The following is a 56,567-nucleotide window of genomic DNA, read 5'->3' on the forward strand; positions in this document are numbered from 1 at the left end:
CGCGCCGCGGGCTGTGGATCGGGCTCGCCGCGGCCGCGGTGGTCGTGGTCGTCGGCGGCATCGTGGGCCTCAACGTGCTCGTGTCGGGGCTCACGCCCGACCCGGCGCCGGAGAGCACCGAGTCCGCGGTCGACCCGCAGGACCCGGTGTCCGACGCGGTGCCCAAGGTCACCGAGCTCGCGGGCACCCGGGCCGGGGAGCAGGTCACGTTCACGTGGCAGAACCCCGACCCGCAGGAGGACGACAGCTTCATCTGGACCGAGACCGGCAGCGCGGCCGACGGAGCCGTGAAGCAGGTGGCGGAGCCGACCGTCACGTTCGCCCCGGCGTCGGCCGGCGAGGTGTGCATCGAGGTCATGCTGCGCCGCGGCGACGGCAGGGCGTCCGAGCCCGTGACGGGGTGCGTGGAGTGAGCGCGGTGGCGGGGGTCACGGTCGAGTTCGCGGGCGAGTACTACCCGATCGACCACGGGAACCGGTTCGTGGTCGGGCGCGAGGGCGACCTGGCCCTCGACGACAACCTGTTCCTGCACCGGCACTTCCTGGAGATCAGCGAGGGCGACGGCCTGTGGTGGCTGACGAACATCGGCACCCGCCTCACCGCCACCGTCACCGACTCGGCCGGCGGTGTGCAGGCGTGGCTCGCGCCGGGGGCGCGGCTGCCGCTCGTGTTCGAGACCACCACGGTGGTCTTCAGCGCGGGACCGACCACGTACGAGCTGGTGCTGCACGCCGCGGAGCCCGCGTTCCGTGCCACCAAGCGCGACTACGACGACGACGGCATGTCCACGATCGGCGACGTGCCGCTCACGCTGAGCCAGAAGCTGCTGATCCTGGCGCTCGCCGAGCCGCAGCTGCGTCGCGACGGCACGGGCATGAGCGAGATCCCGTCGTCGGCCAAGGCGGCCGAGCGGCTCGGGTGGACGGTCACGCGGTTCAACCGCAAGCTCGACAACGTGTGCGACAAGTTCGACCGCGTCGGCGTGCCCGGCATGCGCGGCGGTCAGCGCAGCTTCGCGACCAACCGCCGTGCGCGTCTGGTGGAGCACGTGATCGCGTCGCGTCTCGTCACGAAGGACGACCTCCCGCTGCTGGACGCCCCGCAGCCGAGCGAGGCAGAGGGAGACAACGAGTGAAGGTACGGCTGACCCTGCTGCGTCAGGGCGCGGCATCCAGCGACATCGAGGTCACGGCGGAGAGCACGGCGACGATCGGCGAGATCGCCGCGATGATCGTGCGCGCCGATCCGCTGGGCTCCTTCGCGCACGCCGACCCGACCGCCGTGACCCTGGAGGCGTACAGCTCGGTGGTGTCGGGGGCGGGCGACCTGCTCGCGCCGGAGTCCACGTTCGCGCACGTCGGGCTGGCGCACGGCGCCACGGTCCGTGTGGTCCCCGCGTCGTACGAGCAGCGTCCCGTGGTCGGCCGCATGGAGGTCGGTGCGGGCCCGGGTGCGCGCTCGATCGCGCTGACCCGCGGCACGATCGTGCTCGGTCGCGACGAGTCGTGCGACGTGGTGATCGATGATCCGCTGGTGTCGAAGAAGCACGCGCGACTGGAGATCGGCGACCGCGTCGAGCTGATCGACCTGAACTCCGCGAACGGCATCCTCGTCGACGGCGCCTCGGTCGTGCGCCTGGTGGCGGCGGAGGGCGAGCTGTCGGTCGTGCTGGGCGACACCCCCGTGCGCGTCAAGGTCGAGGCGGGTGCCACGACGCCGTCGCCCGCGGAGGCCTCCATCCGCCAGGTCGAGTTCGTGCGCTCGCCGCGCGTCGAGGAGCGGTACCTGGGCGAGGAGCTCGACGGCACCGACCTCCCCGTGCCCGCCCGCAAGCAGCCGTTCCCGCTGCTGACGCTCGTCGCCCCGCTGCTCATGGGCGGCGCGATGTACGCGTTCACGCAGAACCTGCTGTCGATCATGTTCGTGGCGCTGTCGCCGCTGCTGATGATCGGCACGTGGCTCACCACGAAGAACCAGCAGAAGCGCGAGCTGGAAGAGGACAAGAAGCGCTTCGAGGAGCAGCTGGAGCGCCTGGACGCGCGGCTGCAGAGCGAGCGCGACCGGGAGATCGACGTGCGCCGCCGCGAGGTGCCGCTGCTGCGCGAGATCAGCGACGCCGCGCTCACCGCCGGTCCGCTGGTGTGGACGCGCCGCACCGAGCACTGGTCGTTCCTGCACGTGCGACTCGGGATCGGCGACACCGCCTCGCGCAGCTCGGTGAAAGACTCCAACGGCCGCGACCGCGCGATCCCGGAGTACGTCGACCGCCTGGACGCGGTCGTCGAGGCGACCAGGATCGTGCCGCAGGTGCCGATCCTGGAGGACCTGACCGACGTCGGCGCGCTCGGCATCGCGGGCCTCGGCGGCCGCTCGACCGGATACGCCAGGGCCCTGCTCGCGCAGCTCGCCGGGCTGCACGCCCCCGCCGATGTCGGGGTGGTGGGCCTGTGGGGTCCGCGCTGGGGCGCTCAGCTGGCCGATGCGAAGTGGCTGCCGCACGCGTGGTCGGCGCAGGCCGTGCTGGGTGTGCAGCCGATCGGCGACGGTCCCACCTCCGCGGGGCAGATCGTCGCGCGCCTGGAGGAGCTGATCGCGCAGCGCTCGACCCGCAGCGGCGACGCGGTGGAGCTCGGGGCGCTGGAGGCCGAGAAGGCCGCGACGAACAGCGGCTCGAAGGTCGGCGAGGATTCCCGCAGCCGTCATGACGCGGTGCCCAAGCCCGCGATCGTCGTGCTGATCGCCCCGGACGCCCCGGTCGACCGCGGCCGCCTGATCCAGCTGTCCGAGCGTGCGGCCACCCGCGGCATCTTCCCGGTCTGGCTCACGGAGGACGCGGCCGCCCTGCCCGCGTCGTGCCGCACGTTCGTCGAGCTCGGGTCGACCGACAGCGCGCACTTCGTCCGGCTCGGCGAGGTGATCGACGACCTGTCCGTCGACGAGCTCACGCGGGAGCAGTTCGCGGTGTTCGCGCGCGCTCTGGCGCGGCTGACCGACGCGGGCGAGGTCGCCCTGGACCGCAGCGACGTGCCGCGCACGATCTCGATGCTGCACCTGCTCGGCCGCGACATGGCCACGCAGCCGGAGAGCGTGATCGACCGGTGGACGCAGAACGACTCGCTGCACTCCCGGCGCAAGGTCGGCTCCGCGCGCCGGTACCAGCCGAAGCTGCGCGCCCTGGTCGGCGCGGGGGCGGAGGGCGCCCTGCAGCTCGACCTCCGGCAGCAGGGCCCGCACGCGCTCGTGGGCGGGACCACCGGTTCCGGCAAGAGCGAGTTCCTGCAGGCCTGGGTGCTCGGCATGGCGACCGAGTACAGCCCGGAGCGCCTGACGTTCCTCTTCGTGGACTACAAGGGCGGCTCGGCGTTCGCGGACTGCGTGAGCCTGCCGCACTGCGTGGGCATCGTGACCGACTTGAACGAGCACCTGGTGCGCCGCGTGCTGGTCAGCCTCCGCGCCGAGCTGCACTACCGGGAGCACCTGTTCAACCGCAAGAAGGCGAAGGACATCCTGGAGCTGGAGCGCGCGGGCGACCCGCAGGCCCCGCCCGCCCTGGTGCTCGTGATCGACGAGTTCGCGGCGCTGGCGAAGGAGGTGCCGGAGTTCGTCGACGGCGTGATCGACATCGCCCAGCGTGGGCGCTCCCTCGGCATCCACCTCATCATGGCCACGCAGCGTCCGGCCGGTGTCATCAAGGACAACCTGCGCGCGAACACGAACCTCCGGGTCGCGCTGCGCATGGCCGACGAGACCGACAGCAACGACGTGATCGGCACGAAGGACGCGGCGCTGTTCGATCCGGGCACGCCCGGCCGCGGCATCGCGAAGACGGGTCCCGGCCGCATGACGCTGTTCCAGTCGGCGTACTCGGGCGGCTGGAGCCTGGGGGAGGACGACGGCACCGACGTCTCCATCGCCGCGTTCGGCTCGACGGACCAGGGCCCGTGGGAGCTGCCGATCGACGAGAACGCGGTGGTGGTCGACGACGACCTCGGCCCGAACGACCAGCAGCGTCTGGTGAGCACGATGGTGCTCGCGGCGCAGGCCGCGCAGGTCGCGCAGCCGCGGCGTCCGTGGCTCGACGAGCTGGCGCCGACGTTCGACCAGCTCAAGCTGCCGCAGCGCACCGATGCGGCCCTGCTGCTCGGTGTGATCGACGAGCCCGAGCGTCAGGAGCAGGTGCCGTTCCACTTCCTGCCCGACACCGAGGGCCACATGGTCATCTACGGCACCAGCGGCTCCGGCAAGTCTGCGGCCCTGCGGACGCTCGCGGTGTCGGCGGGCATCACGCCGCGCGGCGGACCCGTGCACGTGTACGGTCTCGACTTCGGCTCGGGCGCGCTGCGCATGCTGGAGCCCCTGCCCCACGTGGGTTCGGTCATCTCGGGCGACGACGCCGAGCGGGTCGCCCGGCTGTTCGCGACGCTGCGTCAGGAGCTCGACCGCCGCGGCGACGCGTATTCGGCGGTGGGCGCGGCGACCCTCACCGAGTACCGGCAGCTGTCGGGCAAGAGCGACGAGCCGCGCATCGTGGTGCTGATCGACGGGTTCGCGGCGTTCCGCAACGACTACGAGGCCGTGATCGGCCGCACCGACACGTACAACGCGCTGCAGGAGGTGCTGTCCGACGGCCGTGCGGTCGGCATCCACGTGGTGCTGTCGGCCGACCGGTTCCAGAGCATCCCGAGCGCTCTGAACGCGATGATCCAGCGCCGCGTGGTGCTGCGCATGGCCGACACCGACGCGTACAACATCCTCAACGTGCCCAAGGACGTGCTCACGCCGGAATCGGTGCCGGGGCGCGCGATCGTGGGCGAGAACGAGGCGCAGATCGCGATCATCGGCGGTACGCGCAGCATGAAGGAGCAGTCGCTGGCGATCGAGCGGATGGCCGCGTCGATGTCGCGCCGCGGCGTGCCCGACGCGCCGCCGGTGCGTGCGCTGCCGCTCAGCTACGGGCTGGAGGAGGTGCCGGCGACGGTCGGCGACCAGCTCGTGGTGGGTCTGGCGGACAGCGACCTCGGTCCGTTCGGCATCGAGCCGACCGGCACGTTCGTGATCGCCGGTCCGCCCGCGAGCGGCAAGAGCAACGCGCTGGCCGCGATCACGCAGCAGGCGCTGCGGGCGCGACCGGGCACGCCGACGCTGTTCCTCGGGTCGACCCGCTCCCCGGCGCGCCACGCGGTGTCGTGGACCGCGACGGCGGCGGACGGCATCAGCGGCACCGCGGCCGTGGCCGAGATCGTGGAGAAGGCCGAGCAGGGCCTGAAGCCGGTCGTGGCGGTGGAGGGCGTCGCGGAGTTCGCGTCGTCGCTGCTCGAGATGCCGCTGTCCGACCTGGTCAAGCGCGCGACGCGCGGCGAGCTGCTGCTGCTGTTCACGGGCGACACGAGCGAGTGGACCAGCAACTTCGGGCTGCTCGGCGAGATCAAGCAGGCGCGGCGCGGTGTGGTGCTCCAGCCGGAGACGATCGACGGCGAGCTCGTGCTCAAGGCGCCCCTGCCCCGCATCGGCCGCGGCGAGTTCCCGGTCGGCCGGGCGGTGCTGGCGCAGCGCGGCAAGATCGTGCGGGTGCAGTTCCCGCTCGTGATCCCCGAGACCGTCTGACCCGGCGGCCCTCCGCCGCCCATACGAAAGCCATAGCCCCGCCAGAGGCTCCTGATCATCGGGGCGGGCACCATGGTGACTCTCGACGCCCCCGAAGGAGCCGCCATGAGCCCGAGTCCCGAACCCACGCCCACACCGCGGGGCCCCGCCTACGAGGGGCGACTGCTGCCGCGTACCGAGGAAGAGGTCGTCGATCAGGGGGCCGCGTTCGACCTGGGCACGCTGTTCAGCCGGCGCGGCGTGCTCGGGCTGGTGGGACTGGGGGCTGCGTCCGCCGCGCTCGCGGCCTGCGCGCCGCTGTCGTCCGGAGCCGGCACGACCGCCGCGCCCACCGCCGACGCGGGGAGCGACGGCACCGCGACGACGGGCGTGGACGGCGAGATCCCCGACGAGACGGCCGGCCCCTATCCGGGCGACGGCTCGAACGGCCCCGACGTGCTGGAGGAGTCCGGGATCGTCCGGCGCGACATCCGCTCGAGCATCGACGGGGGCGCGACGGCCGAGGGGGTGCCGCTGACGTTCGAGCTCACGGTGCTCGACCTCGCGAACGGCGGGGTGCCCTTCGCCGGGGTCGCCGTGTACGCGTGGCACTGCACGGCGCAGGGGGAGTACTCGATGTACTCCTCGGGCCTGGAAGACGTGACCTACCTCCGCGGCGTGCAGGTCGCGGATGCGGACGGCCGTGTCTCCTTCACGTCGATCTTCCCCGGCTGCTACTCGGGACGGTGGCCGCACATCCATTTCGAGGTGTACCCCGACGTCTCCGCGATCACCGACTCGACCGCTGCCATCGCGACCTCGCAGCTGGCGCTGCCCGAAGCCGCGTGCACGGCCGTGTACGCGCTGCCGGCCTACGACGGCTCGGCCGGGAACCTCGCGCAGACCTCGCTCGACGCCGACATGGTGTTCGGCGATGACGGGGGTGCCCTGCAGCTCGCGAGCATCGCCGGCGACACCGGCACCGGTTACCGCGCATCGCTCATGGTGGGCGTCGACACCACGACGACGCCGAGCGCCGGCGGCGCCCCGCAGGGTGGTCCCGGCGCGGGTGGGCGACCGCCGGGGAGCTGATGGGGACTTCTCCCCATTTGCGTGGCGGGTGCCCTTCGTTACTCTCGAAGAACAAGAACACCTCCGGCACCGGCCGGGGCGACCGGAAGGTAACACCAATGACGAACCTCAAAGTCAGCTACGCCGACATGAAGGACGCTGCTGGCCGTCTCCGCACGGGCCAGCAGGACATCGAGACCCAGCTCAAGAACCTGCGCGCCTACGTGTCGCAGCTCGTCTCGGGCGGCTTCGTGACCACGTCCGCCTCGGGTGCGTTCGACGCCTCGTACGCGCAGTTCAACCAGGGTGCCACCGCGACCATCGCGGGCATCGAGGGCATGGCCCGCTTCCTCGACGTGGCGGCCCAGTCGCTGCAGTCGACCGACGAGCAGCTCGCGGCGCAGATCCGCCAGTAACGCCTCAGCGAGAAGAGGGGATGCCGATCCGGCATCCCCTCTTCTGCGTCTCCGGGCGCTGTCCCCGACCCCGCACGAGGACGGATGCGGCACGCTCCGCGTCACCCGCGTCGGCATATTGCCATGCGCATGACCCGTGCATACCGTGACTTCCGAAACACGCTGATGGGGGGGCTGGCGTTTCGGAAAGCACCATCGTTTCGAGGCTTCATCCTGCCCGCAGCGGGAAAGGAAGAGATCATGGAGACGACGATGAAGAGCAACGACAAGGGACGGCGGTTCGCGCGCTGGGGAAAGCTGGCGGTGGCGTCGGGAGCCGTCGCGGTCGCCTGCGGGATCGCGTTCGCGGCTCCCGCCTCGGCCGATGACGGCTACGGAGGCTACGACTTCGGCTCCGGCAACACGTACAGCTGGGGCCAGGGGTACGACGGCGGCTACGGCTACGGCAGCTCCTACGGCGACGGGTGGGGTCAGCCCAACGGATCGTCGAACTGGTGGGCGTCGAACGACGTCGTGCAGAACGTGCTGCAGGGCAACTCCTGGGCTGGAGCGCCCAGCGTGCAGAACTCGGGATACTCGCCGCAGCAGGTCTCCTCGTGGGGCAACAGCCTGTTCTCGTCGTGGTGGCGCTGAACGCTCGTCGCGTTTCGGTCGCGCAGCGGTGAGCACGAGTTCCTGACCGCGTCGGCGGCCCCCACCGCGCAGGGTTCGACCCCTGGACGTCCGGACGTCCAGGGGTCGAGGTCTGCTCAGCGGAGGGCCGCGGCCGCGTCGGCCAGATGCCGGGCGTTGTGGTTGAGCACCTTCACGATGATGCCGTGGCGGCGCAGCTCGGCGACCGTGCGGGCGCCCTCCTCGCTGTCGCGGCCGAGCGCGGCGATCGTCGCGACGACCAGCACGTCACCGGCGTGCAGGGTGCCGATGAGACGGGCGATCCGGTCGCTCCAGCTCTCCAGGATGTCCGGGGCCGGATGGCGGAAGCCCTCGATGGGCACGCCGAAGCGGGTGAGGTCGGCGCGCTGCTCCACGACCGAGGGCATGTCGTCGCGGGAGACGACGAGGCCGACCAGGCGGGAGCCATCGGGCCGGGCGAGCCAGAAGTTGCGGTTCGCCTGCAGCTCGGTGAAGCACTTGGGGCACTCGGCGGCCGCGTGCGGCAGATGCAGCGGGCTCGTCAGGGCCTCGTCGACGGATGCCGCCGTCGTGGGTTCGATCGTCTCGCTCATCGCGCACCTCCGTCCTCCATTGTGCCCTGTCCGCGACCGGATCTGTGCCCTGCGGGCGCCCGCCGGGCGTCCGGTTTTGCACCCGTGGCGGGAGCCCGACCAGAATAGGGGTCATGCGTCGCCTCACCGCTGTCCTTCTCGCGTCCGCCTCGCTCCTCCTGCTGGCCGGATGCGCCCCATCGGAGGACGAGCGGCGCGGCGACCTCGCGGCCGAACTGGAGGGCATCGACGGCGTGGACACCGCGCGCGTGGACAGCGTCGAGGTCGTGGTCGCGACCGAACCGGGGCTGTCCGAGGACGACTCCGCGGAGGTGCTGCAGGGCGTGCGCGATCTCGTGCTCGCGCAGGACGACGCCGAGGACTACACCTCCGTCGCCGTCTGGTTCTACGGACAGGGCGAGAGCTCGTGGACCGGTGACTGGGGCCTCGGCGCGATCGCCGCGGACGGGTTCGACCAGCAGGCGGCGTTCCTCGCGTCCCTCGCCGGCTGGGACGGCGTCACCGCCGCCGATGCTCCCGTGAGCAGCGTCGAGCTGAAGGTGACGCGGAACGACGACCAGGTCGTGGAGCTCACGGCGAGCGCCGAGTCGGCGGGTGTCGCGGACGAGTGGAAGACCGGACTGCAGGAGCTGTGGACCTCCAGCGGCGGTGACGCGGATCAGGCGATCCGCTGGCGCTGAGCGAACGCGCCCCGCAGGTTACGGGGTTCCGCCGTTCGCGGCACTGGTGATCTCGGCCTCCTGCGTCTCGAACGCGGTCGCGGCATCGCGGGCGACCACGCCCGCACCGGCGGTCATGCTCTGCAGCTGCAGCAGCGTGCCCTTGGCCCACATCGCCCAGGTGTCGGCGGCCGCGGAGACGGCGGAGCTGCCGCACGCGCCGAGTGCGAGGTCCACGTCGAGGCTCATGGCCCATGCGGTGCTCTGCAGCGTGCCGCCGGTCGCGCCGACGGCTTCGGAGTCGAACTGGAGATCGGTCATCACGGCACCTTCACATCGTCGGGGGAGTAGGTCTCGGTGGGGTCGGGTCGGGGGTCGCCGGAGGGCGCCGACGGCTCCGCGGAGACGGCGCGCGCAGCGGCGGCGCGCGTGCAGCCGACGAGCGCGATCCCGCCGATCAGGATGAGCGCCCAGCCGCCGGATCGCCGCATCAGGTGCCCTCCGCCCACGAGGTGTTGGCCTCGACACCGCGCTGGTAGTCGGCGAACATCTCGCGGGCGAGGTCGTCGACCTGCCCCGCCGAGAGGGCCTCGGTCATTCCCAGGTCCACGAGCATCTGCTCGATGGTCTCCATGGTCGCGATCTCGCGGCCGTTCGCCGCGTCGGCCTGAGCCTCCAGCAGCGCCTCGTGCGAGTTCGCCCACGCCGCCGTCGCCTGTCCGGAGCCCCAGTCGGAGACGCCGCCGATCACGGCGCTCTGCGCCACATCGATCACCACGCTCCCGCCGGCCACGAGGACGTCGCCCACGGCCGGGATCGGGATCAGGCCGACCACGGTGCCCACTCCGTCGATCGCGGCCTGGACCGCTTCGTCGTGACGGGTCGCCTCGCCGAGGGCGGCTCCCGCCGGGGAGCCGTCGAGCCAGCCCTGCAGCTCCACGACACGCTCCAGGGCGTCGGCCTTGAAGGCGCTGTCGGCGGGCGCCAGGTCGGCGATCGCGATGAGCGCGTCCTGGTACTGCTGCACCGACTGGGCGATGACCGCGGCACCGGCGGACGGCGTCTCCCCGTCGCTCCAGGCGGCCGTGCCGAGAAGCTGCGCGAGCTGCGCCTGCGTGACATCGGGGATCGCGCGCGGGTCGTCCGTCCCGATCAGCAGGTTCTCGAAGTACGGACGGGTTCCCGCGGCCGGGTCGCTCTCGCTGATGGCCTCGGAGAAGTAGGGCATCGCGACCGAGATGCCCTCGGCGACGCGCACCTGGCCGATGCTCGTGAGGTTCTCCGGCAGGAACGATTCGTTGCCGGTGAGCTCGCGCACGACCTGGGTGGTGAGTTCCGCCACGCGCTGCCACGTCTCGGGGTTGTACGTGTGGGTCGCATCGGCCGGGCCTCCCGCGGCCTGCTGCGCGCCGGCCCACAGGGCTCCGGGCCCTTCGAAGCCGTCGCCGGACGAGTTCGCGCTCCAGTCGCGCTCACCGAACCAGTACTCGATGCGGCCGTCGCCGAGGTCGCCGTCGCCGAACGGGTCGTTCTCGGTGGAGGTGAGCCAGTCGAGGGCCGCGTCGGGGTAGGTGCCGAGGGTCGAGAAGATGCGCCCGGCCAGATCGTCGACGCGGTTGCCGTCGAGTCCGGTCTGCTCGCCCTCCAGGAACGCCAGGGTGCGGCCGCCCGCGTTCGGGGAGAAGTCGGTCCAGCCCCCGTAGAGCATGCTGGCGGGGTCGCGCTCGATGCGATCGATCTCGTCGGCCATCGCCACCGTGAGGTTCACCCCGAGCGGGTGGTTCTTCTCGTCGGAGAACAGGAAGCCGATCGCGGCGACCGCGCCGCCCACGCTCGACGAGGCGCCGGTGAGCATGCTCTCGGCGAAGTCCTTCGACGTCGACTCCATCCAGATCTGGGATCCGGTCGACAGGCCGCCGCGGATCGACGTCGCCAGGGCGAGCGCCGTCGCACCGGCCAGGCCGTCCACCATGACGGCGTCGCCGAGGTTGTCGATCATCGAGACGGTGTTCTCGCCGCCGACCTCCAGGAAGAACTGCGACATGACGAACGTGTCGTCGCCCCACACGTCGAAGAAGTCCTGCATCGCCTGCAGGTTCTCGTCGGTGATGTCGCCCTCGGCGATCTCGTCCGCCACGTTCGCGAACGCGTCGCCGAGGTTGTCGTAGTTCAGGTCGTCGATGTCGTCGATGCCCGCGAAGCTCAGAGCCGACTGCATGGCGTCCCAGCGCGGAGAGGCCGGCGGGGCGAGAGCGGCCACCAGCGTGCTGTCGGCGGTCTCGCGCTGCGTGGCGAGGGCCTTGAGCTGGTTCGCGGCCTGCCGCATGTCGGCGAGGCCCGCGGTGGTGCCGCTCGGCACCCACAGGCCCGGCTGCAGCGTGGGGCTGGGGGCGTTGAACGTGTAGGTCGAGAGCGGGAACGGGCTCTCCTCGGCCTCGGCGGCCTTCCACGTCGCGTAGCCGTTCGCATACGCCTGGTGGGCGGCGGCGGTCGCGGCGCGGATGCGGTCGACCTCGGCGGCGTAGGCCGTGAGCGCCGACTGCACGGCGGCGAACTCGGTGGTCAGCTCGGTGCACAGGTTCTGCGGCTTGGTGAGCGAGGTCCGGAAGGCCGCACCGGCGTCACCCGCCCACACCTCGTCCGTGGTGCTCGTCGCGGCGTTCGCCAGCGCCGAGCGCACCGTCTCGGTCCCGGTGCCGCGGTTGCTCACGCGCGTCGCCGCGTCGTTCACCGCGCTCGTGACCCCGCGCCCCGGATGCAGATCGTCCCACTGTGCCATGTCGTCGCCCCTCCTCGACGGTGTCCCGTCCGCAGCAAATCTACCGGGGCGGCACGAACGCGGCGATGGGCAGAACTCCCCATGCGCCCCAGGGCCGTCAGAGCAGCCCGAGCGCCCGCACCGCCTCGCGCTCCTCCTGCAGCTCGGCGACCGAGGCGTCGATCCGGCGCCGCGCCCAGTCGCTCAGCTCCAGACCCTCGACGATCCGCCACTCGCCGTCGACCGATCGCACGGGGAACGACGACACGAGCCCCTCGGGCACGCCGTACTCGCCGTGCGACACCACCGCGGCGGAGGTCCAGTCGTCGGTGCCGCGCACCCAGTCGCGCACGTGGTCGATGGTCGCGCTCGCCGCGGAGGCCACGGAGGAGGAGCCGCGCACCTCGATGATCTCCGCACCGCGCTTCGCGACCCGCGGGATGAACGTCTGCTCCAGCCAGGTCGGCACGTCCCCGACGATCTGCGCCAGCGCCTCCTGCACCGGCTCCCCGCCGACCGTCGCGTGCGACACGTCGGGGAACTGCGTGGCCGAGTGGTTGCCCCAGATCGGCACGCGCCGGACCGTGCGCACGGGCGTGCCGAGGGTCTGTGCGAGCTGCGCCCTCGCCCGGTTCTCGTCGAGCCGGGTGAGCGCCGTGAAGCGTTCGGCCGGCACCCCGTCCGCGGCCGCCGCGGCGATCAGCGCGTTGGTGTTGGCGGGGTTGCCCACGACCGTGACCCGCACGTCCGGCGAGGCGTTCGCGGCGATGGCCGCTCCCTGCGGGCCGAAGATGCCGCCGTTCGCCGCCAGCAGGTCGCCGCGCTCCATGCCGGGGCCGCGGGGGCGCGCGCCGACGAGCAGCGCGAGGTCGCAGCCGTCGAACCCGACCGCCGCGTCGTCCGTCACCTCCACGTGCTCGAGCAGGTCGAACGCGCCGTCCTGCAGTTCGAGGGCGGCTCCCTCCGCAGCGCCGAGGCCCTGCGGGATCTCCAGGAGCCGCAGCCGCACCCGCTCGTCGGGACCCAGGAGGTCGCCCGCCGCGATGCGGAACAGCAGCGCGTAGCCGATCTGTCCGCCCGCGCCCGTGATGGTGATCGTCGTGGTCATGACCCGAGCCTACGACCGTCGGCGCGGGGGTGCGCGGAGTACCCTCGACGCATGACGTTCAATCCCGATGCCGACCTCTCCGGCAACACCACGCGCCGTCGCGGACGCACGGCTGCGATCGCCGGTGGCACCGGTATCGGCGTCCTCGGCCTGCTCGCCCTCATCGCCGGTCCGCTGCTGGGGATCGACCTGTCCGGACTCGTCGGCGGAGGGGCACCGAGCGGCGGCGGCGGTCCCGCCGAGGGGTCGGTGATCGAGAACTGTGACACGGGGGGCGACGCCAACGCCGACGTCGACTGCCGCATGGCCGGATCGCAGCTCGCGCTCGATGCGTTCTGGGAGGACCACGTCGAGGGGTACCGTGCCCCGCAGCTCATCGTCGTCGACGGCTCGACCCCCACGGCCTGCGGCACCGCGTCGAACGCCGTCGGCCCGTTCTTCTGCCCGGGCGACGAGACGGTCTACATCGACCCCACGTTCTTCCAGCTCATGCAGCAGCAGTTCGGGGCGACCGCCGGCAACCTCGCGCAGCTCTACATCGTCGGCCACGAGTGGGGCCACCACATCCAGTACATCACCGGGGTCATGGACCAGTACCCGAACAACGGCACGGGTCCCGGCAGCAACGGGGTGCGCACCGAGCTGCAGGCCGACTGCTACGCGGGGGCGTGGATCGGACAGATGTCGAAGAGCACGGATCCGAACGGGGTGCCGTACCTGCAGCCGTCGACCGAGGAGCAGCGCGTCGACGCCCTCAACGCGGCGTTCGCTGTCGGTGACGACCACATCCAGGAGCAGTCCGGCTTCGTGAACCCGGAGAGCTGGACGCACGGCTCGAGCGAGCAGCGGCAGCGCTGGTTCGCGGAGGGCTACGCCAACGGACTCGAGGCGTGCGGGCAGGTCTTCACGCTGCCCGCCGACCAGCTCGACCCGTAGATCCCGGGCGGCGGCGACCGCTCCGCTACCGTGGAGATCGCACGACTGCACGACCGGCTGGGGGGCCGATGATGACGAACACCGAGGGACTCTATCCCGCGATCGAGCCGTACGACACGGGCGAGCTGCTCGTCGGCGACGGCCACCGCGTGTACTGGGAGGTCAGCGGCAACCCCGACGGCAAGCCGGTGGTCTTCCTGCACGGCGGCCCCGGCAGTGGCACGTCGCCGTGGCAGCGCCGGTTCTTCGACCCCGATGCCTACCGCATCGTGCTGCTCGACCAGCGCGGGTGCGGACGCAGCACCCCGTCGGCGAGCGAGCCCGACGCCGATCTGCGGCACGTCACGACGGCCCACCTGATCGCCGACCTCGAGCTGCTGCGCAAGAACCTCGGCATCCCGCGGTGGCAGGTGTTCGGGGGCTCGTGGGGCAGTGCCCTCGCCCTCGCCTACGCCCAGGCGCATCCGGAGGTGGTGACCGAGCTCGTCCTGCGCGGCATCTTCACCCTGCGCCGCGCCGAGCTCGAGTGGTTCTACGAGGGCGGGGCTGCGGCGCTCTTCCCCGACCTGTGGGAGCGGTTCATCGCCCCGATCCCGGTGCTGGAGCGCTCGCGGCTCATCGAGGCGTACCACCGGCGTCTGTTCGACCCCGACCCCGCGGTGCACGTGCCCGCCGCGATCGCGTGGTCGACCTGGGAGGCCGCGACCGTGACGCTGCGCCCCGACCCCGAGCAGATCGCGGCGATGTCGGATCCGCACCGGGCGACCGCGTTCGCACGCATCGAGAACCACTTCTTCGTGCACGGCGGCTGGTGGGACGAGGGACAGCTGATCGCGGGCGTCGACGCGATCCGGCACATCCCGGCCGTGATCGTGCAGGGTCGGCACGACGTCGCGACGCCCATGATGACCGCGTGGGATCTGCACCGCGCGTGGCCGGAGGCCGAGTTCGTGGTGGTCGACGATGCGGGTCACGCGGCCACGGAGCCCGGCATCAGCGCCGCGCTCCGCGCCGCGACCGACCGGTTCCGCGCGGAGGCCTGACCCCGCGGGGTCAGGCGCGCAGGGCCTTCGTCAGCGTCGCCAGCAGCCCGCCGACACCGCCGTTCGCGCGATGCCGGGTGAGACCCTCGCTCACCTCGGCGCCCGTGCGGGCCGACACGAACCACGGCGGCTTCGGGAGGATGGTCGCTCGTCCGCCACCGTTCAGGACCGGCAGGGAGCGGGGGAACGGGCGGAACGGGCCGCGCAGCACCGAGCGCTCGACATCGTCGAGCAGCAGCGCGTTGTGCACCACGCCGATGCCGCTGCCCACGTCGTCGATCGTGCTGCCGGGGAACGCGCCCCACGTGAGGGTCGGCGTGATGAAGCCGAACGCCGTCCAGCCGTTGATCGCGATCGAGCCGTAGTGCAGCGCGGTGAGCGCCCGGTCGAACCCGCTGCCGAGCGCCTTCTCGGTCGCCGGGTCGATCAGCAGATTGGCGCCGAGCGTGCCCTGCAGCTTCTCGTTGGCGTGCGCGACCGCCGCGTCCAGGAACGCCTGTCCCGTGCCCGGCAGGCTCACCACGCCCAGCACGGGGGCGAAGTACTCGGTGTTCTCCAGCGCCGTGGCGTCGTCGTCGCCGTCGACCTCGACGAGCAGGCGGTCGCCGAGCACGAGCGCGTCGGGGTAGGCGTCGGTGGCGGTCTGCATCCGCGACGCCGAACCCGGGTACCAGGTCGGGCGTTCCGGTGCGTTGGCGTACGCGCGGCGCAGGGCGGCACGGAACGCGTCAGCGCGATCCCAGTCCGCGGACAGGATCACGACCTGACCGGCGATGCAGTTGTGCCCGCTGTTCTGCAGCCGCATGGTGGCGATGTGCTCGGCCTGATACGCGATGTCGGCATCGGTCCACGGGCCGGGCACCACGATGATGGGGGAGACGCCGCCGAGCTCGGCCGTGATGGGCTTCTTCAGCAGCGGGCGGTTCTCACGCCGCCGCCGCTTCGTCGCCGCGGCGCCCTCGCCCGAGGAGGGGCCCCACACGATCGTGTCGAAGGTCGCGGCCGATCCGGTGATGTGCACGTGCGCGATCCCGGGGTGCTGCGTGAGGTAGGCGCCCGCCGCCGGGCCGCCGCGCATGATCCGCAGGAAGCCGGGCTCGATCAGCGGGGCGAGCGCGCGCTTGTACACCGGCACCAGCGGGTCCTGCGTGGGATTGACCTTGAGCAGGGCCGTGCGGTTGTGCGCCAGCAGCTCGTACAGCACGTCGAGCACGGGGATCGAGGTCACGTTGCCGGCGCCGAGCACGAGCCCCACGCCGCCGGACCGCGCCGGCGTGCGCTGCGCCAGTCCCGCCCTGGCCCGCGCGGCGTTCGGCGTTGTGCCCGGCCGCAGCCACACCTCGCCGGTGAAGCCCGACAGCAGGAAGCGGTCGATCCCCGTGAGCGGGAACGCGTGCACGCGAGCGCGGCCGCCCGGCGCGCGGTCGACCTTCACGCCGTCGAGCGGGTTGCGTCCATCGGCCAGGCGGGTCAGCGTGGCGATGGAGGCGTCGAGCGCGCCGAGCACGCTGTACGGACCGCTGAGCCACTCCTCGCCGCGCAGCGGGTGCCGAGCGTCGAGGCCCTTGGAGGCGGCGGCGGTGCGCGCCCAGTCCTCCGCGGTCGCGGCGACGCTCGTGCGCACCTGTCGCAGCAGCGTCGCGCGCTGGGCGATCGTGAGCGCGGCCCACAGCTGCGTCCCGGTGTGCAGCTCCTCGATCGCGGTGTCGAACCGCTCCTGCTCGCCCTCGCCCAGCGGGGGAGAGGCGGGGGCCGTCGCGGCGGTGGCGTCGGAGTCGGGCGTTGTCGTGCGCGCAGGGGTCATCGGCGTCTCCTTCGGACGGTCCCAGCTTAGGCGTCGGTGGTCTGCAGCGCCTCGATGTCCTCCCGGCGCAGCCGGTAGCGCCGGAGGGTCGCCAGGCTCGCGGCCATGAGTGCGGCGGGCAGCACGCTGAAGCTCAACACGATGCCGGTGATCGCGGCGGGCGGCTGCACGACCGCCTCGCCGGCGACGGTCGAGACGTAGCCCGTCGCGGCCAGAGTGAGCGAGACGGCGGTGGCTCCGAGCGCGAAGCCCACCGTCTCGCCCGCGGTCCAGATGCCGGTGAACGTGCCGGCCTGTCCGGGGCGGCTCGACCGCTCGTCGTGCGAGATCACGTCGGGCAGCATCGCCATCGGCAGCGACTGCAGGCCCGCGTACGCGATGCCGGCCACGGCGACCGCGGCGTACATCCACCCGCCGGGCGACCACACCGCGGCGACGAGGGAGAGCGCGGCCAGCAGGAACAGGCAGCTGGCGATCGCGAAAGCCCGCTCCTTGCCGAGGCGCCGCGCGACCACCGTCCACGCGGGCGTCGCCAGCAGTGCCGGGCCGACCAGGGCGACGAACACGAGAGTGACCGCGTCCTCCGAGCGCAGGACCCACGTCGCCACGTACTGGGCCCCGGCCAGCATCGTGCCGGTCGCGAGCGCCTGCAGCAGGAACGTGGCGAGCAGGGCGCGGAACGGCTGACTGCGGCGCAGCGCTCGGAACCCGGACAGGTACTGCTCCCGCCACGCCGACGATGCCGCGGGGTCCCGCGGCCGTGCGGGGTCGTCGCCGGTCGCGGCGGCGGTGCGCGAGGCGATGAGCATGCCGACGCCGATCGCGAGTCCCGCCGCGACGCCCATTAGCAGATACCCGGCGACCGGGTCGGGCGCGGCCGTCCGGAGTGCGGGACCACCGGCACCGAACAGCAGGATCGCGGCCGTCAGCACCACCACGCGCCAGCCCAGCAGTCGCGTGCGCTCGTCGTAGCCGGACGTCAGCTCGGCGGGCAGCGCGACGTAGGGCACCTGGAACAGGCTGAACGCGGTCGCCGTCGCGAGGAAGGCAAGGAGCACGCAGAGCGCCCCGGCCACGGGACCCCAGGCGGGCGGCACCGCGAAGGTGAGGGCGAAGAACACCGGGAGCGTGACGGCGCCGACCACCATGAACCCGCGGCGAGAGCCGGTACGGGCGAGTTGCCGGTCGGACGCGGCACCGATCAGCGGATCGATCAGCACGTCCCACACCTTCGCGAGCGTGACGATCAGGCCGGCCGCGAGGGCGGCGACGCCGAGGTTGTCGGTGAGGAAGTAGGTCAGCACCAGGCCGGGAAGCGTCGCGTAGCCGCCGGTGCCGACGGAGCCCACGGCGTACAGCGCGATCGTGCGGGGGGACAGCCGGGTGGGGGCGCGGTCGGGTCGAGCCTCGGTGCTCATCGCGCCAGTGTAGCGGCGCGATGGGGCCGGTCAGATGAGCGAGAGCTCGCGCAGCTTCGACTCCACGTCGGCGTTCGACGGCTCGACGTGGTGGGTCGAGTCGGGGTACACCACGACGGGGATGTTGGTGCGACCGGAGATGTCCTTCGCGATGTCCGCGGCGGCGGGGTCGGCGACCAGGTCGACGTACGTGTACGCGACGCCCAGCTCGTCGAGCTGCTTCTTGGTGCGGATGCAGTCGCGGCACCAGTCGGCGCCGAACATGGTGATGGTGTCGGAGACGGGTGAGGTCATGCCTCCAGCCTACGTCCGCGCCGCGGGGGTGGCGCCGAAGAAGGCGGCCAGCGCCGCGGCGAGGGGTGCCGGGGCCTCCTCCGCCATGTGGTGGCCGCTCTCGATGCCGTGCCCGCGCACGTCGTCGGCCCAGGCCCGCCAGATGCGGACCGGGTCGCCGTAGAGGTCCTCCAGGTCGTCGCGCGTCGACCACAGCACGAGCGCGGGCATCCGCAGGCGGCGCCCCGCGGCGGCGTCCGCCTCCTCGTGCGCGCGGTCGATCGTGAGGCCGGCTCGGTAGTCCTCGAGCATCGCGCGCACGACGGACGGGTCGTGCACGGCGCGGACGAGCTCCGCATGATTCGCGGCGCCCATGGTCTCCGGATCCGCCTTGGGTGCGTACCACGCCTCCGGGTCGGCCCCGATCACGCGCTCGGGGATGTCGGGCTGCGCGAAGAAGAACCAGTGCCACCACCGCGTCGCGAAGCGGGCGTCGGCGCGCCGGAGGTGCTCCGTGAGCGGGAGGCAGTCCAGCAGCGCGACGCGTTCGACCGCCTCCGGGGAGTCGAGGGCGAGACGCAGCGCGACGTAGCTGCCCCGGTCGTGCCCCGCGAGGTGGAAGCGCTCGTGGCCGAGGTGGCGTACGACGCCGCGGACGTCCTCCGCCACCGCCCGCTTCGAGTGGGCGGAGTGGTCGGGCGTGGGCGCGGGTCCGCGCGAGCGACCGTAACCGCGCAGGTCGGGGCAGATCACGGTGAACCCCTGCTCGACCAGGAGCGGGGCCACGCGATGCCAGGTGGCGGAGGTCCGCGGGTGACCGTGCAGCAGGACGACGGGGGGCCCGGAGCCGCCGTGCCGCACGAAGACGTCGGAGGCGCCGGTGCGCACGACCTCCTCCGTGAACCCCGGGAACAGCTCGCCGTCCGTCATCGCCCGGGGTCCGCCTCGTCCGGCAGCTTCTCCACCGGGGCGATCACGACGTCCTGCACCTTCCAGTCGAGATCGGTGATGCCGGCGGCCGCGGCGGACAGGTCGTGCGTGGTGACCTTGCCCCGGCGCGGCACGACGAAGGCCTCGATGTGGAACACCTGACCCTGATCGCGCATGCGCACGGCGGCTTCGGCGACCCACGGACGACTGCGCAGATACGACACGATGTCGCCCGCGAGCGGGTGCGGGTTCTTGCTGTCGTACGTGCGGGCGCGCTGGTCCATCAGATCCACGATCGCGGTCCTGGTGTTGCGGAAGCCGTCCCAGATGATGCCGAGCGAGATGAACAGGGCGGCAGCGCCGTCCAGCCACCAGATGCCGATGCCCACCCCCAGCACGCCGACGATCGAGGCGACCGTCGTCTGCCAGTCGGCCTTCGCCATGTCGGCGTCGGCGTAGAGCAGCTTGTTGTGCAGCACGGGTGCCAGCTTCGACTTCGCCGGTCCGTAGAAGAACACGGGTCCGACGATCACGACGACCATGACCGCGACCATCAGCCAGCCCAGCCAGATGGTCTGCCCGAACAGCTGCACCGTGCCGATGGTGGGGTGCTCGCCGGAGATGAGGCCCGTGACCGCCTCGATGGCCAGGTTGAGGCCCACGGCGAGGAGGGCGACACCCGCGACGAGGTGACCGACGCCCATCGCCCTGTGCAGCCCGTACGGGTGCTTCCGCGTGGGGCGGCGGCGCACGAAGAGCAGCGCGGTGAGGAACGCCACCTGCGGGATGAGGGAGAGCATGTCCTCGATCCACGCGGTGCGCATGGCCTGCGACTCGCCCACCACGAGGGCGATCACGGCGATCGTCACCGAGGTGTAGACGATCGTGAAGACCTCCCACCGCACCGCCTTCCGGATCGCGCGCTGCTGCTCGTCCGGGAGGGTCGTCCGTCCGAACTGCCCGGTCGTCGTCATGGCGACCCCACCTTCCGGTCGAGGTACGACTCGAGCGACGAGAGGAAGGCGTTCTCCCCGAGCGGCACGAGCATCACGAGCTCGCGGTCGCCGGCGCCGTCGATGCCGGGGTAGCCGCGCGTGACTCCTGCTTTGTCGATCCACGGGGTGTCCGGGGTGATGGCGCCGGCGATGAGGTCGAGGTCGCCCTGCTCGAGCATGCGCACGAGGGTCTCCTCCGACGCGACGGTCCAGGTCGTCTCGGCGTCGAGGTGCGCCGCGAAGCCGTCGACGAGGTCGACGACGGGTCCTCGTGGTTCGTCGCCGGACAACTCGACGAGGTCTCCGTCGGGGGAGGTCCCGACGCGCAGCTCGCCGCCCGTCACGGCGTTCAACGTGCCGTCGGGGTCGCTGGGCACCGTGATCCCGCAGCCCGACAGCAGTGCCGCGATCAGCAGCCCGGCGACGGCCGCGGCGGTACGCCCGGCGCGGGCGGGTCGATCCGAGGAACTCCTACTCACGGCCCTCAGCCTCGCGGGGTCCACGACGGCCGACAACACTGTTGACGGCGATGGCTGTGCGCGCTAGCCCGGTGGGGTCTTGATAGGTAAGGGTATCCTTACCTATGGTGGTCTCATGAGCAGCGCGTGCGAGCACCGGGACGACCCCGACTGGGACGACCTCGTGGGGGTGGTGCTCGTGGCCGGCGATGCGGCGGACGCGGGCGTCATCGCCGGGATCGCGGCGCGGCTGCCGGGGGACGCGCAGGGCGTCATCCTGCTGGAGGCCGCCGCTCATCTTCCGCGCCGGCACATCGATGCCCCCGCCGGTGTCTCCGTGCGCTGGCTCGTCCGCGACGAGGGGATCAGGGCTCATGCGCGCGGCGAGCGGCTGGCGAGTGCCGTGCATGCGTGGTGCGTCGAGTGGACCTGCACGGAGCCGCCCGAGCACTGGACGGTCTGGCTCGGTCCGCACACCCCGCCGCACGTGGCCCGGATGGCACGCAGCCTGCTCGGCGTCGCGAACTGAGCAGACGAGGGCGCCCTCCCCGATCGGATCGGGAAGGACGCCCTCTGGTCGTGACCTCAGCCGCGCGGCATGGTCAGCCCGAGATCGAAGCTCAGGTCCGGGGAGAGATGGAAGTTGGCGTGCACCGATGCCGCGAGCACGTTCTCTCCCTTCGCGAGGAGCTTCGCCGGAACGGTGAAGGTGACGCGGTGGGCCGCCGCGGTCGTCGCCCGGGGCGCCGCCGTGGCGTACGTCTCCGCGGTGATCGCGCCGTCGGGAAGATTGCTCCGCCCGAGCTCGACCCCGTTCAGGTAGAGCACGACCCCGTCGTCCGCGACCACCGTGACCGAACCGTCGTGCACCGCCGCCGGGTCGTCCACGGTGAAGGTGTGCCGGAACTGGGCGCTCAGCGGTGCGGTGTCACCGCCCGCGCCGAGGTCGGTGGTCGCGGAGGTCACGCCCCGGGCGAACAGCGCCTCACCCGTGCTCCAGTCCGAGTCGTCGAACCCGACGGCGTTCCAGTCGGCCGGGAGCGCCTCGGTCGAGGAGCGCCACGACCAGGTGGAGCCCTCGGCGACGGTCACCGCGTCGGCCGCCGGATCGGCGTCGGGAGCGGCGTCCTGATCGGGATCGGCCTTCTGGTCGCCGCCCGCGTCGGGATCCGGAACAGGGTCGGGGGCCGTCGCGGTCGTCGTGGCGGTGACGGCGGTGACCGGTGAGGCTTCGCCGTCCGCGCCGACCGCCGTCACACCGTACTCGTACGCCGTCGAGGCCGCGAGGTCCGTCTCCGTGAACGCCGTCTCCGGCGCGGCGACGGTTCCGACCTGGTTCCCAGCCCGCGTGATCACATACGACGCGGCCGTGTTCGCGCTCGCCGGCGCCGTCCACGACAGTGTCGCCGAATCCGCGGTGGCGGTGGCCGTGAGGTCGGTCACGGGGCCCGGCGCGGTGGAGCGCCGTGCCGTGAAGGCGAGGTCGAAGCCGAGGTCCGGTGTCGCCCGGTAGTTGGCGTGGACCGATGCCGCGAGCACGTTGGTGCCGTCGACGAGGGCGCCCGCCGGTACCGAGAACACGGACCTCGCTCCCGACGCGGTCTTCTGCGAGACCACCGCGGTCGCCGTCGTGTTCTGCGTCGGGGTGCCGTCCGGCATCCGCACGCGCCCCAGCTCCTTCCCGTTCAGGTAGAGGATCACGCCGTCGTTCGCGATGACCGAGACGGTGCCGTCGACCACCGAGGCGGCGTCCTGCACCGCGAAGCTCTTCCGGAACTGCGCGCTCACCGGCTTCGTCGCGGCGTCGGACGGATCGAGGTCGGTGGTGGCGCCGCTGATGCCGCGGCCGAACAGTGCCCGGCCGACCGTCCAGTCCGCGTCGTCGAAGTCGGCCTCCGACCAGGTCGACGGGAGCGGGTCCGTGGATGACCGCCACGACCACGTGTCGCCGTTGCCGATCAGGGTCAGCGCCGACGCCGGAGCGGGTTCGACCGTGAACGCGGCCGTGCTGGCCGACCGGTTGCCCACCGCGTCGCGCGCCCGCACGAACCAGTTCGTCGGCTCGGCGGTGACGGGTGCCGTATAGGTCGCGGCCGTGGTGGTCGCCACGACGCGGTTGCCGCGCAGCACCTCGTACACGAGCCCGCCACCGGCGTCCGTGGAGCCGCCCCACGTGAGCACCTGCTGATCCCCGCTCGCCGTGGGCGTCGCGGAGATCGGACCGGGTGTCGTCGGCGCGGTGCTGTCGCGGGGGGCGAAGCGGATGAAGCCGCCCGACCACTGGTTCACGCCACCCGCCCGCATCGAGTCGGTCAGGTCGCCGCCGACCCACAGCGTTCCGGTGCTGTCGAAGAACGAGCCCCACACGCCCTGCCCCGCACGCGAACGGACCACGGGGGACCAGTCGGGGATGTAGTGTCCGGTCGCCGCGTCCCAGGCTCCGGCGAGGTTGATCTTGTCGACCTCTGTCCAGGGTTCCGTGATCTCCCGCTTGAGGTACTTGTCCTGGTAGACCTCGTCGCCGCAGTGGCAGCCCGCGATGACCACCGACCCGTTGTCGTCGACGGTCTGCATGTCGCCGCCCTCGTGCGCGATCGAGCCGCCGACCAGCCGGAAAGTGGAGCGGTCGTAGGAGAACAGCGAGTGCTGCGAGCCGCCGAGATACACGCGGTCGCCGACCTCGGTCACCCCGTTCTGCCAGATGTAGCCCTGATAGTTGCCGTTCGCGTCGATGGTCGCCTCGCTGAACGTCGGCACCCACAGCGGCGACACCAGCGGAGCGCCGGCCACGGTCTGCAGCGCGACGGCGCTCGGCGTCGACGTCGTCTGCTTCCGCGTGAAGTAGCCGGAGAAGTACGTCCGGTCACCGCGATCCGAGGCGTCTACCGCGATGGCCGTGCCGTTCAGGTTCGCGTTCCAGTTCGTGTCCGGGGTGCTGGTGGACAGGAGGATGCGACCACCGTTCCAGGCGCTCGCGCTCTTTCCCGAGCCCACGGCCGTGAGATGCGTCATGGCTCCGGCGACGTAGAGGTAGCCGTTCTTCACGTCCAGGTCGTGTACCGAGGGCACGGCACCGACGGCGCGGCTCTGCACGGCCACCTGCGGCCCGGAGAGCCGGCCGGTCGCCGGGTCGAGGAACGCGAGGCCGACCTGAGGGGTGCCGTCGACCTGGGTGAACTGGCCGCCGATGGCCACGCGTCCGTCCGGCAGTGCGGCGATCGCCTTGACCTGTCCGTTGAGCTGCGGCCGGAACGTCGACACCCACTGTCCGCTGTTCACGTCGAAGCCCGCGAGGTACGGCTGCTCGACCCGTCCGGCGCCGTCTCGTGACTGCTGCACATACCGGAAGTTCCCTCCGGCGAACACGGTGTTCCCGACCTGGCCGAACTCCGCGACTTCGACGTTGAGCTCCCCGTCCTTGCCGTTGGCGAGGCCGGAGACACCCCACACGGTGCGCTGGGCGTTGCTGTCGGGGATCGAACGCAGCGTCGAGGCGGCCGTGCCCGTGGCGGGCACGGTACCGAAGTCGAGATCGGCGAGCTTCAGCTGCGGCCGTACGAACATCTGCGCGAAGGGGATCGCGAAGCCGGCGCCCGCCGGGGCCCACAGGTACGACGTCGGGGTGTCCTGCCCGGTGATCTCGGCGCCGTACGACCAGCCCATCAGGTACCGGTGCGACTGCCGCTGGGCGAAGTAGGAGCCGTTCCATCCCGTGTCGTGCCCGAAGCCCGACTGTGAGGGGCCGCCCCAGCCGACGGCACCCGTCCAGCCGCCGGTGCCGGTGAAGCCGCCGATGATCCAGTCCTTGATCGGGTTGCCGCCGGCCATGGTCCAGTTCCAGCGGTCGCGGCGCGCGAGGCTGAAGCGAACCTCCTGCCACCGGCTGCCGTCGACGGCCGATGCGCGGTGCACGCGGATGCTGTCCGGAGGGAGCTGGTCGGGACGGGCGCCGTCGAGGAGCCCGTCGACGGTCTTGGCCGGCAGCTGTGCCGGCGCGAAAGCGGCCGTCCCCGAGGGTGTCGTGGTGATCTGCTCGGGCGTTCCCACGCCGCTGTAGTTCTCCTTCCACCCCTCGCGTCCGCGGCCGATCATGACCCAGCCTCCGCCGAGGGTGGTCTGGTCGCAGTAGAACTGCTGCGGGTCCACGAGCGTGGGCGTGACCAACCAGTACACCCCGTCCGCCGACCCGGGGTTGTTCTGCTTGATCTCCCAGCAGGAGGCGGCCGCGGTCTCCGGGGTGAGCCCGTCCGGTGCGCTGGCGCCCGCCACCGGAGCGTTCTCGGTCGGCGCGTTCTCGGTCGCCGCGTTCTCGACGGGCGCGTTCGCGTCGAGCGCGTTCTCGGTCGCTGAGGCGCCGAGTGGCGCCAGGAGCGAGCCCGCCAGGACCGCGACCGTCGCGATCCCCACGAGGGCGCCCGCGCGGGCGGAGCCCCTCTGCGTGCTTCTGGTCATTGTTGTTCCTTCCTGATGGGGGGCGGGGTGCGGCGTGAGGTCAGCCGCGAGCCATGGTCATGGCGAGGTCGAAGCTCAGATCCGGCGTGGTGCGGTAGTTCGCGTGCACCGAGGCGGCGAGCACGTTCGTGCCCTTCACCAGCAGGCGGGCGGGAACGACGAACGAGACGCGGCGTGCCGAGGCGCCCCGAGCAGCCGCCGACGCCGAGGCGAACGTGTTCTGGCCGATCGCGCCGCCCGGCATGCGCGCCCGGCCGAGCTCGACGCCGTTGAGATACACGACCACGCCGTCGTCGGCGATCACCGTGACCGTGCCGTCTCGCACGGTGGCGGGGTGGGTGACGGTGAACTCGTGGCGGAACTGGGCGCTGATCGGCGAGGGCGACTGATGGCCGGGATCGATGTCGGTCGCGACGCGCGCACCCCGGCCGAGCAGCGCCGCGCCCGTCGCCCAGCCGGAGGCGTCGAAGCCGAGCGTGTTCCATCCGGCGGGGAGGGCGGCGTTCGTGTACCGCCATGACCACGCGGAACCGTTCGCGATCGCGATGGGCGCGTCCGCCGTGGTGCTGGCCTGAAGGGTCGCCGCGGTCGAGGCCTGTCCGTCGGCCGCGACAGCGACCACGGTGTAGCGGTGTCCCGCCGAGGCGGCGAGGTCTCCGTCGGAGAACGCGACGGTCGGCGCGGCGACGATGCCCACCTGCTTCCCGTCACGGCGGATGACGTACGACGCCGGGGCCGTGCCCCCGGCCGGGGCGCGCCACGTGAGGGCGATCGTGTCGGCGGTGCTCGTCGCGGACAGGCCGGTGACGGGCTGCGGTGGGGCAGCGCGCTCGCCGATGAGGGCCAGGTCGAATCCGAGGGCGGGCCGTGCACGGTCGGCGGTGTGCACCGAGACGGCGAGCACGTTCGTGCCCTCGCTCAGGGCGTCCGCGGGGATCGGGATCACGACCCTTCCCCCGGCCGCCTCGGGCGGTGAGACGGCCTGCGTCGCGAGTGTGTCCGCGGTGACCTGTCCGTCCGGCATGCGGATGCGTCCGAGTTCGGTGCCGTTGAGTGTGAGCACGGCGCCGTCGTCGGCGATCACGGAGACGCGTGCGTTCGTGACGGTGGCAGCGTTCTGCACCTCGAACGACTTGCGGAACTGCGCGCTCAGCGGTCGCCCGCCCCCACGGCTGAGCGTGGTGGCTGCACCCCGCACCCCGGCGCCGAACAGTCCGGACCCGGTGTGCCAGGAGGAGTCGTCGAAGCCCGGCGTCGTCCAGTCGGAGGGAGGGGCGGTCGCCGAGGAGCGCCACGCCCAGGTGTCGCGGTCGCCGATGAACGTGAGGTCGGCCGGGGAGGGGGGCTGCACGACGAAGGCCGCGGTGCCCGCCGATCGGTTGCCCGCGGTGTCACGCGCTCTGACCTGGTACGCGGTGGGGTCGGCGGTGATCGGCACGGTGTAGGTCGATGCCGTGGTGGTGGCGACCACACGGTCCCCGCGCAGCACCTCGTAGACGACGTCCGTGGTGTCGGTCGACGCGCCCCAGGTGAGCACGGCCTGCTCGCCGCCCGCGACCGGGGTGGAGGTGATCGGCCCCGGTGTGGTGGGCGGCGTGCTGTCCCCCGGGGCGAACCGGGCGAAGCCACCCGACCACTGCGTCGATCCGCCGGCGCGGACCGAGCGGTCGAGGTCACCGCCGACCCACAGCGCTCCCGCGCTGTCGACGAAGCTGCGCTGCACGCCGAGGTGACCCGCGAAGCCGAGCCGCGGCGCCCAGTCGGGGAGGAAGACGCCGGTGGCCCCATCCCAGGCGCCCAGGCCGTCGAGGCGATCGACCTGGAGCGCCCTCGCCCGCATCTTGCGTGTCTTCCGCTTCAGCGTCTCACCCTGGTACTGGTAGGTGTAGCGCCCGCACGCGCAGCCGCCGATCACCACCGTTCCGGCGGCGAGGATGCTCCGGATGTCGGAGCCGCCCGAGGCCGTCGACCCGGTGAGCACGCGAAAGGTGGCGTGGTCGTATGCGGCGATCGAGCGGCGCGTGGAGCCGAGGTAGACGCGCCCGCCCGTCTCCACCACGGCGCGTGCAGGGACTCCGGTCGCGCTGAACGCCGGTGCCCATAGGGGAGACACCGGAGCGGCACCCGGCGCGGTCGTCAGTGCAGCCGCGCTCCGGGTCGGGGTGGTGCGCGTCGCCGTGAAGTACCCGGCGACGTACGCGCGGTCGCCGAGGTCGGACGCGTCGACCGCCAGCGCGGTGCCGTTCAGATCGGGGTTCCACTCCGGGTCGGGGAGGCCGGTGGCGAGGTCGATCCGTCCGCCGTTGTGCGCGGGCGTCGCGGCGTCGGCGTCCGCGGCGGACAGGTGGGTGAACGACCCTGCGAGGTAGAGCTCGTCGCCGTGCACGTCGAGGCCGAGCACCGCCGGTGTGCGCGCGGTCTCGCGCTGCTCCACCGTCACCTGGGGGCCGGCCAGGCGGCCGGTGCTCGGGTCGAGCAGGGCGAGCCCCGGTTGCGGCGCGCCGTCGACGGTCGTGAACCGGCCGCCGATCGCCAGGCGACCGTCGGGCAGGGTGGTCATGGCGGTCACCTCGCCGTCCAGGTCCGGTCGGAATCGCGGGAGCCATTCGCCCGTCGTCACATCGAAGGCCGCGAGGTACGGCTGCTCCGCACGACCGATCCCCGACTCGGTGCGCTGCACGTACCGGAAGTCGCCGCCGACGAACACGCTCGCGCCCGCCTGCCCGAAGGCGCGCACGGCGGCACTCCGGTCCTCGTCCTCCGCCGACTGGGCCACACCCCACTGCGTCTTCATCGCGGTGCTGCGGGGGAGGGCGCGCACGGCTGCGGCGGGCGTGCCGGTGACGGGTGCCGTCGGGAACGAGAGATCGGACAGCCGGAGCTTCGGGCGGACGAAGACCTGCGCGAACGGGATCGCGTAGCCCTCGCCCGCCGGAGCCCACAGGTACGACGAGCTGTCGCCGGTTCCGGTCACCGTGCGGCCGTACGCCCACCCCGCCTTCTTCTTGTGCGTCGAGCGGCGGACGAACGACGAGACATGCCACCCGTCACCCTCCCCGAAGGTCCGGGTGCTCCCACCGGTGCCGCTCGTGCCGTCGAACACCCAGTCGCGCACGGGGTTGGCGCCGCCCAGCGCCCAGGTCCAGCGGTCGCGCTGCTGGATGCGGAAGCGCACCTCCTGACCGTAGGTCCCGTCGATCGAGGAGGCGCGGTGCACCCGCACGCCGTCTGCGAGCTTGTCGACCCGGCCCCCGTCGAGGAGGCCGTCCACGGTCTTCGCCGGAAGCTGGATCGGGGTGAAGGCGCCGGGGCCGTCCGGCGTCTCGGCGAGCTGCGTCGGTGCGCCCTGCCCGGCGTAGTCCTCGCTCCACCCCTCGCGGCCACGCCCGATCATCACCCATCCGCCGCCGTACTCCTCCTGAGCGCAGTAGAACTGCTGCGGAGCGACGAGCGTCGGCGTGACCAGCCAGTAGACGCCGTCGTCCGAATCGGGGTCGTTCTGCTTGATCTCCCAGCACGATGCGGCGGCGGTCTCGGCGGTGCGTCCGTCGGGAGCTGCGCTCCCGGTCCCGGCGGCGCGCGCGGAGGGCGCCGACAGGGGTGCGAGCAGAGAGCCGACCAGCGTGGCCGCGGCGGCCAGCGCCACCAGCGTGCGCACAGATCTGTTCCCCCACCGAATCGCGTCGGTTCGCATCGTGTCCTTCCGGAGTGATCCGCGGCGGAGCGCGGGCTCGGCGTCGCTCCCGGTGGGGGTCCCGGGTCGGACGGCGCCTAGGTCGCTGCGTCCGAGCATGCCGCCGGCACGCTCGGAGTCCTGCGCACTCCTCGGTTCATGGCACGAGTGGCGCGCTTCGGGGGCGGACGCCGGTGTCCGCCCCCGAAGGGTCGCGTCGCGTCAGCGCGTGGACGCCGTAGCGGCGCCGGCCGCGTTGGCGGTGATGGCGTCGAGCGCACGACGGAGCGCGGAGCTCGACGTGTGCGCGGTGTACGGGAAGTAGACGACCTCGACGCCGACCTCGGCGAACTCGCGCTCGAGGCGCAGGCCCTTGTCGGTGCCTCGCCAGTCGTCGCCCTTGAAGAAGTGCGTGAACTGCACGTCTCTCCAGGAGTCCATCTTCGAGGGCGTGGTCTCGATGTAGACGTCGTCCACGAACGAGATGTGCTTGACGATCTCTGCGCGCTCGGCGGTCGGGATGACCGGCTCGATGCCCTTGACCTGCCGCAGCATCTCGTCGCTCACGACGCCCGCGATCAGGATGTCGCAGTGCTGCTTGGCATGCCGGAGCAGATTCAGATGCCCCACATGGAAAAGGTCGAATGCTCCGACGGCATAGCCGATACGCGTCCCCATGATCTCCCCAGATCACTAAATCCCCAGTTAAGCGGATCCCCACCCACTTAATGCGACTCCCACAGCCGCGCTGCCAGAGTCTATCAGACGCGGGTTTCCCCGCCCATAGGTCGGCGTGAAACGATGGAGCGCGCAGGCGCGGTGCCTGCCGAGCGAAGGGGACTCGAGTGGGGCCAGCCGTCACGGTCATCGTGCCGACGTTCAACGAGCGCGACAACGTCGCCGAGCTCGTGGCGCGCACGGCGGCGGCGCTTGCCGGGCGGCAGGCGGAGATCCTGTTCGTGGACGACAGCTCGGACGACACCGTCGCAGAGGTCGAACGCGTGGCCGTCGACGCGCCGCTCCCGGTGCGGGTGATCCATCGCGCCGAGAACACCGGCGGGCTTGGCGGTGCCGTCGTGCTCGGGTTGCACGCCGCAGCCGCTGACCTCTGCATCGTGATGGATGGCGACCTCCAGCACCCGCCCGAGCTGCTGCCCGCGCTCCTCGACCGGCACGCCGAGGGCGGGGCGGACGTGGTCGCGGCATCGCGCTACATCGGCGGCGGCGACACCAGCGGCCTCGGCACGGCGCTGCGCTTCGGGGTGTCCCGCGCGGCCACGTGGCTGACCAGGGCCATGTTCCCCATCCGGCTGGCCCGCAGCACCGACCCCATGACGGGCTTCTTCCTCGTGGACCGGTCGCGCCTCGACCTCGACGGCTTGAAGCCGCAGGGGTTCAAGATCCTGCTGGAGATCCTGGCGCGCAACGACCTGCGCATCGCCGAAGTGCCGATGGAGTTCGCCGAGCGGCGGCACGGGACGTCGAAGGCGAGTATCCGCCAGGGCGCCACGTTCATCGCCCATCTCGCTCGGCTGCGCTTCGGGAAGATGTCGCTCTTCGCGCTGATCGGCGTCATCGGGGCCGTGGCGAACCTCGGCATCATGTGGGCGCTGACGGCCGCGGGCGTGCCGTACGTCTGGGCGGCGATCATCGGCGCCGAGGTCACCATCATCGGCAACTTCCTCTTGCAGGAGCGCTTCGTGTTCGCCGACATGCGCACGGACGCCCGAGCGCTCGGCATCCGCTTCGCGAGCTCCTTCGCGTTCAACAACGTCGAGGCGGCGCTGCGCATCCCCGTCATGGCGCTCATGGTCGAGACCTGGCACATCTCCAGCGTGCTGGCCACGGCCCTGTCGCTGATCGTGGCGTTCTTCGCGCGCTTCCTCTTCCATTCGCTCGTCGTGTACGCGCCGCAGCGTCGCCGTCGTGGCGAGAGCGCGGAGCCCGAGACCGACACCGCGGCGCAGCGCGTGATCCGCGCGATCGACGTCGAGGTGATGAAACCGGGCGAGCTCTGAGGCCGGCGCTCTACCATGGACCTGACCGGCAGGGGGCCGGGCTGCTGGGGGAGTGGTGAAAAGAGCGATCTTCGACGCCAAGACGCGTCTGCTGATGCGGAACGACCGACGCGCCTTCGAGGTGATGGTCCGCAATGAACGTCTGGGGGGCGCGGCCTTCGAGGAGCTGTCGCGGGGCGCGGCGACCCGCATCGCGCTGCACGCGTTCGACTCGTCGCCGTTCTATCGCGAGCTGTACGCGGGGGCGGGGTTCGGTCGGGAGGACGTCGCGGAAGCGGGCAACTTCTCCGCGCTGCCGGTGGTGACCAAGGCCGCGCTGCGCGATGCGGGGGATGCCGTGCTCTCCACGACGGTGCCCTCCTCGCGCGCGCTGGTGTCGCAGACGGGTGGCAGCACCGGGTCGCCGTTGCGGGTGCGCAACGACCAGGCCGCCCCGACCGCGGCGATGTGGTGGCGGATCTACCGCTGGTGGGGCGTGCATCCCGCGGACGACATGGCCTTCATCTATCGACGCCTCCGGCAGGGCAGGGAGGCGCTGGTGTACGCCGCGCAGTGGTGGCCGAGTCGCCACCTGCACCTCGATGCGCGGGCGATCACGGACGACGCGATCGAGACGTTCGTCCGCGACTGGCAGCGGGTGCGTCCGCGGCTGCTCGTCGCCTATGTCGAGGGCGCGACGGCCGTCGCGACGCACCTGGCGCGGACGGGGCGCACGCTGCCCACGTCGGCCGTCTCCGTCACGGCGGCGATGCTGCAGCCGGGGCAGCGCGCCCTGCTCGAGTCGGTGTTCCGTGCTCCCGTGTTCGACACCTACCGCTCGGCGGAGATCCCCTGGATCGCGGCCGAGTGCGAGCAGCACGAGGGACTCCACGTCGCGGGCGATCAGCGCCTGGTGGAGATCGTCGACGACGCGGGGCGTGCGGTGGATGCGGGGACCGAGGGCTCGGTCGTCGTCACGGACTTCAGCAACGAGGTGTTCCCGCTCGTGCGGTACGAGATGGGGGACCGATCACGGCGACTCGACGGCGCGTGCGCGTGCGGGCGGGTCTTCCCCCGGATCGCCCCCGTGCAGGGACGACTGGCCGATGTGGTGCGAACCCCGTCGGGGCGCCGCATCACGGGAGGCCTGAGCGGGCTGTTCCTCGGCGACCCCGGAGCCATCCGGCAGATGCAGGTCGTGCAGGCGGCGGACTACGCGGTCACGATCCGCTACGTCCCGACGACGCCGGGAGGGGCGCGCGATGCCGCCGCGACAGCGGTGCGTGCCCTGCGCACGCTGCTCGATGATGACGCCGTCGCGGTGTCGGCGATGGAGGTCGAGAGCATCGAGAGCCAGGGCGGCAAGGCTCGGCTCGTGATCTCGCACGCTCCCGACGCCCCCTGAGGCGCGTAACGCTCACGGCTCCTGAACAGGACCGAGTACTAGACTTACGCCGTTCTGCGCCCGACGACGTGTCGGGCGCCGCATTGGGGGAGTGCACAAGTGGCAACACACTGGACATTGGAAGACCTCTATCGAGGGGTCATGCAGTCGTGGATGGTCCTGGTGGGGACGATCGTCGCGTTCGCGTTGGTCGGTTTCGGGATCTTCCTGATCTATCCGCAGAAGTACACGGCGGAAGCGCAGCACACGGTCGAGCCGATCAGCGTGCTCTCGACCGGATCGAGCTTCAACACGGTGAACATGGAGACCGAGAAGGTCGTGGCGACCTCGACGGCCGTGCTCAAGCGCGCCGTGGAAGACCTCGACGACACGTCGATCGAGGCGCTGCGCAACAACACCGTGATCGACGTGCCGCGGAACTCGCAGGTGCTGAGCTTCCAGGTGACCGCGAACACGCCGCAGGAGGCGGCCGACCGGGCGAACGCGCTCGCTGAGGCGTACGGTGCTCAGCGCACCGACAACGCGCGTGCCGTCGTCGAGCAGACCACGGCGGAGTTGGGGGACTCCATCGCGCAGCTGCAGGCCGTCGTCGACTCGCAGCCCATCGACAGCAGCGAGCGGGCTGCCACGCAGCTCCAGCTGCAGGGTCTGCTCGACCAGCAGGCGCGGATCACCGCGACGCCGTTCTACTCGGGCACGCTCGTGACGCCGGCCGATCCGCCGCAGAAGTCGAACCGGCCCTCGGTGCTGGTCTTCATCGCCGCGGGTCTCTTCCTCGGCATCCTCGTCGGCGCCATCGCTGCGCTCATCGTGTCGCGCGTGCGCAACGGACCGGGCGCCAGCTACAAGCGCAGTGTCGCTGACGAGGTCGACGCCGACGATGCCGACGACACCGAAGAGGTGCCGGAGCACGACGACGTCGCCCTCGATGAGGACGACCGGCTGCTGGAGCCGGAAGACGCGGGGCTGCCGGTCTCGCGTCCGATCGGAGCTCCGAAACGCGGGCACACGACCTCGCGGCGCTGAAACGCCACCAGAAGACGAAGAGGGCACCGGGTCATGACGACCCGGTGCCCTCTTCGCTTGTCCCGTCAGCCGGCGTAGCTCCAGACCCGCACGTAGTCGACCTGGAAGTCGAGGTTCTGGGTCGCCGCCTTGTCGGCCGGGTTGGGGAGGCCCCAGTAGGTCGTCGACGGACCCACGTGGAGGTTCAACCGCATGTGCAGCGGTGAGCCGAAGTAGTTCGGGTTCCACAGGTTCGGGTGGGTCGCGGGGGTCGCGCGCAGCAGCTGCTTCCCGTCGACGATCACGGCCGCGTACGTCGGCGTGAACTCGAACGCGTACGTGTGGAAGTCCTTCCACACCGGTGTCGCGGCGCCGTAGTCGGCGTGATGCCAGATGTAGCGCTGGTTGGCCGAGGGCGTCGAGGTGTGCGTGTGGACCGTCGTCGTGGCGGTGTCGATCCGCTGGTCGCGGACCGCGGCGTCGTCGTAGCCCCACGCCTCCATGATGTCGATCTCTCCGGACTGGTTGTTGCGCAGCCAGAAGGCGGCCAGCGAACCGAACGTGTTCGGGCCGCTCGGCGTCTTGGCGCGGATCTCCCACCGACCGTACTGCTGGCTCATGCTGACGTCATCCGACTGGAGGCGGCGCTGGTCCAGGTATCCGGTGTTGTGCCAGAGCTCGCGGGGGCCGCTCTGCGTGGAGGGGCGGATCGCGGGGGTGGTCCGCCAATCGGCGCGGATGTGGAGGACGCCGCTCCCGTCCACCGACACCTGGTCGCGGGAGGGGACGGCCGCGTCGAAGAGGAGGCCGAGGTCGTCCTGGCCGCGGACGTTCCACTTCGCGGGGTCGACCGCGGGGCTGCCGGAGGAGTCGCGGTAGGTGAACTCGTCACGCCAGGTGGGGGCGCCCCAGCCCGGGACACTGCCGTCCGATGCGGGAGGCGTCGTCGGCTTCTGCGGCTGCGCCGGCGGGGTGGTCGGCTTCGGCGTCGGGCTCGGTGTTGTCGTGGGCTTCGGCGTGGGAGTCGGCGTCGGAGTCGGCGTGGGCTTCGGCGGCGGTGTCACGGCCGGCTTGTCCTCGCGCACGAGGTGGGCGTCGAAGCTGATGTTGTGGGTCTCTCGCCAGTTGGAGAGCACCTGCACGGCGATGGTGTTGGTGCCGGTGCGGAACAGTCGGCTCGGGATGGAGAACGAGACCGGGTTCTTGCGGGCGGCGGTGGACGACGGAGCGGCGGTCGCGTAGCTCTTGTCGGTGATGCGCCCGGTGGGGGCGTTCTTGCGGCCGATCTCGACGCCGTTGATCCAGATGACGATGCCGTCGTCGGCCCACGTGTTCACCCACGCCCATTCCGGCATATCGGAAGTGAGCGTGAAGGTCTTGGTGGCGTACGTGGCGATCGGCTGCTGACCCGACGTGCGGGGGATGAGCGTGCCGATGGTGCCGACACCGGTGCCGGCACCGAGCGGTGCCGTGCCCGTCTTCCAGGTGTTGGCGGCCGTCTGCCACCCGGCAGGCGGAGGTGTCGCGGCCCGGTAGTAGGACCACCCCGCGGAGCCGCGGGGGATCACCGAGGTGATCGTGGTGTCAGCGGCCACGGCGGGCCCGCTGGCGACGACGGATGCCCCGACGACCGCGAGCGCGGCGACGAAGGCGAAGAGGATGCGATGGATGGGGGTTCGGGTGTGTGTCTTCAGTTTCATCTCGAGGGGGAGCGAAACGGTGCTGTGCAAACCGGTCGCTCGCACAGCACCGTCCGGGTTGCGGATGCGGGCCGAGCATTCCCCCTCGATGCATCCTGTGGACGGGTGTTGTCCGCCTACTATACGGCGTCGCTCCCCCAAAGCTCCCTGACAATTCCCGTGGTGCTCTCGATCGACGACCGCGACGACGCGCCGAACACGATCGACTCGACGTTCGCGTGGTCGTGGATCCACTCCAGGGCGCGCCGCGGCGGGATGGCCCCGGACGCGAACACCGACATGGCCACGGGGCGGAACGGGCGCTCACGCAGAGCCTGCTCGTACGCCTCGATGCCGCCGGACATCCGGAAGCCGATCTCGTTGATGTTCGCGCACACGATCGGGTTCTTCACTCCGACGCGGTCGAGCGTGTCGAGCAGCATCGGCAGGTTCATCGTGATGAAGCCGGGCTCCGCGTTGTAGCGCTCGCGCACGTGACGATCGAAGATCGCGAAGGCCTCGTCGAAGCCGAGTCCCAGCATCAGGTCGACCACGACGTTCTGGAGGAAGACCACCGGGGTGTTGAGGCCCTGGAACATCTTCATCTCCGCGTCGACGAGCAGCGTGATGATGCCCTCGATGTCCTTCTTCATGAACGACTTGCCGCCGCGCACCGCCGCGTTGAGCAGACCCTCCTCCGGGAGGAACTGCTTCAGCGCGCCGAGCATGCCGTTGTCGGTCACCGCGTTGGCGTACTTGTGCGCGTACGGCATGCACGGGTAGAAGCGGTAGTCGGCGTACCGCTGCGGGTTCGCGCGCATGTGATCGCAGACCTCGGCGATGCGCTCGTGCGTGGTGCACATGAGGGTGCGGATGCCGTTGTCGAGGGCGATGTCGACCACGTCGATGATCGCCTGGGTGTCCTGGAAGCGGATGGCCTGCGCCCGCGCCTTCTCCTCCGACATGTGGTTGATGCCGAAGAACTGGTTGTCGCCCAGCAGCAGCCGATCCATGGTCGTCGTCGTCATCTCGCTCATGCCTTCCTCCCGCGTCCGAACAGTCCGCGTTTCGCCGCGGGTGCCGCGGCGACCACGGCAGGTGCCGGTGCGGACTCCGCAGCGGCAGCGGAATCCTGCAGGATCCACTCGATGACGCGGTCCGTCTCGGCCGCTCCGGCGAAGCCGTTCTCCCGCGCCTCCGTCTCGCCCGCCGCGATGGCATCGACGAACGATGCCAGCTGCGCGCTGTACTCCTCGCCCCGGAGGTAGAAGGCGACCTGCTCGGTGAGGTCGGTCGTGTAGGAGATGTTCCACCCCGCACGATAGCCCGCCGGGATCGTCGCCCCCTCGCGGAGGTAGACGCGCAACTCCTGGCGGTCGGCGATGATGCGGCCCTGCGAGCCGGAGATCGTGACCGAGGTCGACATCTTCCGGAAGGACTCGTCGGACCAGTTGACCGAGAGCTGAACGCTCAGGCCGTCGGGGTAGTCGAGCGTGGAGTAGACCTCGTCGTCGATGTCGGCGGAGAAGATGCTGTTCAGCACCGATCCGCGGACGCGCTCCGGCGTGCCCAGGTACCAGTTGACGAGGTTGAGCGGGTGTGCCGCGTAGTCGTAGACGCATCCGCCTCCCGTCGACCGCTTGGTGCGCCAGGTCGAGCCCTTCGGCTTGAGCACGACGGGCCCGTAGGCCTCGGCCAGGACGTGCGTCACACGACCGAGCGCTCCGGCGTCGAGCAGGCGCTTGACCTCCTGGAACGTCGCGATGAAGCGGTTGTGGAAGCCCACCTGTGCGATGAGCCCCCGCTCGGCGGCCAGCGCGGCGAGCTCGAGCGATTCGGCCGCGCTCAGCGTGAGCGGCTTCTCGCAGAAGACGTGCACACCGCGCTCGAGCGCGCTGCGGACGAGTGCAGCGTGCGAGGCGTTCGGCGTGGCGATGATCACCGCCTCCGGTGCCGCGTCGTCGAGCATCTTGTCGAGCGTCGAGTACGTCGGCGCCCCCGTGTACTTGTTCAGCACGTCGAGCAGGTAGTCCGTGGCGTCGACGACGCCCACCAGCTCCACGTTGTGCAGAGCCCGGACGATGGACAGATGGGAGAGCCCCATCTTCCCCACGCCGACGACTCCGACCCGAACACGTCGTGTGTCAGTGTTTTCTGGCACGACGAAATCCCCTTCCCCAGTTGGTTTCCCCTTCAGAAGCGCCTCTCCCCGTAGAGACGCCAGCCGCTATACTAACCCGAAGTCCGCGCTGATGGCAGTGCGAACTTCGCGCCGGGATGGGGCCCGGTGCATCTCAGGGGATTCCGACGCACGCCGACGGCGTGGGTCGGACGCGTCACACAAGGGGAGTGACCATGCAGTTGGATGTTTCTGTCGTCCTGCCGACACACAACCGACCGGAGCTGATGAAGCTCGGCGTCGAGAGCGTGCTCGCGCAGAAGACCTCGGCCACGGGAGAGGTCGTCATCGTGTTCGACGCCTGCCCGATCGAGGTGCCGGACGTCGAAGTGCCGGAGGGGTGGACGGTGCGCGGCATCTCGAACACCCGCACCCGCGGACTCGCCGGCGCGCGCAACTCGGGGATCCTGGCCGCGGAGGGGCGGCTGGTGGCCTTCCTCGACGACGACGACGAGTGGCTCCCCGGCAAGCTCGCCGCGCAGCTGCGCCGCTTCGAGGAGAAGCCGGAGGCGATCATCGTCGGCACCGCCATGGTCGTCGACGACGGCACCAACCGCATCGTCCGCCGTGTGCCATCCGATGACCTCACTCACGAGGACTTCCTGCGCAACCGCAACCCCGGCCTGCACTCGTCGAGCCTGATGTTCCGGCGCGAGGTGCTCCTGGGCGAGCTCGGACTGATCGACGAGGAGCTTCCGCGCAGCTACGGCGAGGACTACGACATCCTGTTGCGCGGTTCCTCCCTCGGGCTCGTGACCGTGGTGAACGAGCCGCTGGTGCGCGTGCTGTGGACGGGGCAGTCGTACTACTTCGGGAAGTGGGCCGCGTACGCCGAGGCCCTGCAGTACCTCCTGCGCAAGCACCCCGACTTCGCGACCATCCCCGCGGCCCTCGGTCGCATCGAGGCCCAGGTCGCGTTCTCCCTGGCCTCGGCCGGGCAGGGCAAGGAGGCCCGCTCGTGGGCCTGGCGCGCGCTCCGCCACAACCCGAAGCAGGTCAAGGCGGCGCTCGCGATCGCCATCTCGTGGAAGCTCGTGACCCCGCAGGCGATCACGAAGGTCGTCCAGAAGCTCGGCCGGGGGATCTGACGCCATGAAGATCCTCATCGCCTGTTCCTCCGGCGGACATCTGACCCAGGCGCTGGCGCTGCGGGACTGGTGGGGCGAGCACGAGCGGTGCTGGGCCACGTTCCCGGTGGAGGATGCGCGCTCGCGCCTCGCCGACGAGAAGGTGTACGAGATCCACTACCCGACCGTGCGGAACGTGCCGAATCTGCTGCGCAACTTCGGTCTCGCCCGACGCGTGCTGGCCGAGGAGCGGCCCGACATCGTGTTCTCGACCGGCGCGGCCATCGCCCTGCCGTTCTTCACCCAGGCGCGGTTCTTCGGGGCGCGGACGGTGTACCTGGAGCCCGTCGATCGCATCACCTCACCCGGCCTCAGCGGGCGACTCGTCTACCCGTTCGCGGACGAGTTCCTCGTGCAGTGGGAGCGGATGCGCCGGTTCTACCCCGGGTCGCGCAACGTGGGGGTCGTGCTGTGAGCGCACCGCTGGTCGTCGTCTCCGCCGGCACGTACCACCTGCCCTTCGACCGGCTCTCGCAGTGGGTGGAGGAGTGGCTGCACCGGAACCCCGGCGTGCGCCTCGTGATGCAGCACGGCCCGTCCGCTCCGGTCGACGGCGCCGAGAACGTCGAGATCCTGCCCTACACCGAACTCCTGACGCTGTGCCGGGAGGCCGACGCGGTCGTGCTCCAGGGCGGCGCCGGCGGCGTGATGGACATGCGTGCCCTCGGCATCGTGCCGATCGTCGTGCCGCGCGTGCCCGGAGACGGCGAGGTGGTCGACGATCACCAGCTCGTGTTCAGCGCGGAGATGGCCGAGCTCGGGATCATCCGGCGCGCCCTGTCCTCCGCTGAACTCGCCGCCCAGCTCGACCGCGCGCTCTCCGGCAGCGCGGAAGCCCCCGGGACGATCGCCACGCCGGGGGCGGACACCGTGCGCGCCCTGCTCGAGCAGCCGGTCCGCCGCGCGCCGTGGTTCGCTTTCGTCCCGCGCCTGTTCCGCAGCGGGGCTGCGATCATCGCGACCAAGCTGCGGCGCTGACGCTCGGGCGCCGGACTCCCGTCAGGCCCAGCGGCCGAGGAACGGGATCCGGCGCCACAGCGTCTCGATGTGCAGGGCGTGCCGGAACAGCCACAGCACGGCGGCGTAAACCGCGCACAGCACGACACCGGCCACCAGCAGCACGAGCAGACTCGACCCCGCGAACCACGTGAACAGGAGTCCGCCCCCGCCGAAGATCAAGACGGGCGGCAGCATCGGCACGAGCAGCTTCGAGGGCTGCAGGTCCACATGCATCAGGCGGTGCACCTGCACGGCGGCGATGAGGTTGTCGGCCAGCATCACGATGACCCAGGTGATCGCGGCACCCCAGACCCCCAGGAGCGGCACGAGGGCGAGGTTGCCTCCGATGCTCACAGCCAGCGCGATCGCCTTGTTGTACATCTGCCACGTGCTCTTCCCGCCCTGCAGGAGGATGCTCTGCAGCATGCCGCACGCGGTCTGGAACATCATCGCCAGAGCCAGCAGCACCATGGGACCCCAGCCGGAGCGGAACTCCGAGCCGAAGATACCGAGGACCGCGGGGCCCATCGAGATGAGCAGCATGTAGAACGGCCAGTTCATCAGGATCATCGCCCGCACGACCTTGGTGTGCAGTCGTGTGGACTCGGCGTAGTTCTCGCGGGCGAGGAGAGCGGAGATCGTGGGCGACACCGCCACGCGCATCGCCTTGTCGACCACGCCACCCGCGCGCACGGCACGGGTGATGACCGCGTACACGCCCGCGGCGGAGGGCGAGGCGAGGGCGGCGATGATGAGCACGTCCGACCACTCGAGCGCGGTCTCCAGGCCGGAGCTCACCGTGCGCGGGGCGTTGAACCGCCAGAACTCACCCATCGTGGGTCGTGTGCCCGGCGTGCTCTCCCGGCGACGGCGGAAGTCGCGCACGAACGGCGCGGCGATCACCACGAGCGTTACGACCAGCCAGAATGGCTGCGGCAGCAGCCACGCCTCGAACGCACCCCACGCGCTGACCCCGGCGACCGAGACCGCGAGCAGCACGGTCAGCAGTCGGCTGGCCGGGAGCAGGATGCTCTGCAGCAGCGTGAAGGCAGTGACGCCCCGAAGCATGCGCGCCGCGATCTGCAGGACGCCGATCAGAGCACCCACCACCACGTACGGCACCATCGCGCGCATCAGGTCGGCCAGAGCGGCCGAGTCGCTCGGGGTCGCCAGCCAGTCTCCGAGCGCGTCGGCCAGCAGCCAGACCGCGAGCGATACGAGCCCGGAGACCACCGCGACCGGTCCGAGCGCGAACATCACGATGCGCCACTCCGCCCCGGCGCGGTGGAAGGCGCGCTGCTCGGCGATGAAGCGGACGATGCCGCTGTTGGTCCCGAGCCGGAGCACCTGGGTGAGGATCGTGAAGATCCCCATGGCCTGGAAGAACAGACCGGTCCCGTCGGCACCGAGGGTGTTACCGACGATCGCGGTGAGCAGCAGGGCGGCGAGGGCGGCGAAAGCGGAGCCGAACAGGCTGATCAGACCACTCTTCGCCAGCCCCTCACTCTTCATTCGCCGCCTTCGCGAACGGCGTCGGCTGTGGTGTCCAGTACGAGGACTTGCCGAGATACTTCTCCCGCAGCAGCACCGCGAGGGCGATGCCGACGAACACCAGCTGCCTGTCCAGGCCGTAGAAGATCGACAGGCCGACCGCCACGACCACACTGGCGTGGATCCACACCGCCGACAGGTTCGGCGCGTCGAACGTGCGCACCGCGCCCATCACGATCATCCCGAGGAACAGGACGAGGCCGACCAGCCCGAAGCAGAACATGGCGTTCCAGATCGCGCCCTGCGTGCCGACGTAGATCTCGCTCCATGTGCTCGGTCGTGGAGCCCCCCACCCGATGACCGGCGATTGCAGTGTCCGCTCCCAGGTCTCGGCGTAGAGATTGCCGCGCCCCTCGGTCGTGTCGACCGTCTCCTGGCGCGCCACGATCCCGTCGAGGAACCCGGAGAGGAAGAGGATGACGGCCGCGGCGATGCCCAGCACGGTGACCCAGAAGAAGGCGAGGAAGCGTCCGCGGATCAGCAGGCAGAACAGGACGTAGACGATCGCGCCCGCGATGCCGAGGAACAGGCCGCGGTTCGTGGTCGCGATCGCCGGCGGGATCGCCGCGACGAGGGCGATCACCAGGAACCACATGGCGCGCGCGGTGCGGTGGCCGATCGCCGTGCCGATCGCGATGGGGGTGAGCACCGCCATCGCCGCTCCCCAGCCGTTCGTGTACGAGAACGGTGCCGACGGGCGGACGAACGGCTCGGCAGCTCCCCACGGCGTCTGGATCTCGGCGAGGGTCGGGAACACGAGCTCCGACACGTAGTCGTTGCTCGAGATCGCGTCCGGCAGCAGCCGACCGATCGTCATGGTCAGCTGCACCTCGGGGAACAGCATCCCCAGGTAGCCGCCCACGATGACGAACAGCCAGATGAAGGTCAGCCCGTTGAAGATGCGCTTGGGCGTGAGCGAGCTGCGCGCGTTGACGATGTAAACCATGATGATCGCCAGCGCGAGGAACTGGCTGATGCGTACGCCGAGGCCGACGCCGCGACCGAGCTGATCGATCATGAGCGCCGACGGGATCATCCACAGCACGAACCCGATCCACGGCAGGATGCCGGGGACGATGAGGATGCGCCGCCGCATGATCAGCAGCGCCACCATGGGCACCGCCATGATCACCGAGGCGAAGGGCAGCATCCCGAGGAGCCAGAACAGCGGGTAGCCCCACAGCACGGTCAGCACCGGCCAGGCGGGCAGCGATCTCGGCTCGACCTCCAGGCTGGGGTCTTGACCGGTCGCTGCGATCAGCGAACGGCTCGGTGAAGAGATGAGTGCCATGCGGATGCGTCCAGGTTCAGAGTGCGGTCAGCTGCGTGTACTTGCGGCGGAGCGAGCCGGCGAAGATCAGCACGTGCCAGACGAACAGTGCGGTGTAGAGCACCGCGAACGCGAACGGCAGTCCGATGAACGCCAGGACGACATACGTCGTGGAGGGATCCTGAGGCTGCTTGACGAACGACTCCAGGATGCCACGGCGTCCGTCGTCCGGGGAAGGGGGAGTCTTGGGGAGGAGCTTCTCGGCGAGGAGCTGGGAGAGGAACCAGCCGGACACGAGCACCGAGAACAGGCCGGCGACCAGCACCAACCACGGCCACGCGTCCGTGCGGAGCAGGTGCACCGCGACGGCGATGTGCACGAGCGGGGCCCGCACACCGTCGACCACGTGATCGAGCCACTCGCCGGCGGGGCCGCCGCGCTTCTGGATGCGCGCGAGCTGGCCGTCGGCGGAGTCCAGGATGTACCCGATCAGGAGGAGCACGGCGGCGAGCGGCCCCGCCCACCACGCGGTGACGCCGGCCAGCACGACGACGGCCGCGAGGCCGAACAACGCGCTGACCGCCGTGACCCCGTTGGGGCTGGCGCCCCAGGTGGCGGCGACCACGGCGGCCCTGCCGCCGAGCGGTCGATTGATCCAGCGCAGGTACGCGGGAACGCCCGCCCCCGCTTTCTGTGCGGAGGCGAGCGCTCGACGCGCGTCTGCGTAGGAGATTTTCGTCATTTACGAGGCATGTCCAATGCGAGATCGAAGCTCAGGTCGGGAGTTCCGCGATAGTTGGCGTGCACAGACGCCGCGATCACGTTCGTCCCTTCCACGAGCAGGTTGGCGGGCACCGCGAAGGTGACCTTGTTGGCCGCAGCCGTGGTCGCCCGCGGTGCCGCCGTGGCATACGAATTCTGCGTCAGGGTCCCCGCCCCGAGGTTCGCCCGCCCGAGCTCCACCCCGTTGAGGTATACCACGACACCGTCGTCCGCCGTAACCGTGACCGTGCCGTTCGCGACGCTCGCGGCGTCCGTCACCGTGACGGAGTGCCGGAACTGCGCGCTGAGCGGCTTGGTTGCGAGGTTCGTCGGGTCGATGTTCGTCGCCGCCGTCGCGACCCCGCGGGCGAGGACGGCCGAGCCGCTCGCCCACGAGGAGGCGTCGAACGCCACCGCGTTCCAGTCCGCCGGCAGCGGATCGGCCGAGTAGCGCCACGACCAGGCCGAACCGCTCGGCACGCTGACCGGCAGCTCGTTGTCCGACGGCGGAGTCGCCGTCGTCACCTGGACCGTCGCGGGAGTCGAGGCGAGACCGCCGATCCCGACCGCGACCACGCTGTAGTCGTACGCCGTGGCGGCGGTCAGGCCGCTCTCGGTGAACGTCGTCGTCGCGGCGTCCGTCGTGCCGACCTGCTGGCCGCCCCGGCTGATCACATAGGACTGCGGGGTGGTGCCGCTCGCGGGGGCGGTCCAGGTGAGCGTGGCGGAATCGAGAGTGGTGGTCCCCGAGAGACCCGTGACCGGGTTCGGAGCCGCCGGCGCCTGGCCGCGCTCCGCCGTGAAGGCGAGGTCGAAGCTCAGGTCCGGAGTGGTGCGGTAGTTCGCGTGGACCGAGGCGGCCAGCACGTTCGTCCCGTCCACGAGCACGCCCTGCGGCACCTCGAACACGACCCGGTTCGCGGCGGCGGTCGTGTGCGACACGACGCCGTTCGCGTAGGAGTTCTGCGTGAGGGTGCCCGCGGGCATCCGCACCCGTCCGAGCTCGACGCCGTTGAGGTACAGCACCACGCCGTCGTTCGCGATGACCGAGATGCTGCCGTTCACCACGCTCAGCGCGTTCGTGACCTGGAACTCGTTGCGGAACTGCGCGCTCAGCGGCTTCGTCGCGAGGTTCGTCGGGTCGATGTTCGTCGTCGCCGACGAGACGCCCCGGCCGAAGAGCCCCTGTCCGGTGTTCCACGACGCGTCGTCGAACGCGAGCGTGTTCCAGTCGGACGGCAGCGCGTCGGACGAGTACCGCCACGACCAGGTCGAGCCGTTCTCGATGAACGTGAGCGCCGAGGCCGGTGCGGGCTGCGCGACGTAGGCCGCCGTGCTCGCGGAACGGTTGCCCGCGGCGTCGCGTGCCCGGACGAAGTAGTTCGTCGGGGTCTCCGTGATCGGCACGGTGTAGGTGGCCGATGTCGTCGACGCGATCACCCGGTTGTCGCGCAGCACCTCATAGGTCACGCCTCCGGTGTCGGTCGAGGCCGCCCAGGTGAGCGTCGCCTCGGTGCCTCCGTTGCCGGGGGTCGCCGTGATCGCGCCCGGCGTCGTGGGAGCGGTGGTGTCGCGCGGGGCGAAGCGGATGTACCCGCCCGACCACTGGTTGACCTCGCCCGCCCTGACCGAGCGGCTGAAGTCGCCGCCGGCCCACAGCACGCCGGTGCTGTCGAAGAACGTGCCCCAGGCGCCGTAGCCGGCGCGAGCCTGCACGACGGGCGACCAGGCGGCCACGAACTTGCCGGTCTGCGCGTCCCACGCACCCATCAGGTTCATCTTGTCGGCCTGCGTCCAGCCGGTGCCCACGTCACTCCACGAGTACGCGTCCTGGTAGACCCAGTGGCCGCAGTGGCAGCCGCCGATCACGAGGTTCGCGTTGTGCTCGACCGTCTGGAAGTCGCCGCCGACCTTCGTGATCGACCCGCTGACGCGCTCGAACGTGTTCCGGTCGTAGGCGAAGAGCGAGTGCTCCGAGCCGCCGAGCCACACCTTCCCGCCGGCCTCGGTCACGCCGAGCTGCCAGATGTTGCCGGAGTAGGAGCCGTCCGCGTTGAGCGTGGCCTTGCTGAACTTCGGCACCCACAGCGGGTCGACCAGCGGGGCGCCCGCGGCGGTCTGGATGGCGGCCGCGCTCGGCGTGGACGTGGTCTGCTTCATCTTGAAGTAGCCGGAGAAGTAGGTGCGGTCGCCCTGGTCGGAGGCGTCGACGGCGATCGAGCTGCCGTTGAGGAACGCGTTCCAGTTGGTGTCGGGACGACCCGTCGTCAGGTTGATGCGACCGCCGTTCCAGGTGCTCGCGCTGATGGTGGAGCCGACCGCGGTGAGGTGCGTCATGGCACCGGCGACGTAGAGGAAGTCGCCCTGCACGTCGAGGTCGCGCACGTAGGGCACGCTGCCGGTCGCCCGGTGCTCCGCGTTGACCTGCCAGCCCGAGAGCTGCCCGGTCGTGGGGTCGAGGATCGCGATGCCCGCCTGCGGGGTGCCGTTGACCGTGGAGAACTGTCCACCGATCGCGACGCGCCCGTCGGGCAGACCGGCGATGGCCTTGACCTGACCGTTGAGCTGCGGACGGAACGTGGAGACCCACTCGCCCGTGTTCACGTCGAAGGCCGCGAGGTACGGCTGCTCGACCTGACCGGTGCCGCCCTCGTTGCGCTGCACGTAGCGGAAGTTGCCGCCGACGAAGACCTTGCCGGCGACCTCGCCGAACTCGGCCACCTCGGTGTTGAGCTCGCCGCTGCTGCCGTTGGCGAAGCCGGAGACACCCCAGACGGTGGTCATGGCGTTGCTCTCCGGGATGGCCGCGACCGTGGAGGCGGGCGTGCCCGAGGCGGGCACGGCGCCGAAGTCGAGGTTCGCGAGCTTCAGCTGCGGCCGCAGGAAGACCTGCGTGAACGGCCGCGCGTAGCCCTGGCCCGACGGGGCCCACAGGTACGAGGTGGCCGCGGTGCTGCCGCCGATGCTCGAGCCGAACGCCCAGCCGTTGATGTAGTTGTGCGACGCCTGCTCACTGAACACGACGCGGCGCAGCTGGTTGTTGTTGCCGAAGTTGTTGGTCTGGCCGCCGGTGCCGGTCGAGCCGTCGAAGTTGTAGTTCTTCACGCGGTGCTCGGCGCCGAAGGTCCACACCCAGCGATCGCGCTGCGTGAACGTGAACCGGCCCTCCTGCCACGTGGTGCCGGCCGTGTTGGTGGCGCGGCGCAGGCGGATGCCGTCGGCCAGCGCGTCGACGCGGCCGTTGTTCAGGAGTCCGTCGACCGTCGCCGCCGGCAGCTGTGCCGGCTGGAACGCGTCGGTGCCGGTCGGGGTGTTGCGGATCTGGGCTGCGGTGCGCAAACCGTTGTACCCCTCCTTCCAGCCTTCGCGGCCTCGGCCGATGAGCACCCAGCCGCCGCCGGACGTGGTCTGGTCGCAGTAGAACTGCTCCGGCGCGACGAGCGCCGGGGTGACCAGCCAGTACACGCCGTCGGTGGACTGCGGGTAGTTCTGCTTGATCTCCCAGCACGACGCGGCGGCGGTCTCCTGAGAGAGGCCGTCCGGCAGTGCCGGGGGTGCGGCGTTCGCCGCGAGCGGGGTGAGCAGTGAGCCCACCAGGACGGCCGCGGCGATCATGGCGCCAGCGGCTGCGCGGGTCGCCTTCACTCTCCGCGCGGGTGCTGCAGTGTTCATGGAGTCCTTCTTCGGGTGTGAGGCTCGCCTGGAGCGACTCGGGGGTGAGTCGCTCCAGGTGCGGGTGAGCCACGTTCGGGTGTTCGAGAGATCGGCGATCCCCCGGGGGGTGTGGGGGAGGTCAGGCTGCGGGGCAGTCCTGAACGTCGGGGATCTCGTGCGACGAGATCTTCCAGGTGTCGTCCTCGAAGACGGCTCCGTAGATGTGGGCCACGGGGTGGCCGGGGTTGTACAGCGAGTCCTTGAGCGAGTTGCCCGCCGCGTCCTTCACGTCGATGTCGGACACGTCGACGCACACCTTGAGGGTGATGGTCGCGGGGGAGGACGCCAGGTCCACCGCCGTCGGGGTGACGCTCGTGACGACCGCCTTGCCCGTCTGCGTGTAGCCCAGGTCCATCTGCTCCCGTGCGTGGGACTGCACCTCGCCGAGCACCCAGCCGGTCGCGACCGCGTCGACGCCGACCGCCGAGCCGTCGCCGCGCTGGCTGACCTCGTCGAGGGCGGCGACCACGGCGTCGGCGGCCGCGGTCGCCCGCTTGACCTCGGCGTCCTGGTCATCGCTCATCGGGCCGTCGACCACCTTCGGGACGGACTTCAGCGGATCTTCGGATGCCGCCTTGTCCTCGTCGCCGTCGTCGACGGGCTTGTGGGTGGACGAGGCCGACGGCGCTCCGCCGTTGTTCGTCACGAGGGCGACGCCAACCCCTGCGGCGCCCAGCGCGAGCAGTGCCACGGCACCGATCGCGATCCATCGTCTGCGGTGCGTCGCGGGCGCCTTCTCGCCCTCGATCACCTGTCCTTCGTCATCCATCAGTAAGCCCCCTTCGGCTGGATCATCACCTTCGCGGTCCGCCACATGATTTGCAGATCATTCATGACCGACCAGTTCTCGACGTACCGCAGGTCGAGGCGCACGCTCTCGTCCCACGACAGGTCGCTGCGCCCGGACACCTGCCACAGGCCCGTGATGCCGGGCTTGATGTACAGGCGGCGGAACACGGTGCCGTCGTACGCCGTGACCTCGCTGGGAAGCGGCGGACGAGGCCCGACGACACTCATGTCGCCGGTGAGGACGTTCCAGAACTGCGGCAGCTCGTCGAGCGACAGCTTGCGCAGCACCTTTCCCACGCGGGTGACGCGGGGGTCGTCCTTCATCTTGAACAGAAGACCGGCGCCGTCGTTCTGCGCCTTGAGGGCGGCGAGCTGCTGCTCGGCGTCGGTCTTCATCGAGCGGAACTTCACCATCTTGAAGCGGCGGCCGTCGCGGCCGACGCGCTCCTGGAAGAAGAACGCGGGTCCGGGCGAGTCGAGCTTGATGAGCGCCATCAGCACCGGGGTGAGGAGGGCGATCGGGATCAGCGCGACCGTCGCGACGAAGATGTCGAGCGCCCGCTTGAGCACGTGCACCCCGCCCTCGTACGTCGGGATCTTCACCTGGATCAGCGGCAGGCCGTCGACCTGACGCAGCGAGATGCGAGGACCGGCGACGTCGGTCAGTCGGCTCGAGAGCACGAGCTCGGCGGCGGTGCCCTCGAGCTGCCAGCTGAGCTGCTTGACGAAGTCGGGGTCTCCATCGGGACGGCTCGCCACGATGATCGTGTCCGCCCCGAGCTGGGCCGCCGCGGCGGCGACGCTGTCGAGATCGCCGACGACCGGGTAGATGCTCTCCCCGATCGCGAACGCGCCGGCCTTGCGATCGACCAGCGTCGTCCCCACGACGTGGTAGCCGTTCTCTGCGCCCTTCTGCAGAGACGTGATCACATACTCGACGTCTTCGGTCGCGCCGACCACCAGGGTGCGCGACGCGTACTGGCCCCGGATCCGGCGGCGCTGCAGCCACCGTCTCCAGGCCCAGCGCGCGCCGAGCAACCCGAACGTCCCGACAGGGAGCGCGACGAGGAACAGCGGCTGCAGTCCCTCCCACGCCAGCAGGACGCCCGCGATAGCGGTGATGCCGAATGCCAGGCCGCTGGCGTGTGCCACGCGGCGGTATTCCGTGGCCCCGGAACCGAAGATGGCGGCGTCGCGGGTGTTGAGCGCCGACAGCATCAGATACCAGGCGAGGCTGAGCAGAGCAGCGTTGCGCCCCGCCTCGATCGCCACGACGCCGGAGTTCAGCTGGACCGCGACCGTCAGAGCGACGGCGATCAGGATGACAGCCGCATCCGTGATCCGCAGCCGCATCCGATAGTGACGTTCCCACTGCCGACGCCGTTCCAGCGTCGCCGAAACGCGCGGCGTGGTCGCCGGGCGCGTGGACGACGTGGTGGCCCGCGGAGCGGTGGCCGGAACGAATCCCGTGCGAGAGATGCTCAGAGCATCCTCGACGGACGTCATGCCGAGGCCCCTTGAGCCGTGAATGTACGCAGAATTCCCCAGTGCGACATTGATTTCCCCAGTTTGATATCCCCAGACCGTGAACCCCACGTTCACGGCAGTCGTCTGCGTCCCGACCCCTCGGGTCCTGCTGGAACTCCGTGATCCCACATCTCGGAGTCGAAGGCGCCGTCCCAACCGGCGGCTTCGTGCAGCAGGCGCTGCAGACCTGGAACACTGTAGCGGAACCGGCTATGAAACGGAAGACAAATCCGGGGAATGGATGAAACCCCGTCGCGGGTGGTGCGCGGTCGGGCGCGGCCCGGGCGCTATCCTGACGCCGTGACGGCGCCCCCACCCTCTCCTCGTTCTCGCCTGCGCACCATGCTGCCCCGTGACCCGGCGCAGCCGCATCGCACCGCGAGCACCCTCGAGCTGTTCTTCGACCTGGTGTTCGTCGTGGCCGTGAGCATCGCCTCGTCGCAGCTGCACCACGCCCTCTCCCACGGGGACTTCGTCCACGGCATCACGTCGTACGCGATGGTGTTCTTCGCGATCTGGTGGGCGTGGATGAACTTCACGTGGTTCGCCACCTCGTTCGACACGGACGACTGGCTCTACCGCGTGACGACGTTCGTGCAGATGGGCGGGGTGCTCATCCTCGCGGCCGGTGTGCCGCGGGCCTTCGACGAGGGCGACTTCACCGTGCCGGTCATCGGGTACGTCGTGATGCGCGTGGCCATGGTCGCGCAGTGGCTCAGGGCCTCACGGTCGGCCGGTGCGCTGCGCTCCGCCACCCGCCGGTACGCGTCGGGCATCGCCGGGGTGCAGGTGCTCTGGGTGCTGTTCCTCCTGATCCCGACGGGGCCCGCCCAGCTCGTGGCGTTCGTGGTGTTCGCCCTCATCGAGATCTCCGTTCCGGTGTTCGCCGAATACCGCCGGCAGACCCCGTGGCACCGGCACCACATCACAGAGCGCTACGGGCTGTTCACTCTCATCGTGCTGGGGGAGAGCCTGCTCGCCTCGGCGAACGCGATCATCGACGCGCTCGACGAGGTCGAGGCGCTCGGGCCGCTGATCGCAATCTCGGTGCTCACGCTGGTGGTCACCGCCTCGCTCTGGTGGATCTACTTCTGGCCGCCGCATCACCGCGCGATCACCTCGTTCCGCCGGTCGCTGCGGTACGGCTACACGCACTACTTCGTGTTCGCGGCGGCCGCCGCCTTCTCGGCAGGCATCGAGGTGGAGCTGGACGTGCTCACCGGTGAGAGCCACCTGTCGGGCATGGCCGCTTCGTTCACCGTGACCGTCCCCATCGCGGTGTTCCTCCTCGGCGTCTGGTGGATCGCGATCAAGGAGAACGCCGACCGTGTGGTCAACACGGTGGTGCCGACCGGAGCGGCACTCGTGCTGTTGGATCCGGTGCTGCCGGTCCCGGTGACGCTCACCGCACTGATCCTGGCAGCCGTCGTGGTCGTGCTCGTGCTCCGACCGCCGGTCACGCGCGAGGCCGAGGCGCCGGTGGGGACGTAGGCGCCGCGCCGCTCAGACGCAGGCGGCGAACAGGGCGAGGCACTCCTGACGCAGTCGCGAGATCGCCTCCGCGTCGCCGCGCAGATGGCGGATGAGGGCGTTCTGGAGCATGCCGTCGGTCAGGGCGTACGCCAGGGTGGCGTCGAAGCGACACGGTTTCCCGGCGAGTTCCGCGTAGCGCGCGAGCACCTCGCCGATCGCCTCCTGCAGCATCTGCTCGATCTGCTCGATCGTGTCGCCGAAGCCGGACTCGAACAGTGCCTGATTGCGCAGGTCGTACCAGAGGCGGTGCAGCGACGCGTCGTCCTTCAGGCTCCTGGCCATCTCGTCGGCCACGCGCCCGGCGAGCTCGTCGGGGGTGGTCGCCGTCTCGATGATGGCGGCGTAGCGCTCGGCCGGCTGGCCGCGCGAGATGCGGACGGCCTCCGCGATGAGGTCGTTCTTGTCGGTGAAGTAGTAGTGCAGCGAGCCGTGGGAGAGCTCGGAGTGCTGGGCGATCTCGCGCAGCCCCGTGCGGGCGAACCCGCGTTCGGCGATCGCCTCCAGCGCGGCCTCCGCCAGGCTCCGTCGACGGAGGGCGAACTTGTCGGTTCCGGCGCGCTCGGCCCTCTTGATCGCTGTGTTCATCGTCTCGTCTCGACTCCGTCCCTGCGTTCGGTATCGGTCATGCTAGTGGGCACCGTCGCGGATTTGAACAGTCGTCAAGTAAAAACTGGACACTCATCCAAGAAAAACTTGACACTTGACCAATCCCGTGATGCACTGGATGGATCGCGATCGTGAGCGTCCCCAGCGCCCGATCGTCGACCACGCCGCGCGCGCGATTCCCCGTCGCCCCGGCAACCGCTGCCTGACGAACTCTCGCTCGGCAGCGTGCGCGGCGGAGCGATGTCCCCACCTCCTCCGTCGCGCCCCCGAACCCGTCGTCACGGCATCTCTGCTAGACTGACGATGCAACGTGTGCGTTTCGCCCCTCTCGGCCGCCGCGTCGCCACTGATCAGGGCCCATCCACGGTTCGCGCACATCGACGCGCGCGACGCCGCCTTCGATCTCCTCACTTGCGGACCGCCCTGCGTGCCCGCCACATAGCAATGAGCATCACCATGAGCACCACCACCGTCCCTCCGTCCGACCCCCTCACCTGGAAGCAGGCCGACATCGACGTGCACGTCGCCACCCGCGGCGGCGAGTTCGCCGGCTTCGTCGAGTTCGACGGCGCCGCACACGTGCTGCGCGACGAGCGCGGTACCGACCTCGGTACCTACGCCTCGCTCGACGACGCCTGCGACGCACTCGACGCTGCGACGCGGCCCGCACCGCGCTCCGGGCTCCGGTCCGTGCCGCGCTCCGGACGCCGCCGCGTACGCCGGGCCAGGGCCTGACCACACCGACGACACGACGAAGGCGCGAGCAGAGAGCTGCTCGCGCCTTCGTCGTGTCCGGCTCTACCGCTTGCTGTCGTCGGTCTCCACCACGTCGATCGTGATCTTCTCGAGCGGGCTGTCGTCGTCGAGCTCGTCGTCCAGCACCTCGTCGCCCAGGAACGTCTCCACGACCGTCTCGGTGGCCTCCGACCCCGACTCGTCCTCGTCGTCGATCGTGGCCTCGGCGACCGCAATCGACGAGGGCAGCGCATCGTCGCTGAAGATGCCGTCGGGGCGGATGAGCTCGCGCACCTCGGCCATGAAGCTCGACAGCTGCTGCTGCTGCCAGCGCAGCTGCCGCGTGCGGTCCTCGGCGTCGTGCAGCACCGCGGTCGTGTGACCGGTGACCGCATCGACGATCTTCTGCGACTTCACCCTGGCGCGGTCGAGGATCTCCCTCGCGCGCACCTGCGCGTCCGCCTCGATCGCCTGCGCCTGCGACCGCATGAGCCGCTCGTAGTCGTCTGCCTTCGCGGAGATCCGCTGCGCGTGCTCCAGGGAAGCGGTGACCTGCTCGTTGGCATCGGTCGTGATGCGCTCCGCGTGCGCGACGGCCTGGTTGTGCAGCACCAGGAACTCCTGCTGCGCGTCGTCCTGGCGACGGGTCAGCGTCTCCTCGAACTCGAGCACGCGGGCGTTCATCTCGCGCACCTCGCGCTCCGCATCCGCCCGCAGCTGCGTGGTCTCCCTCGTGACGAGCGAACGCAGCGCCGCCGCGCCCTTCTCGGCCTCCGTGCGGATCGCGGTGGCCTCCTGCGACGCCTGGTTCACCTTCTCGGCGGCGTGCGACGCCTCCCGCTCGATGCGCGCCTCGTGGGCCGTGTACTCGGTCTCCATCTTCAGGCGCACCTGGTCGGCGTCCCGCTGGGCCTGCGAAGTGATGCGATCGGCGTCGGCCTCGGCCTCGGCGCGCTGCGCGGCGACCTCTTCGCGCGCCGCCGCCATGAGCCGGTCGGCCTGCACGGCGGCGTTCTGGATCAGCACGTTCGCCTGCTCCTCCGCGACGCGCAGGATCGCCTCGAACTGCTGACGAGACGGCGCCTCCTCGCCATCGGGCTGCGGGGTGTCGACGAGCTCGGAGGTCAGCGTGGCGACCTGCTGCTCGGCGTCGGCGGCCTTGGCGTTCGCGGCGGCGAGCTCGCTCTCCAGCGCCTCGCGCGCCTCACGCTCCTCCGCGCGGATGGCCTCGACCGACTCGGTCTCCCTGGTCTGCGTCTCGGCGAGCTGGTCGGACAGCTGCTGCACCTGCGCCCGCAGGGAGGCGAGCGCCGCGTCGACCTCGCCCTTGTCGTAGCCGCGGAAGCCGATCGTGAACGCGGCGTTCGACGCCGACGACGACTGCTGGTCGCGCGGTGCCGTCTCGATCAGCTGGTCGAAGAAGTCCGGCGACCGCTCGTCGCGGGAGCCGTCCGGGGAGTCGCTCATGGTTGGGCCTTTCTGGCGTGTCCGGACGCGGAGCGGGGGCTCCGACCGCCGAACGGGATCGCACGCACGGACGAGGAGGCCGCCCGGCGCACGTCGCGACCGTGTCCTCAGCGGACGCTGTGCCGGGCGCGACGCGGTCCTAGCCTAGTTGCGCCGGCTGTGGATCGTGAGCCCCTCTTCACACCGGGGAGGGCGGTGCCGACGGACGGTTCATCCGGAGCGCGACCAGCGGGCATTGCGATCGTCGAGCAGCGCGCCACGGACGTACGAGACCGGCGGCCCGTCGGACACCGTGATGCCCCGCGCCCCCGCCGCCGCCGCGACGCGGGAGCGCAGCTCGGTCCACAGCGCCGTGGTCTGCGGGAACCCCATGTACTCGCGGAAGGTCTCGACGCGCAGCACCGCGCCCATCGGGTCGGCGGTCACGCGCACGACGGTGTCGTCGGGGTCGACGAAGCGGATGCCGATGGCGCCGTCATCCAGCGGGAGGAAGTCCTTGCCGGCGGCCGCTGCCATCGTCAGGAGCTCTCGTGCCTCCGGGGCGGGCGCGTGGATCTGCAGCGTGCGACCGAACTCGGCGAGGGCCTTGTCGAGCTGGTCTCGCGCGAAGCGGTCGCCCGCGCGGCGTCCTGCGGCCGCGGTGCTGCGGTTCAGCCACGGGCGCAGGAAGGCGGCCCCGACGATGATCGCCAGGATGAGCAGTCCGAAGAGAAGGAGAGTGGGAACCACGACTGATCCGTGTGGGCGGAACGGCGGTCCGTTCAGCGGGGCGCGGTGAGCGCGTCCAGCACGAGCTCGCCGGAGGAGTTGAGCGCCTGCATGATCTCCTGCACGCGGTGCGGGTCGATGCGGGGCGGCTCCGCCGCGTCGAAGCCGAACTGGAGCGGGATGGCCGGGTGGATCCAGATCGTCGCGCGCTTGTCCACCCCGGCTGCGACGGGCAGCCAGGTCATCATGAAGCTCTCCTGTCGACGGAGCTTCGTGGAGATCACGATTTTCAGGTGCGCCAGGGTCTCATCCTCGATGAGAATCGGGTCGGAATGACCGTCGTAGCGGAGTCTGCCCATAGTGCTGACCGTACACCGCTCCGAGGCCCTCTGCCTCTCATCCCTGATCGGCGCAACCCCCTTCGGTGCGAGGAACCGGAGGCCTATTGTCGCCGGACAGGCGGGCCTCGGAAACGCGCAGACGGGACAGGTGACGGCAGTGACACATGAGGCGAAGAGGACGGCGCGCGTGCGGATCGTCGTGAACGATGTCGGCTTCGTGCTCGCACCCGGTGAGTCGGCGGACGGGATGAAGCAGGAGATCGATGCCGCGGTCCGGGCGGGAGGCGGGTTCGTCGCCTTCACCGTGGCGGACGGGTCGCGGGTGAACGTGCTCGTCTCCCCGATGAGTCACGTCGTGATCTCGGTCGAACCGCACGACGCCGAACCCGATGAGCCTCCGGTCGCGATCTTCCCCCGAGGCGACTTCTTCGACCACGAGCTGCTCTGACGCGGACAGCGCCGGAACCCGCCCCGACCGATCCGTCGCCCGCGGGGTGGCGTTGACGGGTATCGCGCTCCGCGCTTGGTACGGTGACCGCGGTGGACATGATGTCCCTGGGGCCGCTGAGCAAGAGAGAACGTCACGATGAAGCGCACGTCCCGCTTGCGCCTTGGCCGCATCGGGATCGTCGCCGTGCTCGCGGTGATGCTCGGCACCCTGGCTCCCGCGTTCACCACGGGCGACCCGGCCGCGGCCGCCGCGCCCGACGGCTACATGGTCTACCCGGCGTCTGGCAACATCCAGTCCAAGGTCGGTGACGGCTGTCTGGGCAACTACCGCGCCCACGACGGCATCGACATCTCACGCAACGGCGGCACCCCGATCCTGGCGGCCTACGACGGCGTCGTCCGCACGCGCACGTCGAACGGCGGATACGGCAACTACACCGACATCGAGCACGCGGGCGGCTACGTCACCCGCTACGCCCACATGGCCAGCACCGCGTGGTACCCGCCGGGGACCCGCGTGCTGCGGGGCCAGCAGATCGGCGTGGTCGGCAACACCGGCAACTCCGCCGCCTACCACCTGCACTTCGAGGTCTGGCTGAACGGCCGCGTCTACTCGCAGATCAACAACGGTTTCACGTGCCTGTCGAACGTCACGCGCGGTGCCACCATCCCGCTGTTCTTCCCCGGTCTCGGCACCGGCTCGGGCACCGTCGCCTCCGCGGACTACACGGGCGACGGCAACGCCGACGTGCTCGTGGTCGCCGGCAACGGCGACCTGCGTCTGCGCACCGGCAACGGCCAGGGGTCGTTCGCCGCGGCGACCACGGCCCTCGGACTCTGGGGCGGCAGCCGTCGCCACGTCACCCACGCCGACTTCAACGGCGATACGAAGGCCGACCTGATCGCGGCGAGATCCGACGGCACGCTCGAGTTCTACGCCGGGAACGGTGCGGGAGGATTCGCGGCCGGGACCGCGATCGGGAACGGCTGGTACGGCCTGCTGCACATCGTCTCCGGCGCCGACTTCACCGGCGACGGCAGACAGGACGTGATCGGCGTCGCCCCCAACGGGGCGATGTCGCTGTACGAAGGCAACGGCTCCGGCGGCTTCACCGGGCGCGTGACCACACTCGGCGTCGGGTGGGAGGGCTTCCACTTCATCGTGGGCGGCGACTTCGACAACGACGGCAAGGGCGACCTGATCGCCGCGTCGGACACCGGGACGCTCTACTTCTACCGTGGCGCGAACTACGGCTTCCAGACGGCTCGGGTCGTCGGCGAAGGGTGGATCGAGTTCACGGCGCTCACGGGCGGGGTCGACTACAACGGCGACCGCCGGGCGGACCTCCTCGGACGCACCCCTGCGGGCGAGGTCTACCTGTATAGCGGTCTCGGCGACGGGACCTTCGGGACCAAGACGCTCGTGGGCTCCGACTGGGGCGGACACCTCACGATCGAGTAGGGTCTGGTGCCGCGTATCGTGGGCGCATGGCGGCTTCCACGTTCGACGAGATCGTCGCGGACCTGTACGCGGCGTCGCCGGGCGACTTCGTGGCGGCTCGCACCGCTCGTGCGAAGGACACCGCGGATGCCGCCACCGCCGCGGCCGTGCGAGAGCTGCGCAAGCCCTCGGTCGCGGCGTGGGTCGTGAACGTGTTCGCTCGGGAGAGGGCGGAGCAGCTGGGGGAGGCGCTGAGCCTGGCCGCCGAGCTGCGGGAGGCGCAGGCGGACCTCGACGCCGCAGCGCTGGCGAAGCTCGGACGTGAGCGGCGCGCCCTCACGCGACGGCTGGCGCAGGCGGCGGGACAGCTCGCGCAGTCGCGCGGGGAACGCGTGACGACGGCGACGCTGGACGCGGTCGAGCAGACGATCTCCGCCGCCTTCTTCGACCCCGACGCGGCGGCGGCGGTGGCGTCGGGG

The 56,567-nt window shown here is 70.8% G+C and carries 46 protein-coding genes and 2 pseudogenes; 21 read left to right on the forward strand and 27 right to left on the reverse strand.

The genetic code is table 11. From position 1 onward, the window contains the following. From DW299_RS19240 to DW299_RS15455, 6 genes and pseudogenes are all read left to right on the forward strand, one after another. Nucleotides 1–413: pseudogene (locus DW299_RS19240) on the forward strand (serine/threonine-protein kinase); the annotation flags it as partial. Nucleotides 414–418: 5 nt separating this feature from the next. Next, nucleotides 419–1,135, forward strand: coding sequence for a hypothetical protein (locus tag DW299_RS15435; RefSeq protein ID WP_372490605.1), 717 nt, complete (start codon nt 419–421; stop codon nt 1,133–1,135). Beyond that, nucleotides 1,132–5,604, forward strand: coding sequence for a type VII secretion EssC family protein (locus DW299_RS15440; RefSeq protein WP_136037095.1), 4,473 nt, complete (start codon nt 1,132–1,134; stop codon nt 5,602–5,604). Before DW299_RS15435 ends, DW299_RS15440 begins: the two co-directional genes overlap by 4 nt. A gap of 105 nt (nt 5,605–5,709) precedes the next feature. Continuing rightward, nucleotides 5,710–6,675, forward strand: a complete 966-nt coding sequence (locus tag DW299_RS15445) for an intradiol ring-cleavage dioxygenase (protein WP_136037096.1) — start codon at nt 5,710–5,712, stop codon at nt 6,673–6,675. Between the two features lie 98 nt (nt 6,676–6,773). Continuing rightward, the gene (locus DW299_RS15450; protein WP_017204355.1) at nt 6,774–7,070 is read left to right on the forward strand and encodes a WXG100 family type VII secretion target; all 297 of its coding nucleotides are present in this window, start codon (nt 6,774–6,776) and stop codon (nt 7,068–7,070) included. Between the two features lie 240 nt (nt 7,071–7,310). Further along, complete coding sequence (locus DW299_RS15455) at nt 7,311–7,703, forward strand: hypothetical protein (protein ID WP_136037097.1); 393 nt, start codon at nt 7,311–7,313, stop codon at nt 7,701–7,703. Nucleotides 7,704–7,819: 116 nt separating this feature from the next. Here DW299_RS15455 and DW299_RS15460 read toward each other — a convergent pair whose 3' ends face one another. Then, complete coding sequence (locus tag DW299_RS15460) at nt 7,820–8,296, reverse strand: recombinase family protein (RefSeq protein WP_136029314.1); 477 nt, start codon at nt 8,294–8,296, stop codon at nt 7,820–7,822. 113 nt (nt 8,297–8,409) lie between these two features. Here DW299_RS15460 and DW299_RS15465 point away from each other — a divergent pair, with 113 nt between their 5' ends. Further along, the gene (locus tag DW299_RS15465; RefSeq protein ID WP_136029316.1) at nt 8,410–8,976 is read left to right on the forward strand and encodes a hypothetical protein; all 567 of its coding nucleotides are present in this window, start codon (nt 8,410–8,412) and stop codon (nt 8,974–8,976) included. Between the two features lie 18 nt (nt 8,977–8,994). On the opposite strand, the gene DW299_RS15470 is transcribed toward DW299_RS15465, so the two are convergent. From DW299_RS15470 to DW299_RS15480, 4 genes are all read right to left on the reverse strand, one after another. Continuing rightward, complete coding sequence (locus DW299_RS15470; RefSeq protein WP_136029318.1) at nt 8,995–9,276, reverse strand: hypothetical protein; 282 nt, start codon at nt 9,274–9,276, stop codon at nt 8,995–8,997. Next, a complete protein-coding gene (locus tag DW299_RS19245) occupies nt 9,276–9,446 on the reverse strand; it encodes a hypothetical protein (protein WP_168443159.1) in 171 nt (56 codons plus the stop codon). The genes DW299_RS15470 and DW299_RS19245 overlap by 1 nt, the downstream gene beginning before the upstream one ends. Then, a complete protein-coding gene (locus DW299_RS15475; RefSeq protein ID WP_136037098.1) occupies nt 9,446–11,734 on the reverse strand; it encodes a hypothetical protein in 2,289 nt (762 codons plus the stop codon). The genes DW299_RS19245 and DW299_RS15475 overlap by 1 nt, the downstream gene beginning before the upstream one ends. Before the next feature lie 97 nt (nt 11,735–11,831). Further along, entirely contained in the window at nt 11,832–12,821 is a 990-nt protein-coding gene (locus DW299_RS15480) for a malate dehydrogenase (RefSeq protein ID WP_136037099.1), read from the reverse strand. A 51-nt stretch (nt 12,822–12,872) separates the two neighbouring features. Between DW299_RS15480 and ypfJ the strand changes: the two genes are divergently transcribed. Together ypfJ and pip are read left to right on the forward strand one after the other, a co-directional pair. Next, nucleotides 12,873–13,757 carry a KPN_02809 family neutral zinc metallopeptidase gene (gene ypfJ, locus DW299_RS15485; RefSeq protein WP_136037100.1) on the forward strand — a complete coding sequence of 295 codons (885 nt, stop codon included), beginning with the start codon at nt 12,873–12,875 and terminating at the stop codon, nt 13,755–13,757. Nucleotides 13,758–13,825: 68 nt separating this feature from the next. Continuing rightward, nucleotides 13,826–14,800 (forward strand): prolyl aminopeptidase, encoded by a 975-nt coding sequence (pip, locus tag DW299_RS15490; protein WP_205814419.1) that lies wholly within the window; start codon nt 13,826–13,828, stop codon nt 14,798–14,800. A gap of 10 nt (nt 14,801–14,810) precedes the next feature. Here the strand turns inward: pip and DW299_RS15495 are convergent, their stop codons facing one another. The 6 genes from DW299_RS15495 to DW299_RS15520 are packed head-to-tail and all read right to left on the reverse strand — an operon-like array spanning nt 14,811 to nt 20,699. Beyond that, on the reverse strand, nt 14,811–16,604 hold the full coding sequence (locus tag DW299_RS15495) for an aldehyde dehydrogenase family protein (RefSeq protein ID WP_136037101.1): 1,794 nt from the start codon (nt 16,602–16,604) through the stop codon (nt 14,811–14,813). Between the two features lie 26 nt (nt 16,605–16,630). Further along, nucleotides 16,631–18,022 carry an MFS transporter gene (locus DW299_RS15500; protein WP_136037102.1) on the reverse strand — a complete coding sequence of 464 codons (1,392 nt, stop codon included), beginning with the start codon at nt 18,020–18,022 and terminating at the stop codon, nt 16,631–16,633. A gap of 30 nt (nt 18,023–18,052) precedes the next feature. Continuing rightward, nucleotides 18,053–18,316 carry a glutaredoxin family protein gene (locus DW299_RS15505; protein WP_136029330.1) on the reverse strand — a complete coding sequence of 88 codons (264 nt, stop codon included), beginning with the start codon at nt 18,314–18,316 and terminating at the stop codon, nt 18,053–18,055. Between the two features lie 9 nt (nt 18,317–18,325). Further along, on the reverse strand, nt 18,326–19,225 hold the full coding sequence (locus DW299_RS15510; protein ID WP_136037103.1) for an alpha/beta fold hydrolase: 900 nt from the start codon (nt 19,223–19,225) through the stop codon (nt 18,326–18,328). After that, nucleotides 19,222–20,199, reverse strand: a complete 978-nt coding sequence (locus DW299_RS15515) for a cation efflux transmembrane domain-containing protein (RefSeq protein WP_136029334.1) — start codon at nt 20,197–20,199, stop codon at nt 19,222–19,224. Before DW299_RS15515 ends, DW299_RS15510 begins: the two co-directional genes overlap by 4 nt. Further along, complete coding sequence (locus DW299_RS15520) at nt 20,196–20,699, reverse strand: type 2 periplasmic-binding domain-containing protein (protein WP_240745425.1); 504 nt, start codon at nt 20,697–20,699, stop codon at nt 20,196–20,198. The genes DW299_RS15515 and DW299_RS15520 overlap by 4 nt, the downstream gene beginning before the upstream one ends. A 115-nt stretch (nt 20,700–20,814) precedes the next feature. On the opposite strand from DW299_RS15520, the gene DW299_RS15525 reads away from it, so the two are divergent. Then, nucleotides 20,815–21,207, forward strand: a complete 393-nt coding sequence (locus tag DW299_RS15525; RefSeq protein WP_136029336.1) for an SIP domain-containing protein — start codon at nt 20,815–20,817, stop codon at nt 21,205–21,207. 56 nt (nt 21,208–21,263) lie between these two features. Here the strand turns inward: DW299_RS15525 and DW299_RS15530 are convergent, their stop codons facing one another. The 3 genes from DW299_RS15530 to DW299_RS15540 all read right to left on the reverse strand — a co-directional run bounded on the left by DW299_RS15530 (nt 21,264) and on the right by DW299_RS15540 (nt 29,481). Beyond that, entirely contained in the window at nt 21,264–25,130 is a 3,867-nt protein-coding gene (locus tag DW299_RS15530; protein WP_136037104.1) for a fibrinogen-like YCDxxxxGGGW domain-containing protein, read from the reverse strand. A gap of 40 nt (nt 25,131–25,170) precedes the next feature. Beyond that, on the reverse strand, nt 25,171–28,788 hold the full coding sequence (locus DW299_RS15535; protein WP_136037105.1) for a fibrinogen-like YCDxxxxGGGW domain-containing protein: 3,618 nt from the start codon (nt 28,786–28,788) through the stop codon (nt 25,171–25,173). Nucleotides 28,789–29,025: 237 nt separating this feature from the next. Next, complete coding sequence (locus DW299_RS15540) at nt 29,026–29,481, reverse strand: FAD synthase family protein (RefSeq protein ID WP_136029343.1); 456 nt, start codon at nt 29,479–29,481, stop codon at nt 29,026–29,028. 167 nt (nt 29,482–29,648) lie between these two features. On the opposite strand from DW299_RS15540, the gene DW299_RS15545 reads away from it, so the two are divergent. The 3 genes from DW299_RS15545 to DW299_RS15555 all read left to right on the forward strand — a co-directional run bounded on the left by DW299_RS15545 (nt 29,649) and on the right by DW299_RS15555 (nt 33,231). Continuing rightward, nucleotides 29,649–30,821, forward strand: a complete 1,173-nt coding sequence (locus DW299_RS15545; protein WP_136037106.1) for a glycosyltransferase — start codon at nt 29,649–29,651, stop codon at nt 30,819–30,821. Nucleotides 30,822–30,876: 55 nt separating this feature from the next. Beyond that, nucleotides 30,877–32,205: a phenylacetate--CoA ligase family protein gene (locus tag DW299_RS15550; RefSeq protein WP_168443160.1), complete on the forward strand. Its 1,329-nt coding sequence runs from the start codon at nt 30,877–30,879 to the stop codon at nt 32,203–32,205. 99 nt (nt 32,206–32,304) lie between these two features. Then, nucleotides 32,305–33,231: a YveK family protein gene (locus DW299_RS15555; protein WP_136044637.1), complete on the forward strand. Its 927-nt coding sequence runs from the start codon at nt 32,305–32,307 to the stop codon at nt 33,229–33,231. A gap of 65 nt (nt 33,232–33,296) precedes the next feature. Here the strand turns inward: DW299_RS15555 and DW299_RS15560 are convergent, their stop codons facing one another. The 3 genes from DW299_RS15560 to DW299_RS15570 all read right to left on the reverse strand — a co-directional run bounded on the left by DW299_RS15560 (nt 33,297) and on the right by DW299_RS15570 (nt 37,050). Beyond that, complete coding sequence (locus DW299_RS15560; RefSeq protein WP_136037109.1) at nt 33,297–34,910, reverse strand: glycoside hydrolase family 16 protein; 1,614 nt, start codon at nt 34,908–34,910, stop codon at nt 33,297–33,299. 119 nt (nt 34,911–35,029) lie between these two features. Further along, nucleotides 35,030–35,926, reverse strand: coding sequence for a hypothetical protein (locus DW299_RS15565; RefSeq protein WP_206251847.1), 897 nt, complete (start codon nt 35,924–35,926; stop codon nt 35,030–35,032). Further along, nucleotides 35,923–37,050, reverse strand: a complete 1,128-nt coding sequence (locus tag DW299_RS15570; RefSeq protein ID WP_205814420.1) for a Gfo/Idh/MocA family protein — start codon at nt 37,048–37,050, stop codon at nt 35,923–35,925. Before DW299_RS15570 ends, DW299_RS15565 begins: the two co-directional genes overlap by 4 nt. A gap of 194 nt (nt 37,051–37,244) precedes the next feature. Here DW299_RS15570 and DW299_RS15575 point away from each other — a divergent pair, with 194 nt between their 5' ends. From DW299_RS15575 to DW299_RS15585, 3 genes are read left to right on the forward strand one after another with little or no spacing between them, the layout of a single operon-like run. Beyond that, the gene (locus tag DW299_RS15575) at nt 37,245–38,156 is read left to right on the forward strand and encodes a glycosyltransferase family 2 protein (RefSeq protein ID WP_168387168.1); all 912 of its coding nucleotides are present in this window, start codon (nt 37,245–37,247) and stop codon (nt 38,154–38,156) included. Between the two features lie 4 nt (nt 38,157–38,160). After that, complete coding sequence (locus tag DW299_RS15580) at nt 38,161–38,610, forward strand: glycosyltransferase family 28 protein (protein WP_136029358.1); 450 nt, start codon at nt 38,161–38,163, stop codon at nt 38,608–38,610. Further along, on the forward strand, nt 38,607–39,173 hold the full coding sequence (locus DW299_RS15585; RefSeq protein WP_136037110.1) for a glycosyltransferase: 567 nt from the start codon (nt 38,607–38,609) through the stop codon (nt 39,171–39,173). Before DW299_RS15580 ends, DW299_RS15585 begins: the two co-directional genes overlap by 4 nt. 21 nt (nt 39,174–39,194) lie before the next feature. Here the strand turns inward: DW299_RS15585 and DW299_RS15590 are convergent, their stop codons facing one another. The 6 genes from DW299_RS15590 to DW299_RS15615 form a co-directional block, all read right to left on the reverse strand. Continuing rightward, nucleotides 39,195–40,706: a lipopolysaccharide biosynthesis protein gene (locus tag DW299_RS15590; protein ID WP_136037111.1), complete on the reverse strand. Its 1,512-nt coding sequence runs from the start codon at nt 40,704–40,706 to the stop codon at nt 39,195–39,197. Then, nucleotides 40,696–42,036 carry an O-antigen ligase family protein gene (locus tag DW299_RS15595; protein WP_136029364.1) on the reverse strand — a complete coding sequence of 447 codons (1,341 nt, stop codon included), beginning with the start codon at nt 42,034–42,036 and terminating at the stop codon, nt 40,696–40,698. The genes DW299_RS15590 and DW299_RS15595 overlap by 11 nt, the downstream gene beginning before the upstream one ends. A 16-nt stretch (nt 42,037–42,052) precedes the next feature. Continuing rightward, complete coding sequence (locus DW299_RS15600; protein ID WP_136029366.1) at nt 42,053–42,757, reverse strand: CDP-alcohol phosphatidyltransferase family protein; 705 nt, start codon at nt 42,755–42,757, stop codon at nt 42,053–42,055. Further along, nucleotides 42,754–46,449 carry a fibrinogen-like YCDxxxxGGGW domain-containing protein gene (locus DW299_RS15605; protein ID WP_136037112.1) on the reverse strand — a complete coding sequence of 1,232 codons (3,696 nt, stop codon included), beginning with the start codon at nt 46,447–46,449 and terminating at the stop codon, nt 42,754–42,756. Before DW299_RS15605 ends, DW299_RS15600 begins: the two co-directional genes overlap by 4 nt. 121 nt (nt 46,450–46,570) lie before the next feature. After that, nucleotides 46,571–47,260, reverse strand: a complete 690-nt coding sequence (locus DW299_RS15610) for a hypothetical protein (RefSeq protein WP_136029370.1) — start codon at nt 47,258–47,260, stop codon at nt 46,571–46,573. Further along, the gene (locus DW299_RS15615) at nt 47,260–48,786 is read right to left on the reverse strand and encodes a sugar transferase (protein WP_136037113.1); all 1,527 of its coding nucleotides are present in this window, start codon (nt 48,784–48,786) and stop codon (nt 47,260–47,262) included. The genes DW299_RS15610 and DW299_RS15615 overlap by 1 nt, the downstream gene beginning before the upstream one ends. Before the next feature lie 363 nt (nt 48,787–49,149). Here DW299_RS15615 and DW299_RS15620 point away from each other — a divergent pair, with 363 nt between their 5' ends. Then, nucleotides 49,150–50,298 (forward strand): low temperature requirement protein A, encoded by a 1,149-nt coding sequence (locus DW299_RS15620; RefSeq protein ID WP_136037114.1) that lies wholly within the window; start codon nt 49,150–49,152, stop codon nt 50,296–50,298. 12 nt (nt 50,299–50,310) lie between these two features. Here the strand turns inward: DW299_RS15620 and DW299_RS15625 are convergent, their stop codons facing one another. Beyond that, nucleotides 50,311–50,925: a TetR/AcrR family transcriptional regulator gene (locus DW299_RS15625; protein WP_136037115.1), complete on the reverse strand. Its 615-nt coding sequence runs from the start codon at nt 50,923–50,925 to the stop codon at nt 50,311–50,313. A gap of 477 nt (nt 50,926–51,402) precedes the next feature. Here DW299_RS15625 and DW299_RS15630 point away from each other — a divergent pair, with 477 nt between their 5' ends. Continuing rightward, nucleotides 51,403–51,681: a hypothetical protein gene (locus tag DW299_RS15630; protein WP_136029378.1), complete on the forward strand. Its 279-nt coding sequence runs from the start codon at nt 51,403–51,405 to the stop codon at nt 51,679–51,681. 63 nt (nt 51,682–51,744) lie between these two features. Here DW299_RS15630 and DW299_RS15635 read toward each other — a convergent pair whose 3' ends face one another. The 3 genes from DW299_RS15635 to DW299_RS15645 all read right to left on the reverse strand — a co-directional run bounded on the left by DW299_RS15635 (nt 51,745) and on the right by DW299_RS15645 (nt 54,215). Beyond that, nucleotides 51,745–53,148 (reverse strand): DivIVA domain-containing protein, encoded by a 1,404-nt coding sequence (locus DW299_RS15635; protein WP_136037116.1) that lies wholly within the window; start codon nt 53,146–53,148, stop codon nt 51,745–51,747. Between the two features lie 210 nt (nt 53,149–53,358). Beyond that, complete coding sequence (locus DW299_RS15640; protein WP_136037117.1) at nt 53,359–53,877, reverse strand: hypothetical protein; 519 nt, start codon at nt 53,875–53,877, stop codon at nt 53,359–53,361. A gap of 32 nt (nt 53,878–53,909) precedes the next feature. Further along, nucleotides 53,910–54,215 (reverse strand): DUF7882 family protein, encoded by a 306-nt coding sequence (locus tag DW299_RS15645; protein ID WP_136029383.1) that lies wholly within the window; start codon nt 54,213–54,215, stop codon nt 53,910–53,912. 169 nt (nt 54,216–54,384) lie between these two features. On the opposite strand from DW299_RS15645, the gene DW299_RS15650 reads away from it, so the two are divergent. From DW299_RS15650 to DW299_RS19250, 3 genes and pseudogenes are all read left to right on the forward strand, one after another. Then, complete coding sequence (locus tag DW299_RS15650; protein ID WP_136029385.1) at nt 54,385–54,645, forward strand: hypothetical protein; 261 nt, start codon at nt 54,385–54,387, stop codon at nt 54,643–54,645. A gap of 138 nt (nt 54,646–54,783) precedes the next feature. After that, the gene (locus tag DW299_RS15655) at nt 54,784–56,109 is read left to right on the forward strand and encodes a VCBS repeat domain-containing M23 family metallopeptidase (protein WP_136029387.1); all 1,326 of its coding nucleotides are present in this window, start codon (nt 54,784–54,786) and stop codon (nt 56,107–56,109) included. 26 nt (nt 56,110–56,135) lie between these two features. Then, nucleotides 56,136–56,567, forward strand: a pseudogene (locus DW299_RS19250) (transposase); the annotation flags it as partial.

The sequence above is a fragment of the Microbacterium sp. K35 genome (genome assembly GCF_004794375.1).
Classification (GTDB): domain Bacteria; phylum Actinomycetota; class Actinomycetes; order Actinomycetales; family Microbacteriaceae; genus Microbacterium; species Microbacterium sufflavum.

Coding starts and splice junctions, on each gene's coding strand:
- DW299_RS15525 (WP_136029336.1), top strand. CDS start 20,815: ATGAGCAGCGCGTGCGAGCACCGGGACGACCCCGACTGGGACGACCTC.
- pip (WP_205814419.1), top strand. CDS start 13,826: ATGATGACGAACACCGAGGGACTCTATCCCGCGATCGAGCCGTACGAC.
- DW299_RS15560 (WP_136037109.1), bottom strand. CDS start 34,910: ATGAAACTGAAGACACACACCCGAACCCCCATCCATCGCATCCTCTTC.
- DW299_RS15495 (WP_136037101.1), bottom strand. CDS start 16,604: ATGACCCCTGCGCGCACGACAACGCCCGACTCCGACGCCACCGCCGCG.
- DW299_RS15605 (WP_136037112.1), bottom strand. CDS start 46,449: ATGAACACTGCAGCACCCGCGCGGAGAGTGAAGGCGACCCGCGCAGCC.
- DW299_RS15460 (WP_136029314.1), bottom strand. CDS start 8,296: ATGAGCGAGACGATCGAACCCACGACGGCGGCATCCGTCGACGAGGCC.
- DW299_RS15625 (WP_136037115.1), bottom strand. CDS start 50,925: ATGAACACAGCGATCAAGAGGGCCGAGCGCGCCGGAACCGACAAGTTC.
- DW299_RS15655 (WP_136029387.1), top strand. CDS start 54,784: ATGAAGCGCACGTCCCGCTTGCGCCTTGGCCGCATCGGGATCGTCGCC.
- DW299_RS15620 (WP_136037114.1), top strand. CDS start 49,150: ATGCTGCCCCGTGACCCGGCGCAGCCGCATCGCACCGCGAGCACCCTC.
- DW299_RS15505 (WP_136029330.1), bottom strand. CDS start 18,316: ATGACCTCACCCGTCTCCGACACCATCACCATGTTCGGCGCCGACTGG.
- DW299_RS15480 (WP_136037099.1), bottom strand. CDS start 12,821: ATGACCACGACGATCACCATCACGGGCGCGGGCGGACAGATCGGCTAC.
- DW299_RS15450 (WP_017204355.1), top strand. CDS start 6,774: ATGACGAACCTCAAAGTCAGCTACGCCGACATGAAGGACGCTGCTGGC.
- DW299_RS15470 (WP_136029318.1), bottom strand. CDS start 9,276: ATGACCGATCTCCAGTTCGACTCCGAAGCCGTCGGCGCGACCGGCGGC.
- DW299_RS15445 (WP_136037096.1), top strand. CDS start 5,710: ATGAGCCCGAGTCCCGAACCCACGCCCACACCGCGGGGCCCCGCCTAC.
- ypfJ (WP_136037100.1), top strand. CDS start 12,873: ATGACGTTCAATCCCGATGCCGACCTCTCCGGCAACACCACGCGCCGT.
- DW299_RS15530 (WP_136037104.1), bottom strand. CDS start 25,130: ATGACCAGAAGCACGCAGAGGGGCTCCGCCCGCGCGGGCGCCCTCGTG.
- DW299_RS15595 (WP_136029364.1), bottom strand. CDS start 42,036: ATGGCACTCATCTCTTCACCGAGCCGTTCGCTGATCGCAGCGACCGGT.
- DW299_RS15635 (WP_136037116.1), bottom strand. CDS start 53,148: ATGAGCGACTCCCCGGACGGCTCCCGCGACGAGCGGTCGCCGGACTTC.
- DW299_RS15515 (WP_136029334.1), bottom strand. CDS start 20,199: ATGACGACGACCGGGCAGTTCGGACGGACGACCCTCCCGGACGAGCAG.
- DW299_RS15465 (WP_136029316.1), top strand. CDS start 8,410: ATGCGTCGCCTCACCGCTGTCCTTCTCGCGTCCGCCTCGCTCCTCCTG.
- DW299_RS15630 (WP_136029378.1), top strand. CDS start 51,403: ATGAGCACCACCACCGTCCCTCCGTCCGACCCCCTCACCTGGAAGCAG.
- DW299_RS19245 (WP_168443159.1), bottom strand. CDS start 9,446: ATGCGGCGATCCGGCGGCTGGGCGCTCATCCTGATCGGCGGGATCGCG.
- DW299_RS15475 (WP_136037098.1), bottom strand. CDS start 11,734: ATGGCACAGTGGGACGATCTGCATCCGGGGCGCGGGGTCACGAGCGCG.
- DW299_RS15565 (WP_206251847.1), bottom strand. CDS start 35,926: ATGAGCGAGATGACGACGACGACCATGGATCGGCTGCTGCTGGGCGAC.
- DW299_RS15610 (WP_136029370.1), bottom strand. CDS start 47,260: ATGGATGACGAAGGACAGGTGATCGAGGGCGAGAAGGCGCCCGCGACG.
- DW299_RS15615 (WP_136037113.1), bottom strand. CDS start 48,786: ATGACGTCCGTCGAGGATGCTCTGAGCATCTCTCGCACGGGATTCGTT.
- DW299_RS15580 (WP_136029358.1), top strand. CDS start 38,161: ATGAAGATCCTCATCGCCTGTTCCTCCGGCGGACATCTGACCCAGGCG.
- DW299_RS15590 (WP_136037111.1), bottom strand. CDS start 40,706: ATGAAGAGTGAGGGGCTGGCGAAGAGTGGTCTGATCAGCCTGTTCGGC.
- DW299_RS15600 (WP_136029366.1), bottom strand. CDS start 42,757: ATGACGAAAATCTCCTACGCAGACGCGCGTCGAGCGCTCGCCTCCGCA.
- DW299_RS15510 (WP_136037103.1), bottom strand. CDS start 19,225: ATGACGGACGGCGAGCTGTTCCCGGGGTTCACGGAGGAGGTCGTGCGC.
- DW299_RS15645 (WP_136029383.1), bottom strand. CDS start 54,215: ATGGGCAGACTCCGCTACGACGGTCATTCCGACCCGATTCTCATCGAG.
- DW299_RS15455 (WP_136037097.1), top strand. CDS start 7,311: ATGGAGACGACGATGAAGAGCAACGACAAGGGACGGCGGTTCGCGCGC.
- DW299_RS15500 (WP_136037102.1), bottom strand. CDS start 18,022: ATGAGCACCGAGGCTCGACCCGACCGCGCCCCCACCCGGCTGTCCCCC.
- DW299_RS15575 (WP_168387168.1), top strand. CDS start 37,245: ATGCAGTTGGATGTTTCTGTCGTCCTGCCGACACACAACCGACCGGAG.
- DW299_RS15540 (WP_136029343.1), bottom strand. CDS start 29,481: ATGGGGACGCGTATCGGCTATGCCGTCGGAGCATTCGACCTTTTCCAT.